Source organism: Streptomyces albicerus (assembly GCF_008905045.1).
Taxonomy (GTDB): Bacteria; Actinomycetota; Actinomycetes; order Streptomycetales; family Streptomycetaceae; genus Streptomyces; species Streptomyces albicerus.
The window spans coordinates 57,672-114,473 of record NZ_VWMY01000036.1 but is presented as its reverse complement, the minus strand read 5'-3'; the positions used below and the strand labels follow the sequence as shown (position 1 = coordinate 114,473).

The following is a 56,802-nucleotide window of genomic DNA, read 5'->3' as shown; positions in this document are numbered from 1 at the left end:
GGCGCGCAGTCCCCGGACATCGCGCAGGGTGTCGACACCGCGTACGAGAACCGTGTCGAGGGCGACGAGGACGAGCTCGACAAGCAGGGCGCGGGCGACCAGGGCCTGATGTTCGGTTACGCGACGGACGAGACGCCGGAGCTGATGCCGCTCCCGATCCACCTCGCGCACCGCCTGTCGAAGCGCCTGTCGGAGGTTCGCAAGAACGGCACGATTCCGTACCTCCGCCCGGACGGTAAGACCCAGGTCACCATCGAGTACGACGGCGACAAGGCGGTCCGTCTGGACACGGTCGTCGTCTCCTCGCAGCACGCGTCGGACATCGACCTGGACTCCCTCCTCGCCCCCGACATCCGGGAGTTCGTGGTCGAGCCCGAGCTGAAGGCGCTCCTGGACGACGGCATCAAGCTGGACACCGAGGGCTACCGCCTGCTGGTCAACCCCACCGGCCGCTTCGAGATCGGCGGCCCGATGGGCGACGCCGGACTCACCGGCCGCAAGATCATCATCGACACGTACGGCGGCATGGCCCGCCACGGTGGCGGCGCCTTCTCCGGCAAGGACCCGTCCAAGGTGGACCGCTCCGCCGCGTACGCGATGCGCTGGGTCGCGAAGAACGTCGTCGCCGCGGGCCTCGCCTCCCGCTGCGAGGTCCAGGTGGCCTACGCCATCGGCAAGGCCGAGCCCGTCGGCCTCTTCGTCGAGACCTTCGGCACCGCCAAGATCGACGCCGAGAAGATCGAGAGCGCCATCACCGAGGTCTTCGACCTCCGCCCGGCCGCGATCATCCGCGACCTCGACCTGCTCCGCCCGATCTACGCCCAGACCGCCGCGTACGGCCACTTCGGCCGCGAACTCCCCGAGTTCACGTGGGAGAAGACGGACCGCGTGGACGCGCTGCGGACGGCGGCGGGGCTGTAGTCCTTCCTGCTTCTCCGGCTTTGTGAGGCCCGGCGCCCGTGTGGGGTGCCGGGCCTCTGTTTTCGGGTCCTCAGACTTCCGACTTCGTGGACGAATGACCGGTACGGCCGTCGTGGAGCTTCGTACGGGCTTCGTACGGGCTTCGTACGGGCGGCGGTGTCAGTGCCGTCTGGTAGGAATGTTGCTGTGAGCAGCGCGAATGGGCGTGATGAGGGTGGTGCGGAAGGTGCGCCGCCTGAGCAGCTTGCGCTGATTCGGGAGAGTGTGCGGAAGAACAAGGCGCCGAAGGCGAAGCCGCGGACGTGGCGGGGGGCCGCCTTGGCGAAAGAGCTGCCTGTTGCGCGCGTGCTCGTCGACAAGGGTGTGCTGCATCTTGATCGGTACTTCGACTATGCCGTGCCCGAAGAGCTTGATGCCGATGCGCAGCCGGGGGTGCGGGTGCGGGTGCGGTTCGGGGCCGGGCGGCATCGGGTGCGTGAGGGGCGGCGTGAGGGTGGGGGGCTGATCGACGGGTTTCTTGTCGAGCGGCTTGCCGAGTCCGATTACTCGGGGCCCCTTGCCGCGCTTGCTCAAGTCGTTTCGCCCGAGCCGGTGTTGAGCGAGGAGTTGCTCGGGCTCGCGCGGGCCGTCGCCGACCGGTATGCGGGAAGTCTGGCCGACGTTCTGCAGTTGGCCGTGCCGCCGCGCAATGCCCGCGCGGAGGGTACGGCTTCGGCTGAGCCGTTGCCGGTTCCCGGTGCGCCTGAGGTCGGGTCCTGGGCTCGGTACTCACGCGGGGCCGCCTTCGTGGAGTCGCTCGCGGCGGGCGGGGCGCCTCGGGCCGTGTGGAACGCGCTGCCGGGGCCCGGCTGGGCCGAGGAGTTGGCGCGGGCCGTGGGGGCGACGCTCGCCTCGGGGCGTGGCGCGCTGGTCGTCGTGCCGGACGGGCGGGCCGTCAGCCGGGTCGATGCCGCACTGACCTCGGTGCTGGGGGAGGGGCGGCATGCCGTGCTCACCGCCGAGGTCGGGCCCGAGAAGCGGTACCGGCAGTGGCTCGCGGTACGGCGTGGGTCCGTACGGGCTGTGGTGGGGACCCGGGCCGCGATGTTCGCGCCCGTGCGGGACCTGGGGCTCGTGGCCATTTGGGACGACGGGGACGGCAGCCACAGCGAACTGCACGCGCCTCAGCCGCATGCGCGGGAAGTGCTGCTGCTACGGGCCGCCCATGACAAGTGCGCGTTCCTGCTGGGGAGTTGGAGCTGCACCGTCGAGGCCGCGCAGCTCGTGGAGAGCGGCTGGGCGGCTCCGATCGTCGCCGAGCGGGAGCAGGTACGGGCGGCGGCTCCGCTCGTCCGGACGGTGGGCGACGGGGATCTCGCGCGCGACGAGGCGGCCCGGGCCGCGCGGCTGCCCACCCTCGCCTGGCAGGTCGTACGGGAGGGGCTGCGGCAGGGGCCTGTGCTCGTGCAGGTGCCGCGGCGTGGTTACGTACCGCGGATGGCCTGTGCGCAGTGCCGGGCGCCAGCGCGGTGTCGGCATTGTGCCGGGCCGCTGGAGGGACAGGACGCCGGAGGGCTGCGGTGCGGGTGGTGCGGGCGCGACGAGGCGAGCTGGCACTGTTCGGAGTGCGGTGGGTTCCGGCTGCGGGCGCAGGTCGTCGGGGCGCGGCGGACCGCCGAGGAGCTGGGGCGCGCGTTTCCGGCCGTGCCCGTGCGGACCTCGGGGCGCGAGCAGGTGCTGGACACGGTGCCGGGGGCGCCCGCGCTCGTCGTCAGTACGCCCGGCGCGGAGCCCGTGGCCGAGGGCGGCTACGCGGCCGCGTTGCTGCTCGACGGCTGGGCGATGCTCGGGCGGCCCGATCTGCGGGCCGGTGAGGACGCGTTGCGGCGGTGGATCGGGGCGGCGGCGCTGGTGCGGGGGCAGCGGGACGGCGGGACCGTGGTGATCGTCGCCGAGCCGACGCTGCGGCCCGTGCAGGCGCTGGTGCGGTGGGACCCCGTCGGGCATGCCGTCCGTGAGCTGGCCGAGCGGGCCGAACTCGGGTTTCCGCCCGTGTCGCGGATGGCGGCCGTGTCCGGGACGGCAGAGGCGCTCGCCGGCTTCCTCGCCGCGGTCGAACTGCCGGGTGAGGCCGAGGTGTTGGGGCCCGTGCCGGTGCCTCCGGCGGATCCGGGGCGGCCTCGGCGGGCGGGGGCACCGCCGGTCGGTGAGCAGTGGGAGCGTGCGTTGATCCGGGTGCCGCCGGGGAGGGGGGCCGCGTTGGCGTCCGCGCTGAAGAGTGCGCAGGCGGCTCGGATGGCGCGTGGGGGCAGTGCGGGGAGCGGGGGGAGTGAGGCTGTGCGGATTCGGGTTGATCCGCCGGATATCGGGTGACCGGTCGGGGCGGGTGAGTGGGTGTTCTCTGACGGGGGAGGGGGCGGATGCGGGCGGTTACTTGTTTGGGCGTACGAGTCTGCCCCCGAGCCTTGTCGGGGGCAGACGGGCGGGGGCAGGCAGGTGAGTGCGTGTGTCAGCCGTTGCGCGGGCCCGGGAAGGCGCTTGGCCTGAGCTCCTCGCGGAGGGTGGAACTGCCGGCCGTCGGCTGGGTGGGCATCGGCATCGGCATCGGCGTGGAACGGGCCGCGGGGACCGTGGGGATGCCGGTGTTGACGGCGACCGCGCGGGAACCCGACGGTTCCGTGGCGCGCTCGGCCTCGGCGGCGGCCTGGGCCGCGGCTCGGCGGGCGCCGTAACGGCGGTGCACCGCCTGTTTGGTGACCCCGAGTGCCGAGCCCACCGCGTCCCACGAGAAGCCCAGTGAGCGGTCGAAGTCCACGGCGGCCGTGACCAGGGTCTCGACACTGTCCCGCAGCTCCTGGGCGAGGCGGACGGTCGGGGCGGGAGCGCGCCCGTAGACGACGAAGCCCGTGGACGGGCCGGAGCGGCGCGGGCGGTAGACGTTGCCCAGCTGGGCTGTCAGCGTGCGCAGTGCGTCCACCTGCCGGCGGACCCGCTCGATGTCCCGCACCAGCAAGTGCAGGCTGGCCCGAGCCTGGGCGTCGTGGGTTGCGTGGTCGGCCATGAACAAGCCTCTCGAACCGGCGTTGAAAAGGACCGGGCCGCGATTGCGGCCCGTTTTGGTCAACTCTTTCTTGACCAACGCGTTTCGGGGTGAGTGGTCACGCTTCAGGGGCGTGGGGGCATATGCGTACGCCCCCGGCGGTTGGGCGTGCGCTCGCCTCGGCCTTCCGCCTGGTGAGTGTTTCCCGGCCGCATTGCCAGCACCGCCCGCACCGCCCGCACTGCCCGCACCGCTCGTGCGGGCGAGTTGGCGGGTGCGGGTTCTCGTGGGGTGCGTTCTGCTTGGCCGTTGCTGCCGGCTGGTGCCTGGCCGTATGGCCTGACGGCGCATAGGGCCACCGGCGGGCGCAGGCCCCGTACGGCCTGACGGCCCATAGACTGGTGCGCTGCCCGTCATGTAATTCGCCCGAGAGGCCGACTGCCACCCATGAAGCTTGTCTTCGCAGGCACCCCCGAGGTCGCCGTTCCCGCTCTGGATGCCCTGATCGCCTCCGGGCGGCACGAGGTGGCCGCCGTTGTCACCCGGCCGGACGCTCCGGCGGGGCGGGGGCGGAGGCTCGTCGCGAGTCCCGTCGCCGAGCGGGCGGAGGAGTCCGGGATCGAGGTGCTGAAGCCGGTGAAGCCTCGGGACGAGGCGTTTCTCGCGCGGCTGAGGGAGATCGCGCCGGACTGCTGCCCCGTGGTCGCCTACGGTGCGCTGCTGCCCCGGGTCGCGCTCGACATCCCCGCCCATGGCTGGGTCAATCTGCACTTCTCGCTGCTGCCCGCCTGGCGCGGGGCGGCGCCCGTGCAGCACGCGATCATGGCGGGGGACGAGATCACCGGTGCCTCCACCTTCCTCATCGAGGAGGGGCTCGACTCCGGGCCCGTCTACGGGACCGTCACCGAGGAGGTACGGCCCACCGACACCAGCGGAGATCTGTTGACGCGGCTGGCCTTCGCGGGGGCGGGGCTGCTCGCCGCGACCATGGACGGGATCGAGGACGGCACGCTGAAGGCCGTACCGCAGTCGACGGACGGCATCACCATGGCGCCGAAGATCGCCGTCGAGGACGCTCACGTGGACTGGACCGCGCCCGCGTTGCGTGTCGACCGGGTCGTGCGGGGGTGCACGCCCGCGCCGGGTGCGTGGACCGTTTTCCGTGGGGAGCGGCTCAAGTTGATCCAGGTCGCGTCGGTTCCCGAGCGGACGGATCTTGCGCCGGGGGCGTTGGCTGTCGGCAAGAACAATGTGTATGTCGGCACTGGTTCGTATGCCGTCGAGTTGTTGTGGGTGCAGGCTCAGGGGAAGAAGCCGATGCGGGCGGCGGACTGGGCGCGAGGGGTACGGATTGCCTCCGGCGAGGTGGTGGGGGGCTGAGCGGTTTGGTTCGACGGTTGGTGCGGTGTGGGTGGGGCGTGAGTTGTGGGTTGTGACGTGCGGGTCGTGGTGGGCTGGTCGCGCAGTTCCCCGCGCCCCTAGAAGCCTGCTGTTCGCCGAGCCCCAGAGTGTGCGTGGTTCCCCGAGCCCAAAGCGCGCGCCCTTTCCCCGCACCCCAAGAAGCCTGCGTTCCCCGCGTCTCCAAGAACCCGCCTTCCCCCCCGCCCTGAAAAGGAGCGCAGTCAGCCCCGCGACGTACGCTGGACCCGTACCTCTTCCACGATGCGGAGCACCTTTTACGTGAACGAGCAGGACCGTCGGCCCCGTCAGCAGGGCAAGCCCTACCGTCGTCCCAAGAAGGATCCCGTGCGGATGCTCGCCTTCGAGGCGTTGCGGGCGGTGGACGAGAGGGATGCGTACGCGAATCTCGTGCTGCCGCCGCTGCTGCGGAAGGCGCGGGAGAAGGGCGACTTCGACGGGCGGGACGCGGCGCTGGCCACGGAGCTGGTGTACGGGACGCTGCGCCGGCAGGGGACGTACGACGCCGTCATCGCCGCATGTGTGGACCGGCCGTTGCGCGAGGTCGACCCACCCGTGCTGGACGTGCTCAGTCTCGGTGCGCATCAGCTGCTCGGGACGCGCATCCCGACGCACGCGGCCGTGTCCGCGTCCGTCGAGCTGGCGAGGGTCGTCCTCGGCGACGGGCGGGCCAAGTTCGTCAACGCCGTGCTGCGGAAGATCGCGCGGCATGATCTTGACGGGTGGCTCGAACAGGTCGCGCCGCCGTACGACGAGGATCCTGAGGACCATCTCGCCGTGGTGCACTCGCATCCGCGGTGGATCGTCTCGGCGCTGTGGGACTCGCTCGGGGGTGGGCGCGCCGGGATCGAGGACCTGCTCGAGGCCGACAACGAGCGGCCCGAGGTGACCCTCGTCGCCCGGCCCGGACGCTCCACCGCCGGCGAACTCCTCGGCGCGCTCGGCGAAGAGGCCGCGCTGCCCGGGCGCTGGTCGCCGTACGCCGTGCGGCTGTCCGAGGGCGGTGAGCCGGGTGCCATCGAGGCCGTGCGCGAAGGCCGGGCCGGCGTCCAGGACGAGGGCAGCCAGCTCGTGGCACTCGCCCTCGCCAACGCGCCCCTCGACGGACCCGACAAGGCGTGGCTCGACGGCTGCGCCGGACCCGGCGGCAAGGCGGCCATGCTCGCCGGACTCGCCGCGGAGCGCGGGGCCCTACTGCTCGCCGCCGAGAAGCAGCCGCACCGGGCCGGTCTGGTCGCGAAGGCGCTCGCAGGGAATCCGGGGCCCTACCAGGTCATCGCCGCCGACGGGACCCGGCCGCCGTGGCGTTCGGGGACCTTCGACCGGGTACTGATGGACGTGCCGTGCACGGGACTGGGTGCCCTGCGCCGCCGTCCCGAGGCCCGCTGGCGGCGCCGCCCCGACGACCTGGACGGCTTCGCGCCACTGCAGCGCGGGCTGCTGCGCACGGCGCTCGACTCGGTGCGGGTCGGCGGTGTCGTCGGGTACGCCACCTGCTCGCCGCACCTCGCTGAGACCCGCGCCGTGGTCGACGACGTGCTCAAGCACCACGACGCCGAACTCCTCGACGCCCGCCCGCACTTCCCGGGCGTACCGGCCCTGGGCGACGGCCCCGACGTACAGCTGTGGCCGCATGTCCACGGGACGGACGCGATGTATCTGGCGCTGATCCGCCGGACGGGCTGAACTCCTTCCCGGCTGCGAACCAGTCCGACACTGCGAGCTGCTCCGACGGGCCCGGCTGCGGGCGAGCCGCTCCGACGGGCCTGACTGCGGGGCTACTCCGACGGGCCGCCCGGCCTCGACGCCGGCTCCGGTTCCTCCGCCCTCGCCGTCGGCCGCGCCGCGCCCCCGTCCTCGTGGGCCAGCCGGTGCGGCCACCACACCTTCGGGCCCACGTCCAGGAACAGGGACGTCACGAGCACCGACCGCACGATGAACGTGTCGAGCAGCACGCCCAGGGCCACCGCGAAGCCGATCTCGGCGAAGGCGACCATCGGGAGGGTGCCGAGGGCGGCGAAGGTGCCGGCGAGGACCAGGCCCGCCGAGGTGATGACCGCGCCGGTCGCGGCCAGACCCGTCACCACGCCCTTGCGGGTGCCCTGGTGGCCCGCCTCCTCGCGGATGCGGGTCGTCAGGAAGATGTTGTAGTCGATGCCCAGGGCCACCAGGAAGACGAAGACGAACAGCGGGAAGTCCGTCGACTCGCCCGCGTAGTCGAAGAGATAACGGAACGCGAGCGCACTGATGCCGAGCGCGGCGGCGAAGGACAACACCACCGTGCCGATCAGCAGCAGCGGGGCGATCAGGGCGCGGAGCAGCACGCCGAGGATCAACAGCACGACGATCAGCACCAGCGGGATGATCAGGATGTTGTCGTGCGTCGTCGCCTCGTCCATGTCCAGCAGCGCCGCCGTACCGCCACCCACCTGCGCGTCCGCGTCCGGTACCGCGTGCACGGCGTCCCGTACCCGGTCCACCGTCTGTTTCGCGGCCTCGCTGTCCGCGGGGGCGGTCATGGTGGCCTCGAAGAGGACCTTGCCCTCGAACTCGGGTTTCGTGCCGGGCGGCAGGCCGAGAGAATCCGGTACGACGCCGGGGGTGGCCGCGACCGCCTGGCCGACGTCCTCGGCCTGGGCGCGGTTGCTGATGACGACGAGCGGATCGCCGCTGCCCGCGGGGAAGTACCTCGCGGACACCTCCTGACCGACGATCGAGTCGGGTTTGTCGGTGAAGGCGTCGGCGTTGCTGAGCCCCTCCGCGCGGAGCTGGATCAGGCCCAGCGAGAGCAGCGCGAGTGCCGCCGCCGTGACGCCCCAGATCATCCGCGGGCGACGGGAGATACGGCGGCCCATCCGCGCCCAGAGGCCTCGCTCGGTCGGGTCGGGGGCGCCGAAGTGCGGGATCACCGGCCAGAAGATCCAGCGGCCGAAGATCACCAGCAGGGCCGGGAAGAGGGTCATCATCGCGGCCAGGGCGACCGCGACGCCGATGGCGGCGACCGGGCCGAGGCCGCGCGTCGAGTTCATCTCGGCGGCGAGCAGCACCAGCATGCTCAGGACGACGGTCGCGCCGGACGCGAGCACCGCGGGGCCCGCCCGGTGCAGGGCCAGCGCCATCGCCTCGTGGCGGTCCTCGTGGCGGCGCAGCTCCTCCCGGTAGCGGGCGACCAGGAGCAGGGCATAGTCGGTCCCCGCGCCGAAGACGAGGACCGTCAGGATGCCCGCGCTCTGGCCGTTGACTGTCAGGCCCGCGTGTTCGGCGAGGAGATAGATCAGCGCCTGCGCGGTGAACAGCGCGGCGACCACGCCGAGCAGCGGGACCAGCAGCAGGCTCGGACTGCGGTAGGTGAGCAGCAGCATCACGATGACGACGGTCATCGCCGAGAACAGCAGGGTGGAGTCGATGCCCTCGAAGGCCTCGGAGAAGTCCGCGGACGTACCGCCCGGGCCGGTGATGTGCACCGCGAGCCCGTCGCCGCCCTCGCCGACGTCATCACGGATCGAGTCCACCGCGGGCGCGATGCGCTCCCAGCCCTTCTCGTCCATCGTGATCGGGACGAAGACCTGGGCCGCCCGAGGGTCCGCCTGCCGGTCGTAGACGGGGCCGCGGGTCTCAGCGCCGCGGATGCCGTGGTCGCTCAGTTCCTTGAGCTGCCGTACGTCCTCGGTGATCTGCGCCCGGTCCTGTGCCGTGAGGCCGCCGTCACGGGCGTACACGACGATCGCGGGGATCTGTTCCGGCCTGAAGTCCTCGGAGATCTCCAGGACTTGGGTGGACTCGGCGGAGCCGGGCAGCCAGGACGACGCGTCGTTGTCCTGGGCGTCGGTGAGCTTCTGGGCGAAGGGCGCCGTGAGGACCAGCAGCACCAGCCACAGTCCCACCACGAGCCACTTGGCCCGGCGTCCGCAGACCAAGTGTGCGACGCCTTGTTTCGGCCGGTTTCCTACGTCCGTCATGGCCACCCCCGCAGCCGTATCTGGACCCTGTGGGCGGCCAAGCATGGCATGAGCGAAGGCGACCCGTAAGGGGCGCGGGGCCGTGACGCATGCGGCTCCGCCGCGTGGGCGCGACCGGCCACGGACCACCCGCAGCCGACGTACCACCCTTCCCACCCGGGACCGACGCCCGCGTTCCCCGGAGGGCATGGCAGGCTTGGTGCATGGCCGTGCAGATCAACCCCAGCATCCTGTCCGCCGACTTCTCCCGCCTTGCCGAGGAGGCAAAGGCGGTGGAAGGGGCCGACTGGCTCCATGTCGATGTGATGGACAACCATTTTGTCCCGAACCTCACGCTCGGTGTGCCGGTCGTAGAGTCGCTGGCGCGTGCTACGGACACGCCGCTGGACTGCCATCTGATGATCGAGAACGCCGATCGATGGGCGCCCCAGTACGTAGAAGCGGGTGCCGGTTCCGTCACCTTCCATGTCGAGGCGGCCGCCGCACCCGTGCGACTCGCCCGCGAGATCCGGGCCAAGGGCGCCCGTGCCTCCATGGCGCTCAAGCCCGCGACTCCCATCGAGCCGTACGAGGATCTGCTCCCCGAACTCGACATGTTGCTGATCATGACCGTGGAGCCGGGCTTCGGAGGCCAGGCCTTCCTCGACATCATGCTCCCGAAGATTCGGCGCACCCGCGAGTTGATCAGCAAGCACGGTCTTGAGCTGTGGCTGCAGGTCGACGGCGGTGTCTCGGCCTCCACCATCGAGCGCTGCGCCGAGGCGGGCGCCGACGTCTTCGTCGCGGGTTCGGCGGTGTACGGGGCGGCCGACCCCTCGCAGGCGGTACGTGCATTGCGCACCCAGGCGGAGGAGGCGACGGCCCAGGCGGGCTGGGCGTGCAACCACTGAGCCAAGGGAACGTGAACGCCGCCCTTCAGGGCTGATCAAGTACGCCGGATCTGCAAGGATGAACGGCGAATCCAGAGTGTGAACAGCAGTGAGGAGATCGCCGTGTCGGGTATGTCGGCGGGCCGGTCAGCCATGCGGATGGGACCCGCTGAGCTGGTGCAGGCGGCGGCCATGGCCCGCCGCTTCTACCTCGAGGGCAAATCCAAGATCCAGATCGCCGAGGAGTTCGGCGTCAGCCGCTTCAAGGTGGCCCGGGTCCTGGAGACCGCTCTCGAACGGGATCTCGTGAGGATCGAGATCCGTGTCCCCGCCGAGTTGGACGCGGAGCGCTCGGACGCGCTGCGCGCCCGCTACGGCCTGCGGCATGCCGTCGTCGTCGAGTCCCCGGCCGAGGCCGAGGAGTCGCCCGACCCGGAGAACCTCGGCGAGGTGGCCGCGGACCTGCTCGGTGAACTGGTCGCCGAGGGCGATGTGCTCGGCCTCGCCTGGGGCCGCTCCACCATCCACATGGCGGCCGCCCTCGACCGGCTGCCCCCGTGCACGGTGGTGCAGCTGACGGGTGTCTACGACGCCGGGACGGCCGAGCGCGGCTCGGTAGAGGCCGTCCGCCGGGCCGCCCAGGTCTCCGGCGGCGAGGCCCACCCCATCTACGCGCCGATGCTGCTGCCGGACACGGCCACGGCGGCCGCGCTGCGCAACCAGACGGGGATCGCCCGCGCCTTCGAGTACTTCGACAAGGTCACGGTCGCCTGCGTGTCGATCGGCTCCTGGGAGGCGGGCATCTCGACGGTGCACGACATGCTCACCGAGGAGGAGCGCGCCCACTACGCGACTCTCGGTGTCGCCGCCGAGATGTCCGCGCACCTCTTCGACTCCGAGGGCCGCCGGGTCGGGCGGGACCTGGGGGAGCGGTGCATCACCGTCGAGGCCGACCGGCTGCGGCGTATCCCCGAGGTCGTCGCGATCGCCGGCGGGCAGCGCAAGGCGGCCGCCATCGACGCGGTGCTGCGCTCCGGCCTGGTCACCAGCCTGGTGACGGACACGGCGGCCGCGGACTACCTGATGACGGCGGGGCCGACGCCGCGTCCTGCCCTCAATCGGTCGGACCCCGACGGGCCGTGATCTTCTGAAGGCCTGACGGGAGGCCCGGCCGGGGGTTCGGCAACGCGCCGCCCGGGGGCGGCTGTGGCAGCATCGGCGACATGCTGCTCCGGTCCGTCCCTCGCCTGGTCGCGGGGCTGTTCGTCTGCCTCGCGGTGCTGTTGACCGGCTGCTCGTCGGCAGACACGAAGACGGACACGAGCGCGGGCACCAGGGCGGCCACGAGCGCTTCGGCTCCCGCCTGGGCCGCCGGCATGGAGACCGTCGAGGAGGCAGGGCTTCCTGCCGAGGCCCGTCGGACACTCGCCCTCATCGACCGGGGCGGCCCCTTCCCGTACGCCAAGGACGGCGCCGTGTTCGGCAACTTCGAGCGCGAGCTGCCGCGGCACGAGCGCGGCTACTACCGCGAGTACACGGTGCGGACGCCCGGCGAGCGGGACCGCGGAGCCCGGCGCATTGTCACGGGGCAGGGCGGCGAGGTCTACTACACCGATGATCATTACAAGTCGTTCAGGGCGGTGCTGAGATGACGGACGATCCGCTCGCGCCGGTGCTCGACGGCAGCGCGCCTGCCGGTGTCCTTTCCTGGCCGGCCCGGCTGCCGACGGAGCGTGCGCTCGAAGCCGCTCGTGCGGCGGGCTGGGAGACCGGCGCACTGGACCTCGCAGGTGTCTCCGACAAGGCCGGGCTCATGGCGGCGTGTGCCGACGCGCTGCGGCTGCCGGACTGGTTCGGCGCCAACTGGGACGCCCTGGCCGACTGCCTCGGCGACCTCGAGTGGTGGCCCGCCGGACGAGGCCGACTGGTGCTCGTACGGGACTGGCAGGAATACGCGGCGGCCAGTCCGGCGGACTGGCGCGTCCTCCAGGAGATCTTCGCCGACGCGGCGGCGCACTGGCGGGAGACGGACACCCCGCTGGTCGTCGTGATGGTGCTGGCCGAGTCCCGGTAGCCGGCATCCTCAGGACGGCGCCTCGGCGATCTGGGCGGCCGCGCTCCGGACGCCAGTCAGGCGTGTTCGGGTAAGCTCTCGGGGTAAGGCAGGTTCCACTGCCTGGCACCGGAGCCCCCGCACCTCGTTGGAGGAACACACGAACGCGGGGGCGTTTTGCTGTGTCCTTGTGGGAGTGACCTGCGCCGTTTCGCGTGAAAATGTGAGACTCATGCGTTTTCTTGAACCCGGTACAGGGCGTCCCGTCGAATCCGCTCCGGTGCCCTACGACCTGACGTACGACGACGTCTTCATGGTGCCGAGCCGCTCCGCGGTCGTCTCGCGGCAGGACGTCGACCTGGCTTCGCCGGACGGCAGCGGCACCACGATTCCGCTGGTGGTCGCCAATATGACGGCGATCGCGGGCCGCCGTATGGCCGAGACCGTGGCCCGCCGCGGCGGACTCGTCGTCATCCCGCAGGACATCCCGATCGAGGTCGTCACCGAGGTCGTCTCCTGGGTCAAGGGCCGTCATCTCGTCCTGGACACCCCGATCGTGCTCGCCCCGCACCAGACGGTCGCCGACGCGCTGTCCCTGCTGCCGAAGCGCGCGCACAACGCCGGAGTCGTGGTGGACGAGGCCGGCCGGCCGGTCGGTGTGGTCACCGACGCCGACCTGAGCGGGGTCGACCGGTTCACGCAGCTGTCCGAGGTCATGTCCCGGGATCTGCTGCTGCTCGACGCGGACATCGAGCCGCGCGAGGCGTTCAACAGGCTCGACCACGCCAACCGCCGCTACGCCCCCGCCGTGGACAAGGACGGCAAGCTCGCCGGCATCCTCACCCGCAAGGGCGCCCTGCGCGCCACGCTCTACACCCCGGCCACCGACGCCGACGGCAAGCTGCGCATCGCCGCCGCCGTCGGTATCAACGGCGATGTCGCGGGCAAGGCCAAGCAGCTCCTCGCCGCGGGCATCGACACGCTCGTCGTGGACACCGCGCACGGCCACCAGGAGTCGATGATCGCCGCGGTGAAGGCCGTCCGCGCGCTCGACCCGCAGGTGCCGATCGTCGCGGGCAACATCGTCGCCGCCGAGGGCGTACGCGATCTGGTCGAGGCCGGCGCCGACATCATCAAGGTGGGCGTGGGCCCCGGCGCCATGTGCACCACCCGCATGATGACCGGGGTGGGCCGCCCGCAGTTCTCGGCCGTCCTGGAATGCGCCGCCGAGGCGAAGAAGTACGGCAAGCACGTCTGGGCCGACGGCGGCGTCCGGCACCCGCGCGACGTCGCCATGGCGCTGGCCGCGGGCGCGTCGAACGTCATGGTCGGCTCCTGGTTCGCCGGTACGTACGAGTCGCCGGGCGACCTCCAGCACGACGCCAACGGGCGCCCCTACAAGGAGTCGTTCGGCATGGCGTCCGCGCGCGCGGTGCGCAACCGTACGTCGGAGGAGTCGGCGTACGACCGGGCCCGCAAGGGGCTGTTCGAGGAGGGCATCTCGACCTCCCGTATGTTCCTCGACCCGGCCCGGCCGGGTGTCGAGGACCTGATCGACTCGATCATCGCGGGTGTCCGGTCCTCCTGCACCTACGCGGGCGCGGGCTCCCTGGAGGAGTTCGCCGAGCGGGCCGTCGTCGGCATCCAGAGCGCCGCGGGCTATGCGGAGGGCCAGCCGCTGCACGCCAGCTGGAGCTGACGCAACTTCCGTCTGTACGGCCCCCGTTGTCCCGTCCGCCGGGAGAACGGGGGCCGTTTCGCATCCGGAGACCGCTTAGGGTCGGTCGGATGAGAATCGACGCCTGCCGGGCCGAGGACATCGCGGTTCTGGAGCAGTTCCTGCCCTCGCACAGCGTGGACGGGAGTCACGGGGCGCGCTTCGCGCGGCAGGAGGCGGGCGACAGCACCTATCTGATCCCCTGGTCCGACGGCCGGCCCGTCGGTCACGCCGAGGTCCGCTGGACCGGGTGCGCGGCTCCCGAGGTGCGGGCCGCGCAGCCGGGCTGTCCGGAGCTCAACGGGCTGTTCGTCTGGCCCGAGTCACTGCGTTCGCGGGGCATCGGCACGGCACTGGTCCGCGCCGCCGAGGAACTGGCGATCGCACGCGGAACCGGACTCATGGGACTCGGCGTCGGCGACGACAACCCACGGGCCGCGGCGCTCTACGCGCGGCTCGGCTACCGACCCGCCGTGACGTACGTCGACCGCTGGGCCTACCTGGACCTGGATGGCGAGCGCCAGGAGTGCGCCGACCCCTGCGTGTTCCTGGTCAAGCCCCTGCGTAGTCCTGGCCAAGAAGCTGTCGTCAGGCCCACTTGACGTCAAGGTGACTTGACGGAACGCTGGAGGCATGACGACACCGCAGAGCATCGAGCCCCAGTACACGCTGCTGACCGCCGTGGCCCGTCTCGACGAGTTGCGGGTCCGGGAGTCGCTGGCCGGGGCCGGGAGTGACGAGGAAGCCCTCGACCGGGGCGAGTTGCTCGAACTGCTCGCGCTGAGTGAGGTGGTCGCCCGCAAGGCCGCGTACGGGCGGCAGCTCAGTGTGCGGGCGGCGCGGGAGGCCGGGGCCTCCTGGTCGCAGATCGGAGCCGCCCTCGGGACGAGCAAGCAGGCCGCCTGGGAGGCTCACAACCGGTGGATCGACGAGCAGGCGGCGGCCCACGGGCAGCTTGGGCAGATGGGCTTCGACGAGGACGACGTGGCCGAGGCGCGGGCGATCGCGGGGGAGCCGGAGGGTCCTTGAACGGTCCCTCAGCGGCGGCCGTGCGGGGCCTTCGTCCGCTGCTCCCCGATGGCTTGCGCAACAGTTCCCCAGAGGCTTGCGCATCGGCTCCCCAGAGGCTCGCGCAACTGCTCCCCGGGGGCTTGCGCAATGGTCGAAAGGCCCCACGCAACGAACACGCGCCTGCCCGCGATGAACGCAACGATCTTGCGGAGACGCGCAAGGTTGCTGCATTACGGCCGGAAAGGCCGGACTCATAGAGTCATGCGCTGAACGAAGTGTGGCGGGGACCCCGTGCACGGTGGGTCCCTTCCTTCGGGCCGCTGTGGGGCCGCGCCGCTCTGACCGGCAGCGATGAAGGAGCCAAGCCGCGTGCTCGACCACGGCGCACCCCCGCAGTCCCGCAGTCACCCCAACCCTCCGCCCCCGGGCCCCGGCGCGCGTCTGATGCGCCGCAAGCCCGTGGAGAGCCTGGTCGCGGAGGGTGGCCAGGGCGAGGGCGGCACCCTGCGGCGCTCCCTCGGCCTGTGGCAGCTGACGATGATCAGCATCGGCGCCACGCTCGGCACCGGCATCTTCGTCGTCCTCGGCGAGGCCGTCCCCAAGGCCGGTCCGGCCGTCACCCTCTCCTTCGTGATCGCAGGCCTCACGGCGCTCTTCTCCGCCCTCTCCTACGCCGAGCTGGCGGGCACGATTCCGGTCTCCGGGTCCTCGTACTCGTATGCGTACGCAACCATGGGCGAGCTCGTCGCCTGGATCTGCGGCTGGTGTCTCGTCCTGGAGTACGGCGTCTCCGTCGCGGCCGTCGCCGTCGGCTGGGGCGAGTACCTGAACGAACTGCTCGACGGCACGATCGGCGTCACCATCCCGGACGCGCTCTCCGCGCCGCCCGGCGACGGGGGCGTCTTCAACCTGCCCGCGCTGATCGTCGTACTGCTCGCCATGGCGTTCCTGCTCGGCGGCGCCCGCGAGTCCGCACGTGCCAACACCGTCATGGTTGTCGTGAAGATCGCCGCGCTGCTGCTGTTCTGCGCGATCGGCGTCCAGGGCTTCCGCTCCGGCAACTACGAGAACTTCATGCCGCTCGGCATGGCGGGCGTCAGCGCCGCCGGAGCAACCCTCTTCTTCTCGTACATCGGGTTCGACGCGGCCTCCACCGCGGGCGAAGAAGCGAAGAACGCCCAGCGTGACCTGCCGCGCGCCATCATGCTCTCCCTGATCATCGTGACCGCGCTGTACGTGCTCGTCGCGGCCGTCGCCATCGGCGCGAAGCCCTGGCAGCGGTTCACCGGCTCGGAGGCCGCGCTCGCCGGGATCATGAAGGACGTCACCGGGGACGCCTTCTGGGGCACGCTGCTCGCGGCCGGTGCGGTCGTCGCCATCGCCAGTGTCGTCCTGACCGTGCTCTACGGGCAGACCCGCATCCTCTTCGCGATGTCCCGCGACGGGCTCGTGCCCAAGGCCTTCTCGCGCGTCCACGCCAAGACCGGCACGCCGCGCGTCAACACGGTCATCGTGTCCCTGTTCTGCGGTGTCCTCGCCGCCGCGATTCCGCTCGGGCAGCTCGCCGACGCGACCAGCATCGGTACGCTCTTCGCCTTCGCGCTGGTCAATGTGGCCGTCGTGGTGCTGCGGCGTACGCGGCCCGAGATGCCGCGCACGTTCCGGGTGCCGCTGTCGCCGGTGCTGCCCGCGCTGGGATTCGGCTTCTGCGTGTGGATGATGGGCAGCCTCGACACCGTGACCTGGGTCGTCTTCGGGGTCTGGATGGCCGTCGGGCTCGTGTTCTACTTCAGTTACGGCTATCGCCGCTCCCGTCTCGCCACCTCAGAAAAGTGATCCACCCGCAGTGCTGAACGATCTCGACGAACGCATCGTGCACGCCCTTGCCGAGGACGCTCGGCGCTCCTACGCCGACATCGGGCAGGAGGTCGGGCTGTCCGCGCCCGCGGTGAAGCGGCGGGTGGACCGGTTGCGGGCGACCGGGGCCATCACCGGGTTCACGGTGCGCGTGGACCCGGCGGCGCTCGGCTGGGAGACCGAGGGGTTCGTCGAGATCTACTGCCGTAGCAACACCTCGCCCGAGACCATTCAGCGTGGGCTCGAGCGGTATCAGGAGGTCGTGGCCGCGTCGACCGTCACGGGGGAGGCGGATGCGGTCGTGCAGGTCTTCGCCTCTGACATGCGGCATTTCGAGCGGGTGCTGGAGCGGATCGCGGGGGAGCCGTTCGTGGAGCGGACCAAGTCCGTGCTGGTGCTTTCGCCGTTGCTGCGGAGGTTTTCTTCGGGGTCGCCTACGTAGCGCTCCGCGGGTGGGCGGGGGTGGCTGGGGTTGGTGGGTGTGTGCGGGTTGGTGGGGGCTGGTCGCGCAGTTCCCCGCGCCCCTTCTGGGGCGCACCTGTCCGTCTGTGATGTGCCGGTCGTGGGGGTTGAGCGCGCAGTTCCCCGCGCCCCTTACGGGGCGCTGTCCGACGGCTGTCTTGCCAGGGCGTTGTTGGCTATGGAGTTGTGGACGCTGAAGCTGACGGCGTCCGGGCGGTAGCGGTCGTCGGACCACTCGACCGGGCGGCCTTCGCGGGTCGTGGTGACCCGGCGGACGCGCAGGAGGGGGCTGGTGCGGCGTACCCCCAGCAGTTCGGCGTCCTGTGCGCTCGCCGCGACCGCGTCGATCAGATGTTCGCCGTAGGCGAAGACCAGGCCCGTGTCCTCGTACAGGCGCTGGGTGACCGAGGGGCAGTCCGGCTCGATGGCCTCGACGGCGGGGGAGATCCAGTCCGCGTACACCGTCCTCTCCAGGAGCACGGGCTCGCCGTCCAGGCCGCGTACGCGCAGGACGTGCAACACCGGGGTGCCCGCGGCCAGTTGGAGACGAACGGAGTCCTCGGGTGTGGCCGGGCGGTACGCGCTCGACACCACACGTCCCGTCGCCTCGCGCCCCATCGCCCGCGCCCACTGGGCGAAGCTGCGCAGCTCCTCGAAGCTCTGGCTGCGGCGGCCGGCGAGGACCACGCGGCGCGCGCCCTGCCGGGAGCCGATGAGCCCCTCGGAGGTGAGGGCGGCGACGGCCTGGCGGACGGTACCGCGCGAGACGCCGTAACGGGCCGCGAGGTCGGTCTCGGCTGGCAGTCGACTGCCCACGGTGTACTCCTCGCGGTCGATCGCCCGCCTCAGCGCCTCGGCGATCTCCTCGTGTCGTGCCGCCATGCTCCCCCTCTGTGCGCAGGTGTGTGCCCCTTGACCAGCGTAGACGATGAGCTGCGGTGACACGTGAGCCCGGCGAGTGGCCGGAGAATCAAGGGCCATGGTTTTTCCAGAGTTTACGAACAGGACATCAACGGCGGGCCTACTGAGGCCAACTTGTTCAGACAAGTTCCGCTGACGAGTTCTCAGTCTCGTGTGACCCCTGAGCGCACCCCTGGAGAAGACCGTGACCGTGTCCCTGCCGAGAACAGCCGTCTTCGTCGGCGCCGCCGCACTCGCTCTGAGTGCCTGTGGCGCGGCCCCCGACGACGCGTCCACCACCACCGACGGCAAGAGCGCCGCCACCGCGACCTCGGCCGAGGCCTTCGGCGGCATGGACGCGCTCGTGAAGGCGGCCAAGAAGGAGGGCACGCTGCAGGCGATCGCGCTGCCCCGCGACTGGGCCAACTATGGCGCGCTGATCGACGGGTTCGAGAAGAAGTACGGCATCAAGATCGAGGTCGAGAACCCCGACGGCAGCAGCCAGGACGAGATCAACGCCGTCACCTCCCGCAAGGGCCAGGACCGCGCCCCCGACGTACTCGACCTGGGCAGTTCCTTCGCATTGAGCGCCGCCCAGCAGGGGCTGCTCGCGCCGTACAAGGTCGAGGCGTTCGCCGACATCCCCGAGGGGCAGAAGGACGCACAGGGCCGCTGGTACAACGACTACGGCGGGTACATCTCCATCGGCTGCGACGCCAAGCGCGTGAAGACCTGTCCGGCGACCTTCGCCGATCTGCTCAAGCCGCAGTACAAGGGCCAGGTCGCGCTCAACGGCAACCCCACCAAGTCCGGTTCGGCGTTCGGCGGCGTCTGGGCCGCGTCCCTCGCGAGCGGCGGCTCCTTCGACGACATCCAGCCCGGCCTCGACTTCTTCGCCAAGCTGAAGAAGAACGGCAACTACACGCCCGTCGAGTCGACTCCCGCCACGGTCGAGAAGGGCGAGACCCCGATCAGCATCGACTGGGACTACCTCAACGCCGGGTACGCCACCGAGTTCAAGTCCAAGGGGCTTGACTGGAAGGTCTCCGTCCCGTCCGACGGCAAGTTCTCCCAGTACTACTCGCAGGCCGTCAACAAGGATGCCCCGCACCCCGCGGCCGCCCGCCTGTGGCAGGAGTACCTCTACAGCGCCGAGGGCCAGAACCTCTGGCTCGAGGGGTTCGCCCGCCCGGCCCTGATGACCGCCATGGAGAAGGCCGGCACGCTCGACAAGACCGCCGCCGCCAAGCTCCCCGAGGTCTCCGGCACTCCGGAGTTCCCGACCGAGGCCCAGCAGAGCAAGGCCAAGGAAGTCCTCGGGCAGGGCTGGGGCAAGGCGGTCTCCGGGTGACCGCGACCCTCACACGCGTCGACGTGGCGCCGCCGGTCGCTTCTCCGAAGCGGCGGCGCCACGCGCCCGGCTGGCTCGCCGTCGTCCCGCTGCTCGCCTTCGTGGCGCTCGCCTTCGGGATCCCCGCCGTGGCCATGCTGAACGGCGCGTTCACCGTCAAGGATCCGGCCACCGGGGCGAGTTCGTACACCACGGCCAACCTGACGGCCTCGCTGAAGGGCGCGTACCTCACCGCCCTGCTCGGCAGCGTCAAGCTCTCCGCCGTCTCGGCGGTCGTCGCGGCCGTGCTCGGCCTCCTGCTCGCCCAGGCCGTGGTGACCTCCCGCTTCCGCGCGCTGCGCGAGGCCGTGCTCACCGCGTCCGGCGTCCTCGCCAACTTCGGCGGCGTCCCGCTGGCCTTCGCGTTCGTCGCCACCCTCGGCAACTCCGGTGTCCTGACCCGGTACCTGGGCCTGGCGGACAAGGGCTGGGACCTCTACAGCTTCTGGGGACTGGTGATCGTCTACCTGTACTTCCTGATCCCGCTGATGGTCCTCACCATCACCCCCGCCCTCGACGGCCTGCGCTCCCAGTGGCGCGAGGCCGCGCGGAACAACGGCGCCACCGCCGTCCAGTACTGGCGGCACGTCGCCCTGCCCGTCCTCGCGCCCTCGCTCCTCGGCGGGTTCGTGCTGCTCTTCGGCAGTGCCTTCGCCGCGTACGCCACCGCCGCGGCCATGGTGGGCAGTTCGGTCCCGCTGGTCACTCTGCAGATCGCCGACGCCATCTCCGGGAACGTCCTGGTCGGCCAGGGGAACGTGGCGCTCGCCCTCAGCCTCGACATGGTCCTCGTCGCGGGCCTGGTGATGGCCGTGTACCTGCCCCTGCAACGACGGAGCGCGCGATGGCTGGAAGCATGAACACCTCCGCGCCGAGCACGAACACGTCGGCTCGGGGCCTCAACAAGCCCGTACGCGTACGTCCTTGGCGCGGGGTCGTCCTCGCCGGTGCCGCGCTCTACTTCCTGGTGCCGCTGGCCGCATCCGTGATCTTCACGGTCGACGTGCCCGGAGAGGGCGTCACCTTCGACGCGTACACCCGGATCTTCGGCACCGACGGCTTCGTCTCCAGTCTGCTGCTCTCGCTGGAGCTGGCCGCCGCCACCATCGCGATCGTGCTGCTGCTGATGGTGCCCGCCATGGTCGCGCTGCGGCTCGGCGCACCGAAACTGCGGCCGGTCGTCGAGGTGGTCTGCTCGCTGCCGCTCGTCGTCCCGCCGATCGCGTTCGTCGCCGGGATCGGCACGGTCCTGAAGTGGGGGCCCGAACACCTCTCGCGCACCCCGCTGTTCCAGACGTTCACGGCGATCCAGAACCCCGACTTCCCGTTCGTGCTCGTCCTCGCGTACGTCGTGATGGCGCTGCCGTTCGTGTACCGGGCGCTGGACGCCGGACTGCGCGCGATGGACGTACGCACCCTCGTCGAGGCCGCCCGCAGCTGTGGCGCGGGCTGGCCGCAGGCGCTCGTCCAAGCCGTGCTGCCGAACCTGCGCGGGGCGCTGCTGAACGCCTCGTTCCTCACGCTGGCCCTGGTGCTCGGCGAGTTCACCGTCGCCCAGCTGCTGGGCTTCCAGCCGTTCGCCGTGTGGATCGTCAACGTCAGCGGCTCGCAGGCCCAGCTCTCCGTCGCCGTCTCCGTGCTCAGCCTGCTGGTCACCTGGGCACTCCTTCTCGCGCTCGCCGGGTTCGGCGGGCGCTCCCGTACCGCTCCCCGGGGATGAACCATGACCGCCACCACGCTCGATAAAGCCGCCGTCTCGGCCGCGACCGTCGAATTCCGGGGCCTGCGCCGGGAGTTCGGCCCGACCGTCGCTCTCGACGGACTCGACCTGACCGCACGGCCCGGCGAACTCCTCGCCCTGCTCGGCCCGTCCGGCTGCGGCAAGACCACCGCCCTGCGGATGCTGGCCGGGTTCGAGCACCCCGACTCCGGCGAGGTGCTGGTCGACGGCGAGGACGTCACGCGCGTCCCGGCCCACCGGCGCGATGCCGGCATGGTCTTCCAGTCGTACAGTCTCTTCCCGCACCTCAGCGCCCTCGACAACGTGGCCTTCGGGCTGCGGATGCGCAAGGTGCGTACGGCCGAACGGCGGGCCAGGGCCGCCGAGTTGCTCGACCTCGTCGGGCTCGGCGACAAGGGCGGCAGCTTCCCCCACCAGCTCTCCGGCGGCCAGCAGCAGCGCGTCGCGCTGGCCCGCGCACTCGCTCTGCGGCCACGCGTGCTGCTCCTCGACGAACCGCTCTCGGCGCTCGACGCCAAGGTGCGGCTCACCCTGCGCGAGGAGATCCGCCGACTCCAGCAGGAGCTCGGGATCACCACCCTGTTCGTGACGCACGATCAGGAAGAGGCGCTGTCGATGGCGGACCGGGTCGCGGTCATGCGCGCCGGACGGCTCGAACAGTGCGCGGCTCCGGCGGAGTTGTACGGGCGACCCGCCACCGCCTTCGTCGCCGAGTTCGTCGGGACGATGAGTCGTATTCCGGGGCGGGTGGCCGACGGGACCGTCGAGGTGCTCGGCCAGCGACTGCCCGTCGACGGCGACGCTCCCGGCGCGCCGGAGGTGGACGTGCTCGTACGGCCCGAGGCGGTGCGGGTGCGGGCCGACGACACGGGGGACGCCCGGGTCGTCGCCTCCGCCTTCCTCGGCGCGGCCACGCGCGTCACCGTTCGGCTCGCCCACGGCACCGAGGTGAAGGCCGACCTGCCGACCCACGAGGCCGCGGCGCTGGGCGCGGGCTCGGCCGTGACCGTCAGCCTGCCGGAGCGCCCCGTCCTGGTCGCCGAACGCGTATGAGAGAGAGTCACGTGTCCCCCCACACTCCGCAGGCCCCTCCCGAGCTTCCCCAACAGCCGCTCCAGGCCGTCCTGTTCGACATGGACGGCACCCTCGTGGACACCGAGCGACTGTGGTGGGAGGCGGTCGAGCAGGTGGCGGCGGGGCTCGGCCGTTCGCCGGCGCAGACCGATGCGGCGGACGTCCTCGGGCGCCCCGTCGAGCACACCGCCGAGGTGCTGAGCCGGGCCACGGGCGCCCCGTTCGCCGAGGTCGCGGCGGACCTGCACCGGGAGTTCGCGGTCCGGGTGCGCTCGGGGATCGTGGCCCGGCCCGGCGCACTCCGGCTCCTGGACGCGCTGGCGGCGGACGGCGTGCCCATCGCCCTGGTGACCGCGTCCTCGCGCGCCATCGCGGACCTCGTGGTCGAGACCCTGGGCGCCGGACGCTTCGCGGTCACCGTCACCGCCGACGACACCCCGCGCACGAAGCCCGCCCCCGACCCGTACCTCGCGGGCTGCCGCGCCCTCGGGGTCGAGCCCGCCGCCTGCGTGGCCGTCGAAGATACCCAGACCGGTGTCTCCTCCGCCGAAGCGGCGGGCTGCGCGGTGCTCGCCGTTCCGTCGCTGGCGCCGATCGCCGCCGCGCCCGGCCGCACGGTCCTCGACAGCCTGGAGGACGTGACCCCGGCCCGACTGCGCGAGATGATCACGCCCCGCGAACTGCGCGTGATGAGCTGGAACCTCTGGTACGGCGGCACGAAGGTCGCCCACCACCGCGAGAAGCAGCTCAAGATCATCCTGGCGGCGGGCGCAGACGTGGTCGGCCTCCAGGAGACGCACGGCACCTCCGCCCGCGAACTCGCCGACGCCCTCGGCTGGGAGTACCACCAGGCGGGGGAGAACCTCGGCGTCATCAGCCGGTATCCGATCACCGGCCGGCTGGGCGCGCCCGACCCCGGCTTCTACGGGGCGACCGGCGTGCGGATCCGGCTGGGCGGACGGCAAGAGGTCGTGCTGTGGAGCGCCCACCTCGACTACACGCCGTACGGCCCGTACGAGGCCTCCTTCGACGGGCTCGCGGCGCCCGACCTCGTGGCCCACGAGTCGGGGCGGCTCGGCCAGTTGCGGGAGATCCTGGACGCGATGGCCCCGGATCTCGCCGCCCGTGACACCACTCCGGTCCTCCTCGTCGGTGACTTCAACGCTCCCTCCCACCTGGACCGCGCCGACGCCGAGTGGCCCGTGACGAAGGCCGCCGAGGAGGCGGGCCTGCGTGACTCCTACCGCGAGGCGCACCCCGATCCGCTCGAGGAACCCGGTGTCACCTGGTCACCGGTCCACGCCGAGCACGAGGACGGCAGCGGGCGCCCGGAACCGCAGGACCGGATCGACTACGTCCTGTACGCGGGCGACGGGCTGCGCGTGCTCGACTCCCGGACCCTCGTCACCGGCAATCCCCGTTCCTGGCCCGACGTCGAGGAGAACGACTGGCCCTCGGACCATGCGGCGGTGATCACGACCTTTGCGCTCACGACTTATTCGCTGGGCCGGACGGACGGTCCCGTCTAGCATCGATGCCATGACCTGGCGACATTGATCCACCAGCCGTGCCTCCCGAGGGCCGCCTCGGGCGCCGTACATCCGGCGTCCGAATTGTCCCTGCGGTTCCTTCGGGAAGGCCTCATGACACTTTCACCTGCGCGTGTGCCCGGCAGTGGCACCGGCTCCGCTGTCCGGCGGCTGACGGCCACGTTGTACGGCTATGCGTTCCTTGACGACCTGGTGCTGCTCTACCCGGTGTACGCGCTGCTGTTCCGCGACACCGGTCTCACGGTCTGGCAGATCTCCTCGCTGTTCATCCTGTGGTCGCTGAGCGGTGTCCTGCTGGAGATTCCGTCCGGTGCCTGGGCCGACGCCGTCTCGCGGCGCGTGCTGCTGTGGCTCGGGCCGTTGCTCACCGCGGGCGGCTTCGCGCTGTGGGTGCTCACCCCGTCGTACTGGGCGTTCGCCCTCGGCTTCGTGCTCTGGGGCGCCAAGGGGGCGCTCGGCTCCGGCGCCCTTGAGGCGCTGGTGTACGAGGAACTCGACCGGCTCGGCGCGGCCGACCGGTACGCACGCGTCATGGGCCGGGCCCGCGCGGCCGGGCTGGTGGCCGTGATGGCGGCGATGGGTCTGGCCGGGCCGGTGTTCGCGTTCGGCGGCTACCCGGCCGTGGGGCTCGCCAGTGTGCTGGCCTGTCTGCTGACGGCGGTCACCGCGGCGCGGTTCCCGGAGCACCGGGCCCCGGCCTCCGCCGACGAGCCCGGCGACGGGTGGGCCCGGACGCTGCGTAACGGACTCGCCGAGGCCCGCCACGAGCCGTCCGTCCGAGGCGCCCTGCTGCTCGTCCCGGCCGTCACCGCGGTGTGGGGCGCGCTCGACGAGTACACACCGCTGCTCGTGCGTGACACCGGTGTCGCGGAAAGCGCCGTCCCGCACTGGCTGTTGCTGATCTGGGCGGGCGCGACGGTCGGCGGACTGCTGGCCGGTGCGGGACAGCGGCTGGGCACGGGCGGGTTCGCCGGGCTCCTGGCCGGCTCCGCGCTGGCCCTGGCCGCGGGAGCGTCGGCGCGGACTCCGGCCGGCATCGGACTGGTGGCCCTCGCCTTCTGCGGCTTCCAGCTGGCGAGCGTGCTGGCCGACGCCCGCCTCCAGGAACGCATCGGCGGAACGGGCCGGGCCACTCTGACCTCCGTGGCCGGAGTGGGCACCGACCTGACCACCATCGCCGTGTACGGCGCCTACGCGGCGGCCGGGACGGCGACCACGCATGGCATCGCCTTCTCCCTGTTCGCGGTGCCCTACCTCGTGACAGCGCTGGTGACGGCCGCCACGAAGGGGGCGGCTAGAACTTCGGGTTCCACGGCACGACCGTGAAGTCGCCCGTGCCCTTCTTCACCTTCTCGAAGGGCGCGGAGCCGACGCACTTGGGCAGGTCCTTCGGGCCCATGTCCTCGGACCCGGCCCAGCTGTAGCCGAGCCGGTCGGTGCGGCCGGTGTCGTGGACCGTGATGCCCACACGGTGACCCTTGACGCCATCGAGGTCCGTGGCGGTGATGACCCCGGAGACGACGGCCACCTTGCCGCCGGTGAGGAGGCAGTCGACCTTCGCCTTCGCCCAGCCGCCCTCGCCGTTCGCCCCGTAGTGGCTGAAGCGGAAGGTGCCGGTGGCCTTCAGCGGGTTGTCGTTGTCCTTCGCCGCGAGATGCGCGTCGAAGGAGAACGTGATGTCGTCCCCCGCCGACCGGTAGAGCTTCGCAGTACCGGTCAGCGCGGCGGCCTCGCGCTTCCCGGTGGCGTGTCCGTCGGCGGTTGCCGTTGTGGCGGTTGTGGCGGCGGCCCCGGCCGCGATCAGGAGCGCCGCTCCGACGGCGCCCGTACGCGTGATACGGCTCATGATCGATCCCCTCGTCACCGTGCATGCCCGGTCCGTCCGAGCCCGATCACGGTCTCGCGGACCGGCCGTGCGGCACATCGCGCCGGAGGCGGGACACCCCTCCGCCGCCCGGCGGGGGCGTACACCGATGACCTGCGACTCGAGCAGGACCCGCCCTACGTCCCAGGGCGCGCAACGAATCGCCGCCGAGGCCGTGAGCCACGCAACGATTCGTCCGCGAGCGCGCAACGGCTCCGTCTTGTCCGGGCCGAACCCCGGACCGTACCGTCTATCTGGCCCCCGAACCCCCCGTCCGTCCCGGTGAGGAACACGCATGCGCACCGCCCTGCTCCAGAGCTCCGGCCGTCCCGGCTCCGTCGTCGAGAACCTCAAGGTCCTCGACGAGGCCGCGGGCCGTGCCGCCGCCGCGGGCGCCGGGCTGCTGGTCGCCCCCGAGATGTTCCTGACGGGCTACGCGATCGGCGACGGCGTGCACCGGCTCGCCGAGCCCGCCGACGGCGACTCCGCGGACGCGGTCGCCGAGATCGCCTCCCGACACGCCGTGGCGATCGTCTACGGCTACCCGGAGCGCGTCGGCGAGAGCGTCTTCAACTCGGCCCAGCTGATCTCCTCCGACGGCACGCGCCTCGCCAACTACCGCAAGACGCACCTCTTCGGCTGCTTCGAGCAGGAGTGGTTCACCCCCGGCGACGAACCGGTTGTCCAGGCCGAGCTGGACGGCCTCCGGGTCGGCCTGATGATCTGCTACGACGTGGAGTTCCCGGAGAACGTCCGCGCGCACGCCCTCGCCGGCACCGACCTCCTCGTGGTGCCCACGGCCCAGATGCACCCGTTCCAGTTCGTCGCCGAGTGCGTCGTCCCGGTGCGCGCCTTCGAGAACCAGATGTACGTCGCGTACGTCAACCGGGTCGGTACGGAAGGGGAGTTCGAGTTCGTCGGGCTCTCCACGCTGGCCGGCCCCGACGGTGGTGCCCGGGCCCGCGCGGGCCGCGGGGAGGAGCTCGTCCTCGGTGACGTGGACCCCGCCTTCCTCGCCTCCTCGCGCGAGGAGAACCCGTATCTGAAGGACCGCCGCCCCGGCCTCTACGGATCCCTCATCTGAACCCCCAGTCCCACCAGGTCTCACCAGAGCTTTTCGTGCAAGGAGTCCGTACCCCATGACGTCCACGGTGCCCCCCGCCGTCCCGCACACCGACGCGCAGCCGCCGATCACCATGTTCGGTCCGGACTTCCCGTACGCGTACGACGACTTCCTCGCGCACCCCGCGGGCCTGGGCCGGATACCGGCGACCGAGCTCGGCACCGAGGTCGCCGTCATCGGCGGCGGGCTCTCCGGCATCGTGGCCGCGTACGAGCTGATGAAGATGGGCCTCAAGCCCGTCGTCTACGAGGCCGACCGGATCGGCGGGCGGCTGCGGACGGTGGGCTTCGACGGATGCGATCCCTCCCTCACCGCTGAGATGGGCGCGATGCGCTTCCCGCCGTCCTCCACGGCGCTCCAGCACTACATCGACCTGGTGGGGCTGCGGACCGAGCCGTTCCCCAACCCCCTGGCCGAGGCGACTCCTTCGACCGTCGTCGACCTCAAGGGCGAGTCGCACTACGCGGAGACGCTCGACGACCTGCCGCAGGTCTACCGGGACGTGGCGAAGGCCTGGAACGCCTGTCTCGAAGAGGGCGCCGACTTCTCCGACATGAACCGGGCGATGCGCGAGCGCGACGTGCCGCGCATCCGCGAGATCTGGGCGAAGCTCGTCGAGAAGCTCGACAACCAGACCTTCTACGGCTTCCTCTGCGAGTCGGAGGCCTTCAAGTCCTTCCGGCACCGCGAGATCTTCGGCCAGGTCGGCTTCGGCACGGGCGGCTGGGACACCGACTTCCCGAACTCCATCCTGGAGATCCTGCGCGTCGTCTACACCGAGGCCGACGACCACCACCGCGGCATCGTCGGCGGCAGCCAGCAGCTCCCGCTGCGCCTGTGGGAGCGCGAGCCGGAGAAGATCGTGCACTGGGCGTACGGGACCTCGCTGGCGAAGCTGCACGACGGGGCACCGAAGCCCGCCGTGACCCGCCTGCACCGCACGGCCGGCAATCGGATCACGGTCACCGACGCCTCCGGTGACATCCGTACCTACAAGGCGGCGATCTTCACCGCCCAGTCCTGGATGCTGCTCTCCAAGGTCGCCTGTGACGACGGGCTCTTCCCGATCGACCACTGGACGGCGATCGAGCGGACCCACTACATGGAGTCGAGCAAGCTCTTCGTGCCCGTCGACCGGCCCTTCTGGCTGGACAAGGACGAAGCAACCGGGCGGGACGTCATGTCGATGACGCTCACCGACCGTATGACGCGCGGCACTTACCTCCTCGACAACGGGCCGGACAGGCCGGCCGTCATCTGCCTCTCCTACACGTGGTGTGACGACAGCCTGAAGTGGCTGCCGCTGTCCGCGAACGAGCGGATGGAGGTGATGCTGAAGTCGCTCGGCGAGATCTACCCGAAGGTCGACATCAGGAAGCACATCATCGGCAACCCGGTGACCGTGTCCTGGGAGAACGAGCCCTATTTCATGGGTGCGTTCAAGGCAAACCTGCCCGGCCACTACCGCTACCAGCGGCGCCTGTTCACGCACTTCATGCAGGACCGGCTGCCCGAGGACAAGCGGGGCATCTTCCTCGCGGGCGACGACATCTCCTGGACGGCCGGCTGGGCCGAGGGCGCCGTACAGACCGCGCTCAACGCCGTGTGGGGCGTCATGCACCACTTCGGCGGCGAGACCGACCCGGCCAACCCCGGGCCCGGCGACGTCTACGACGAGATCGCGCCGGTGGAGCTGCCCGAGGACTGAGAGCCGAGGACTGAGAATCCCTGACCGGGTCGGCAGTCGCCGTCGAGAAGGTCAGATCCCGGCCGCCCGCGCCGCCGTGTACACCTCGGCGGCCACGTCCTTGAGCTCCTGGGCATCCCGCGTCGAGGCCTGGATGTCGAGGAAGAACTCGTCGAGGCCGATGTCCGTGTGGGCCTTGAGGTCCGTCACGATCTGCTCGACGTTGCCCTGGAACGGGGCGCGGTCGGCGCCGTCGTATGCCTTCGCCGTGTACTGCACGTTGTTCACCCGTACGGCCGTCTCGATCGGCCTCGTACGGCCGCGCTCGGCCGTCAGGTCCTGCACCTGCCGCCACTGCGCGGCGAGTTGCTCGGCTCCCATGGCGATCGGCATCCAGCCGTCGGCGCGGTCGACGAGCCGGGTCAGTGCCTTCTTGCTGTTGGCGGGCAGCAGGATCGGGATCGTCCGGGCGGGCTTGGGCCCGACCACGGACGACGCGATCTTGGTGAGGCGGCCGTCGTACACCACCGGGTCCGGTCCCCAAACCGCCTCGCACACGTCGAGAACCTCGTCCAGGACCTTGCCGCGCTCCTCGAACGGCGCGACGCCCGCGGCCGCGTACTCGTCCAGCGACCAGCCCGTGCCGAAGCCGGCCACCACCCGGCCGCCACTCGCCGCGTCCAGCGTCCCGAGCGTCTTGGCCAGCTGGAACGGGCCGTGCAACGGGGCGACCAGGACACCCGTGCCGAGCCGGACCCGCTCGGTGGCCGTGACCGCCAGCGTCAGTGTGACCAGGGGGTCGGGGACATTGCGGTAGTGCTCGGGCCAGGGCAGGCCCGGGACACCGTACAGCCCCTGCGTCGCGGGCTCCGGGAACAGGGCGCGCTCGTACACCCACAAGCTCTCGTAGCCGATCTGCTCGGCGGTGCGCGCCACGTCGGGTACGTCCCGCCCGATGTTGTACTGCCCCGCCTGAGGAAGACTGAGGCCCAACCTAGTGGCCATGAGTACGCTCCTTTGCGTCGGTTCGCGTCGGGCTGTTCAACAGTCAACCTAACGCGCCCGTACCCCGATTCGACGCTGCACGAGCCCGTGTGGCCGGATCAATCCGGCAGCGGAGTGAGCAGCATCCGGCCCGCGAGGCCGACCGCCGCATCCAGGCGGCGGACGAACTCGTCGGCGAGGTCGGGCAGTGCGCGCAGGGCCCAGAGCGCGCGGGCCGCCGACCATGCTCCGTCCCGGGCCCGCTCCAGGCTCCACGCGCCGAGCAGATGGGTCAGCGGGTCGGCGATCTGGAGGAGGTCGGGGCCCGGCATCAGGTCTTCGCGGATGCGCTCCTCCAGCGTGAGGAGGACCTCGCCCACGCGGTCGAACTCGTCCTCCAGTTCGGCCGGTTCGCAGTCGAGCGTACGACAGGCGTCCACCACCGCGAGCGCCAAGTCGTGCCCGATGTGCGCATTGATGCCCGCGAGCGCGAACTGCAGCGGGCGTACGCCGGGATGACGCCGGAACTGGAACAGCGGTCGCCAGCAGGCGGGCGGACGCCGGTCGGCCGCGACCGCCTCGACGGCCGCCAGGTAACGCTCCGCGAACCGCTCGTCCAGGGTGATCGCGGCAGGTGCGTCGGAGAAGTGCCCCGCGTCCAGGCGCCGGTCGACCTCCTCGGTGACGGCTAGGTAGACACGGTTGAAGACCGCGACGCCGTCCCGCTCGGGCCAGGCCGCATCGAGCGCGCGCATCCGGCGCACCACCGTGTCGACCGCGTGCACGGGAAGCGTGTTTTCCACAAAGCGTTCCAACCGCACCATGGGGGCAGGGTCCCAGGCCTAGGCTGTTCGAAGGGCCGCCGGGCCGAGCGCTTCCCCAGAACGGGGGAACACGTGGGACCCGGAGGAGGGGGGAGCACCACGTGTCAGGCCAACGTGCCCAGCGCCTGGCTGCCCGGAGGGCCGAGCGCAGGCGCGCCTCCCGGCGTGGCGCCATGGTGGCGGTGGCGTCCGCCGTCGTCGTGGTCGGCACCGTGACGGGCATGATGTCCGCGCTCGACGACGGGCGCGGCACCGACGAGGCGCGCCCCGACGTGACCAGTTCACCGTTCCTTGAGCCGCTGCCCGCCGTGCCCACCCCTTCGCCCTCGAAGACGTCCGCCTCGCCGTCGCCGTCGCCCTCCCCGTCCAAGGCCAAACCGAGTCCCAAGCCCTCGAAGAGCGAGACCACGACGAAGCCGAAGACCCAGCCCGCGTCCGTACAGCTGTACCGCCACCCCGAGTCCAACGTTCTCGAGTGGGTCCGTGCCAACCGCGACGACCCGCGCCGCCCGCTCATCGAGTCCCGGATAGCGGACCGTCCGGCCGCGGTGTGGTTCGCGGACTACACCCCGTCGAACATCACCTCCCGCGTCAGGGCGATCACTTCGGCCGGCTCGGCGAACGGCAGGGTCCCGATCGTCGTGCCGTACGCGATATCGAACCGGGACTGCGGCGGCCCCTCGCAGGGCGGTGCGCCGGACCTCGGCGCGTACGACGGGTGGATCGACAAGTTCGCGGCCGGCCTCGGCTCCGGCGAGGTCATCGTGGTCCTGGAGCCCGACGCGATCGCCCAGTCCGACTGCCTCTCCGAGGGCGACCGGGGCGCCCGCTTCGCCTCGCTGGCCCGCGCGGGCCGCGTCCTCAAGGCGGCGAACCCGAAGGCGCGGGTCTACTTCGACGCGGGCCACTCCGACTGGAACACCCCGGAGAAACAGGCCGGGCTGCTGCGCCAGGCCGGTGCCGCGTCCGCCGCCTCCTCGGACGGCGTCTTCAGCAACGTCTCGAACTTCAACCGGACGGGCGACGAGATCACCTACGTCCGCCGGACCCTCGATGCCCTCGGCGGCCCCGCGAGTCTGGGCGCCGTGATCGACACCAGCCGGAACGGCAACGGCGCCCCGCCCGACGGCGAGTGGTGCGACCCCGCGGGCCGGAAGCTCGGGCAGGCGCCGACGCTGACCACCGGAGAGGCGCGGATCGACGCCTACCTCTGGGTGAAGCTGCCCGGCGAGTCCGACGGCTGCAAGGCCGCTCCGGGGACGTTCACGCCCGACTACGCCTACGACTTGGCACGCTGACCGGCCGCGGCCGCGGCTGCGGATGTGGCTCGGGTTTCGGCCGCGGCTTCGGCTGCGGAGCCGTACGAGGAAGCGCCCTCGTCGAGCGGCGGTTCCTGGGGCCGTTCGAGCAGAGGCTCCCAGGGCGGAGCCGCTGGAGCGGGCGGTTCAGGGCCTGGGATCCGGGACCGTCGCGTCCGGGGCGCTGACCTTTCCGCCGCTCTGGCGGCCGCTGGCCCGCAGCACGCCCGCGAACGCGGTGAGGCCGAAGGCCAGCACCGTCACCAGGACGAAGGACGTCACCAGGCTCGTCGCGTCCGCCACCGTGCCGATCAGGGACGGTGCGATGAGGCCGGAGGTGTACGTGATGGTGGCGACGCCCGCGATGGCCTGCGAGGGGTTGGGTCCGCTGCGACCGGCCGCCGCGAAGCAGAGGGGGACGACGACGGCTATGCCCAGGCCCAGCAGCGCGAAGCCCGTCATCGCCACCGCCGCGTTTCCCGACACCACGACGAGCAGTCCGCCCAGGGTCGCGAAGAGCCCGCCGACGCGCACGGTGCGGACCGGGCCGAAGCGGTCCACCACCGCGTCGCCCGCGATCCGGGCGATCGCCATGGTGAGCGTGAAGCCCGTCGTGGACGCGGCCGCGACCCCGGCGGAACTGTCGAGAACGTCGCGCAGATAGACCGCCGACCAGTCCAGGCTCGCCCCCTCCGCGAATACGGCGCAGAAGCCGATCGCGCCGATGAGCAGCGCCGATCTGGGCGGCAGCGCGAAACGCGGAGGCGGCTCGTCGTCCTCGGTGGGACGCAGATCCAGTACGCCCTGACAGGCGGCCACACCGATCAGCGTGAGCGCCACGGCCGCGAGCGCGTGGTGCAGACGGGCGTCCGAGCCCAGATGGGCGGCGAGCGTGCCCGCCGCCGAGCCGATCAGGGCGCCCGCGCTCCACATACCGTGCAGCCCGGACATGATCGACTTGTCCATCCGGTTCTCGACCTCGACGCCCAGCGCGTTCATCGCCACGTCGGACATGCCCGCCGTCGCGCCGTAGACGAAGAGGGCCACGCACAGGGTGAGCAGGTTCGGCGCGAGAGCGGGGAGGACGAGGGCGAGCGTCCACAGCGAGAGCAGGCCGCGCAGGGCCGCGCGGGCGCCGAAGCGGTGGCTGACACTGCCCGCGAGCGGCATCGCCAGAGAGGCGCCGATCGCCGGGAACGCGAGCGCCAGGCCGAGCTGACCCGCGCTCACCGACGCGTGGTCCTGGATCCACGGGACACGGGTCGCGAACGAACCGGTCACGGCGCCGTGCACGGCGAAGACCGTCGCCACGGCGTACCGGGCGCGCTTCAGCTCACGCTTGTCGTAGACCACTGCGCTCATACTGCCCGGCCCCTCCCCGTGCCTCTACCGTCCTGCCGCCGTAAACTATCAGGAAGCCTGCCTGATAGATAGGCGTTTATCGGGCCCCGCCGCCATGGCGCCCCTGATCTGGAAGGATCCCGGCATGCCCGCATCACCGAGCACCGCCCGGGCCATCAACGACCGGCTCGCCCTGCGACTGCTGCAGCAGCAAGGTCCTCTGACGGCAGGGCAGTTGAAGCAGCTCACCGGCCTGTCCCGGCCCTCGGTCGCCGACCTCGTGGAACGCCTCACCGAGGCCGGGCTGATAGGCGTGGTGGGCGAGTCCGGAGAGCAGCGGCGCGGCCCGAACGCCCGTGTGTACGGGATCGTCGCCGATCGGGCGCATCTGGCCGCGCTGGACGTCCGTACCGAGGGTGTGGCCGTCGTCGTGTCCGACCTGCTGGGTTCGGTGCTGGCCGAGGCGTCGGTGCCGATCGGGGACGAGACGGACACCGGGCCGGCCGTGGAGCAGGCGGTCGCGCTGGTCGAACGTACGGCCAAGGAGGCGGGCGCAGAGCGGCTGCACACCATCGGCATCGGGGCTCCGGGCCTGATCGACCCGGCCACCGGCGAACTCCGCAACTCCTCCGGCCTGCCGGAATGGCACCGCCGCCTCGCCGCCGCCCTTCAGGAGCGGCTGCCGGCGCGTGTCCTCGTCGAGAACGAGACCAACCTCGCGGCGCTGGCCGAGCAGCGTGACGGCGCGGCCCGCGACCGCGACACGTTCGTGCTGATGTGGTTCGGTCACGGCATCGGCGCCGCCGTGGTCCTCGACGGTGTGCTGCGCCGGGGCGCCTCCGGCGGCACGGGCGAGATCGGTTTCCTGCCGGTGCCGGGCACGGACGGCCTGCCGTCCGCGACGGGCTGCGACGGCGGTTTCCACTCCCTCGCGGGCGCCGCCGCGATCACCGAACTGGCAGCACGGCACGGGGTCGTGGCGCCCGCCGAACCCCATGAACCGCATGCGGCGGCGCTGGTCCGGGAGGCGGTGGCACGGCTCGCGGTCGACGCCGGGGAGCCCTTGGCCTCCGGCTTCCTCGACGCGCTCGCCGATCGCGTCGCCATCGGTGCCGCGTCCGTGATCGCCGTCCTGGACCCGGGATGCGTGGTTCTCGCCGGCGAGATCGGCCGGGCGGGCGGCGAGGCGCTGGCCGCCAGGGTGCGGGAGCGGCTCGGCCGGATGTCGCCGCTGCCCGTCGAGGTGCGGGCCGGCGCCCTGGGCGGCGGCGCCGTGCTCCGCGGGGCGCTGCTGATGGCGCGGGACGGGGCTCAGGACGAGCTGTTCGCGCCCCCGGCCCGATGAGACGGCCGGTTCGACCGGAGGTTTCGACCGGAAGTGAAGACCCGGCGGCGGGGCAAGGGCCTCCGTCACCGCCGCCGGGTCGCTCTTGGGGCGGGCCGGTGAACGCGGACCCCGCAGAGGAGTCGGTGAACGCAGACCCTAAAGAGGACTAGACCACAGCGTCAATAGGTATGGACCAATAGTGAGGTTCCATAGTAAGGCGCTGTGCCCGCGCGGAAGTTGGTCCGACACGAGTGTCCCGTGAAGTCCATCCGCACACCTTGTGAGCCACCCCACAGCATTCGCCCGCATGGGCGTCGATCAGGCGTGGCACACTGAGTCTGTACCAGAAGCAGCGCACTCCGGGGTCGGTGAAAGTCCGAACCGGCGGTTACAGTCCGCGACCCGGTCGCTTCCAGCGGCCGGTTGACCAGGTGAAATTCCTGGACCGACGGTTAAAGTCCGGATGGGAGGCAGTGCGCGGCGGGCGGGCATTCGTGCGCGTCGCCGTCTGTTTCGACGTGTCCCACGGGACAGGTCTCACACGGCGTCGCCCCCGGTGTTCCGACCCGTTCATATCTGTCGTCATCGACAGGCCCCGGAGTCCGTGCCCGAAGAGGGAGGACCCGGGAAGTGTTCACCGGAATCGTCGAAGAGCTGGGCGAAATCACCGCCGTCGAGAACCTCGGCGACGCCTCACGTTTCCGGCTTCGTGGGCCCGTGGTCACCGAAGGCGCACGCCACGGAGACTCCATCGCCGTCAACGGCGTCTGTCTGACGGTCGTCGACCACGAAGGCGACGAGTTCACCGCCGACGTGATGGCGGAGACCCTGAACCGCTCCAGCCTCGGCGTCCTCGCCGTCGGCTCCCGCGTCAACCTCGAACGCCCCATGGCCGTCGGCGAGCGCCTCGGCGGGCACATCGTGCAGGGCCACGTGGACGGCACGGGCGAGGTCATCGAGCGCAAGCCGTCCGAGAACTGGGAGATCGTGAAGATCTCGCTCCCCGCGGACCTCGCGCGCTATGTCGTCGAAAAGGGCTCCATCACCGTCGACGGCATCAGCCTGACCGTCGTCGAGGCGGGCCCCGACTACTTCACCGTCAGCCTCATCCCGACGACCCTCGACCTGACCACGCTCGGCCTCAAGCAGCCCGGCGACCCGGTCAACCTCGAGGTCGACGTGATCGCCAAGTATGTCGAGCGGCTGCTCGGCACCCAGGGGGCGGCGCGGTGAACTGGCTCAACTCCGAGGCGTTCGTCCTCTTCGGCCAGCACATCATCTGGTCGGACATGGTCGGCAACATCTTCGGACTGGCCGCTCTCGCCCTCGGCTGGCGGCGCTCCATATGGACCTGGCCCGTGCAGTTCCTCTCCGGCCTCATCCTCTTCGCCGCCTTCTTCGGCCACCTGACCGGCAGCGCCGGCAAGCAGGTCGTCGTGATCGTCGTCGCGTCGTACGGCTGGTGGCAGTGGAACCGCGGCAGGAACCAGTCCAAGGACGGCCAGATCACCCCACGCTTCGCCACCTGGCGCGAGCGCGCGGCGATGGTCGGCGCCGCCGCCGTCGGCACGATCGCGGTGGCCCTGCTCTTCAAGGCGTACCCGACCCTGTCATGGGACCCCTGGCCGGATGCCTACATCTTCGTCGGCACCATCGTCGCCATGTACGCCCAGGCACACGGCATGGTCGAGTTCTGGTTCGCCTGGCTGCTGGTCGACCTGGTGGGCGTGCCGCTCAACTTCGCCAACGGCTTCGCCTTCTCCGGCTTCGTCTACATCATCTACGGCGCGCTCGTCCTGTGGGGCATGCGCGACTGGTGGCTGCGCTCCCGCAAGGCCGGGCAGCCCGTCCTGGAAGGAGCGCCGGCATGACCACAGCGCCGGTTTGGTACAGCACGGGGCACGATCAAGACGCTTCGGACTTCGCCCTCGACCCGGTCGAGCAGGCCATCGCGGACATCGCCGCGGGCCGCCCGGTCGTGGTCGTCGACGACGAGGACCGCGAGAACGAGGGCGATCTCGTCATCGCCGCCGAGAAGGCGACCCCGGAGGTCGTCGCCTTCATGATGAGCGAGTGCCGCGGCCTGATCTGCGCGCCCATGGAGGGCGACGAGCTCGACCGCCTCCAGCTCCCGCAGATGGTCGAGAACAACACCGAGTCGATGCGCACGGCCTTCACGGTCTCCGTCGACGCGGGCCCCGCGTACGGCGTGACCACCGGCATCTCCGCCGCCGACCGCGCCACCACGCTCCAACTCCTCGCCGGGGGAGAGGCCGAGGCCACCGACTTCGTGCGCCCCGGCCACATCTTCCCGCTGCGCGCCAAGCCCGGCGGCGTCCTGGTCCGCAACGGCCACACCGAGGCCGCCGTCGACCTCGCCCGGCTCGCGGGCCTGCGCCCGGCCGGAGCCATCGTCGAGATCGCGGGGGAGGACGGGCGGATGCTCCGGCTCCCCGAGCTGATCCCGTTCGCCCGCAAGCACGGCCTGACGATCATCTCCATCGAGGACCTGATCGCCTACCGCCGCACCGCCGAGCCCACGGTCCGCCGCGAGGCCGAGACCCATCTGCCCACCGCCTTCGGCGAGTTCACGGCGTTCGGCTACCGCTCCACCGTCGACGGCGTCGAACACGTCGCCCTGGCCCACGGCGAGATCGGCGACGGCGAGGACGTTCTCGTGCGCATCCACTCCGAATGCCTCACCGGCGACGTCTTCCACTCCCTGCGCTGCGACTGCGGTCCCCAGCTCGAGGCCTCCCTGCAGCGCATCCAGGCCGAGGGCCGCGGCATCGTCGTCTACCTGCGCGGCCACGAGGGACGCGGCATCGGGCTCCTGTCCAAACTGCGCGCGTACGAACTCCAGGAGCGCGGCCGCGACACCCTCGACGCCAACCTCGAGCTGGGGCTGCCCGCCGACGCCCGCGACTACGCGGCCGGCGCGCAGATCCTGGAGGACCTCGGCGTCGGCAGCGTGCGGCTGATGACCAACAACCCCGACAAGACCGACGCGCTCGTCCGCCACGGCCTCAAGGTCACCGACCGCGAGCCGATGCCCGTACAGGCGGGCGAGCACAACCTCCGGTACCTGCGCACCAAGCGGGACCGGATGGGGCACGACCTGCCCTGGCTGGACACGACCACCGTGTCCGCCTGCGGCAACCAGTAACGGAAAGCACGAGGAGACACGTGAGCGGCAAGGGTGCACCCGAACTGTCCGTACGCAACTGCAGCGACCTGAGGGTCGCCGTCATCGCGGCACAGTGGCACGAGAAGGTGATGGACGGACTCGTCGACGGCGCGCTGCGCGCCCTGCACGAGCTGGGAATCGACGAGCCGACCCTCCTTCGGGTCCCCGGCAGCTTCGAGCTGCCCGTCGTCGCGAAGGTCCTCGCGGGCCGCGGCTACGACGCGATCGTCGCGCTCGGCGTCGTCATCCGCGGCGGCACCCCACACTTCGAATACGTGTGCCAGGGCGTCACCCAGGGCCTCACTCAGGTCTCGATCGACACCGGCGTCCCCGTCGGCTTCGGCGTGCTGACCTGCGACACCGAGGAACAGGCCCTGGACCGTGCGGGCATCGAGGGCTCGAACGAGGACAAGGGACACGAGGCGGTGACGGCGGCCGTGGCGACCGCGGCCACCCTCCGCTCAGTATCTGAACCGTGGCGTCAGGCGGGCTGACACAACGCGTAAAGTGGGCGCCACCATGTCCAAGAAGACGTTCGAGGAGCTCTTCACCGAGCTCCAGCAGAAGGCCGCCAACGGCGACCCCACCACTTCCCGCACCGCAGAGCTGGTCGGCAAGGGGGTCCATGCCATCGGCAAGAAGGTCGTCGAAGAGGCCGCCGAGGTCTGGATGGCCGCCGAGTACGAGGGCAAGGAAGCGGCCGCCGAGGAGATCTCGCAGCTGCTGTACCACGTCCAGGTGATGATGGTCGCCCGCGGCATCTCCCTGGACGACGTGTACGCCCACCTCTGAGCACCAGCAACCCGCACCCGTAAGCACGAACGAAGGAAGCCGACCTCATGCTGCGCATCGCCGTCCCCAACAAGGGTTCCCTGTCAGGCCCTGCGGCGGAGATGCTGCATGAGGCCGGCTACCAGCAGCGCCGGGAGTCCAAGGAGCTCAGGATCGTCGACCCGGAGAACGAGGTCGAGTTCTTCTACCTCCGCCCCCGCGACATCGCGATCTACGTCTCCTCCGGCAAGCTCGACATCGGCATCACCGGCCGCGACCTGCTCATCGACTCGGGCGCCAACGCGGAGGAGATCCTCCCGCTCGGCTTCGCCCGCTCCACCTTCCGCTTCGCGACCAAGCCCGGCACGGCCAAGGCCGTCGAGGACCTGGTCGGCATGACCGTCGCCACCTCGTACGAGGGCATCGTCGACAAGCACCTCGCCGACCAGGGCGTCGACGCGTCCGTCGTCCACCTTGACGGCGCCGTCGAGACGGCCATCGAACTCGGCGTCGCCGAGGTCATCGCGGACGTCGTCGAGACCGGCACCTCGCTGCGCAACGCGGGGCTCGAGGTCTTCGGCGACCCGATCATGAAGTCCGAGGCCGTCGTCATCCGCCGCACCGGCGCGGACGCCGAGGAACCCAAGGTCCAGCAGTTCCTGCGCCGCCTCCAGGGCGTCCTCGTCGCGCGGACGTACGTGATGATGGACTACGACTGCCGCGTCGAGCAGCTGGAGAAGGCCGTCGCCCTCACGCCGGGCCTGGAGTCGCCGACCGTCTCGCCGCTGCACAACGAGGGCTGGGTCGCCGTGCGCGCCATGGTCCCGGCCAAGGAGGCCCAGCGGATCATGGACGACCTGTACGACCTGGGCGCGCGGGCCATCCTGACCACGGCCATCCACGCCTGCCGCCTCTGAGGACCGCTCGCCATGTCCGATGCACCAGAGCTGCCCGCCCTGCCCGTCACTTTCCGGCCGGGCCGTACCCGTGCCGTCCTGCTGACCGCCGGTGTCACGATCTTCGTGGTGATCACGACGGTCGCGATGCTGCTCGAAACACTCAGCCCGGCGGAGCGCCTCAGTTTCGTCTTCACCGGGGCGCTGCTGACTGGGGTGCTCGTGCTGCTCTCGCGGCCGAAAGTCGTCGCCGACGAATCCGGCGTCACGGTCGTGAACATCGCCGGTCGGCGGAAGCTCGCCTGGGAGGAGATCCTGCAGGTCAACCTGCGCCCGGGCGACCCGTGGGTGTTCCTCAACCTCAGCGACGGCACCAGCCTGCCCGCGCTCGGCATCCAGCCGGGCATCGCCAAGCAGCGCGCGATCAGCGACGCCCGTACGCTGCGCGCACTCGCCGAAGCCCGCTCCATCCGGGAGCCCGGCGGGCGGCACGACGAACATCACGGCTGACTCTGGGCGGCTACCCTGCCGTACGGGCCCATGTCTTGATTAATCTGTTGGCGGAGGCGTTTTCGTTGCGCCTCCGCCGCTGACTCTCCACCCGGAATTCAGTGGCCCCTGCTATTCGAGGAGTGACTCCCTCCAGCGATGGACGGATCGTCCTGTAGTACCTGCGCCGCCCCCTCCCGACATATCGAGGCGGCGGCATGACCATCCCCCTGCTGCTCCTCGGGGCGGCGTTCTTGTTGATTCTCGCCAACGGCTTCTTCGTGGCGGCCGAGTTCGGCCTCGTCACGGTGGAGCGCCCCGACGCCGAGAAGGCCGCCGCCGAGGGCGACCGACGAGCCCGTACGGTCGTCAACTCGCTCAAGGAGCTGTCCTTCCAGCTCTCCGGCACCCAGCTCGGCATCACCATCACCTCGCTCGTCGTCGGCATGCTCGCCGAACCGGCGCTCGCCGAGCTGCTGGGCGGCCCCTTCACCGCGGTCGGTATCCCCGAAGGCGCCGTCCCCGGTGTCGCCGTGGTCGTCGGCATGCTGCTGGCCTCGGCCGTGCAGATGGTGATCGGCGAACTCGTGCCCAAGAACTGGGCGGTGTCCAGGCCCATGCAGGTCGCGCGGTTCGTCGCGGGCCCGCAGCACGCCTTCTCGACTCTCTTCCGGCCGGTGATCGCCGGTCTGAACGCGGTCGCCAACCGGCTCGTCCGCACTCTCGGCGTCGAGCCCACCGCGGAACTGGCCTCCGCCCGCACCCCCGGCGAACTCGTTTCCCTCGCCCGGCACTCGGCCCAGGCCGGCGCCCTGGAGCAGGACACCGCCGACCTGTTCGTCCGTACGCTCTCGCTGGCCGACCTCACCGCACAGCACGTCATGACCCCGCGCGTGAAGGTCAGCGCCCTCCAGTCCTCCGCGACCGCCGAGGACGTCGTCAACCTCACCCGTGCCACCGGCCTCTCCCGCTTCCCCGTCTACCGGGAGCGGATCGACGAGATCGTCGGCATGGTCCACCTCAAGGACGCCCTCGCGGTGCCCTCGCACGACCGGCTGCGCACCCCCGTCACCAGGATCGCCCAGGCCCCGCTGCTCGTCCCGGAGACGCTGCCCGTGCAGCCCCTCCTGGAGCGGCTGCGCAACGAACAGCCCATCGCCGTCGTCGTCGACGAGTACGGCGGCACGGCCGGTGTCGTCACCCTGGAGGACATCGTCGAGGAACTCGTCGGCGAGGTCCGCGACGAGCACGACGGCCACGACGTGCCCGAACTCGCCGCCGCCCCGCCCGAGGACGGCCGGCCCGCCTGGGACGCCGACGGCAGCTGCCGCGTCGACATCCTGCAGCGCATAGGCCTGGAGGTCCCCGAGGGTCCGTACGAGACGGTCGCGGGCCTCGTCGCCGATCTGCTCGGCCGTATCCCCGCCGCCGGTGACAGGGCCGAGCTCCCGGGCTGGCGGCTGTCGGTGCGCCAGGTCGGGCACTACCGGGCCGAGCGGGTCCGTCTCGTCAGGACCGCCGACGCCGCAGCCGCGGTGGAGGCCGTCCGATGAGCGTGCTCCAACTTCTCTTCGCGGCCCTGCTCGTGCTCGCCAACGGATTCTTCGTCGGCGCCGAGTTCGCGCTGGTCTCCGTACGCCGCAGCCAGATCGAACCGCTCGGCACGACACGGGCCCGGCAGGTCATGTACGGCCTGGAGAACCTGCCGCAGATGATGGCCGCCGCGCAGTTCGGCATCACCGTCTGCTCACTGACGCTCGGCGCGGTCGCCGAGCCCACCGTGGCGCATCTCCTGGAGCCGGTCTTCCACGCCGTGCACCTTCCCGAGGGCGTGATTCACCCGCTCGGGTACGTCATAGCGCTCGCCGCGGTCGTCTTCCTCCACCTCGTCGTCGGAGAGATGCTGCCGAAGAACCTGGCGATGGCGGCCCCTGAGAAGACCGCGCTGTGGCTCAGCCCCGGCCTGGTCGCCTTCGCCCGGCTGTGCAAGCCGGTCACCGTGGGCCTCGGTGCCTGCGCCCGCGTCATCCTGAGGCTCTTCCGTGTCGAGCCCAAGGACGAGGTCGAGGCCGTCTTCACCAGCGAGCAGCTCAACCGGCTCGTCGAGGACGCCGGCCAGGCGGGCTTCCTCGACCCCGAGGAGCAGGAGCGCCTGGAAGACGCCCTGGAGCTGGGCTCCCGCCCGGTCACGGACGTGCTCCTGGACCGGGAGTCCCTGGTGACCGTCGGCCCCTCGGTCACTCCGGGCCAGGTCGTCGCACTCACTGCCCGCACCGGGTACTCGCGCTTCCCGGTGGCCGCCGAGAACGGCGCCTTCATGGGCTATCTGCACGTGAAGGACGTACTCGACCTGGAGGAGTCCGAGCGGGCCGTGCCGCAGCAGGTCTGGCGCCCCATGACGACCCTGAGGTCCGAACTCCCGCTGGACGACGCCCTGACCGTGATGCGCCGTGCCGCGACACACCTCGCGCAGGTGGCCGACGCGTCGGGGAAGGTGCTCGGGCTCGTCGCCATGGAGGACGTGCTGGAGCTGCTGGTCGGCGAGGTACGCGATCCGGCGCACCGGGAGGCTTCGACGGTGCGGGTCAGCGAGCCGCGCAAGGAGTCGCCGGATCCGGCCCTGGGCCCGGAGGCGACGGAACAGGCACTGGCGAGCTGATGCAGAAGCCCCGCGCCCCTTCTTTTGGGGGGCGCGGGGCTGTGACATTTGCGGCTCCGCCGCGGGGCGCGACAAGCCACGACGAACCCGCACCCGCGAGACGTCAACAAGGGACCGAGCTCGTGGGCGCAGCTCACAACCCCGAAGGATCCTGCGGCCCCCGCCCCGACAAAACCTCTCCATACGCCTGCATAAGATCCGGCAGCCGCAGTGTGGAAAGGTCATCCCGGCTCAGCGCACCCGCATAGCCCGACAGCCGCAGATCGCGATAGGCGCAGCTCTTCTCGTACAGCGTGCGCAAAAACCGGCCGTTGCCGAGCTCATCGATCCAGCCCTGGTCGACAACGTGCCCGCTGATGGACCGCAGCTCGTCGAGGGCCTCCTCGTCCCACACGTCACCGTTCTCCGCGGCCAGCACCTCGCCGATCGAGGTGAGTTCGAGGGGACGGTACGAGGGGAAGTCGACGCGGGTGGTGAAGCGGGACGACAGGCCGGGGTTGGCGGCGAGGAGACGGTCCATGCCCTCCGGGTAGCCCGCGAGGATCACCACCAGATGGTCGCGGTTGTCCTCGGCGCGCTTGAGCAGGACCTGCAGCGCCTCGTCGCCGTAGGCGTCGCCCTTTCCGTAACCGGAGTTGGAGAGCGAGTACGCCTCGTCGACGAAGAGGACGCCGCCGATCGCGGAGTCGATCAGTTCGTTGGCCTTCACTGCGGTCTGACCGAGGTATTCACCCACCAGGTCGGCACGTTGCGCCTCGACGAGATGGTCGCCGCCGAGCAGGCCGAGCGCGTAGAAGACCCGGCCCAGGATGCGGGCCACGGTGGTCTTGCCGGTGCCGGAGGGGCCGGAGAACACGAAGTGCCGCTTCGGCGGCTGGACCGGGAGGCCCTGCCCGGCGCGCAGCCGTGCCATGTTCAACTGCGCGGACAGCGCCTTCACCTGGCGCTTCACCGGCTCCAGACCGACCATGCGCTCCAGCTCGGCGAGCGCCTCCTCCAACAGGGCGGGGTCGGTGGGCCCGGTCGGCAGATGCGGCGGCCGCACCGGCACGATGGCCTTCTCCCGGACCCGGTCGCTCTCGGACGGCAGCGCGCCCGGCGGCGGCAGCTCGGGCTCCGACAGCTTGAGGTCACGGCCCTCTCCGCCGAACAGCGGATCGACGCCGTCCGGGCCGTCCAGCATGTCCTGCCCGACACCGGTGAGCGTGATCGCCGCGAGGTCGGCCGTGTCGTCGTACCCGTCGCCCTCGGCGATCGCGGCGAGCCGTGCCGAGGTGTCCATGAACGCCGGGTCGACCCGGTGCACCGCCCGGTACAGGGGGAGCGCCGCCGCGGAGCGGCCCGTGCCCTCGTGCGCCCGCGCCAGCCAGTACCGCAGCTCCTTGCGCTGCGGCTGCTCGCTGCGGCAGCGCATCAGCGCGGACGACAGAAGCGGCTCGGCCTGCCCGTACATCTCCAGCCGTACCCGCGCCATGCCGCCGAACAGGCCGGCCTCGATGCCCAGCATCGGATCGTCGATCAGCGGATCCGTGTGCCGGACCAGCTGCTCCCAGTCCTTGACGAGATAGGCGCGGCAGGCGTGCAGGAACCGCACCTGTGGATCGGTGTCCACGGGCGGCAGGCTCGCGAGCGCCCGGTCCAGCTCCGGGACATGGCGTCCGTCGAGCCAGTGCGAGGCGTGCGCGAGCAGCAGATCACGCGGCGACTCCAGGACCGGCTGCACCCACCAGCCCAGCCAGTACCAGGAGTTGAGCGTGCGCCGGTGGCGGGCGCGCTGTTCCCCGAAGCGTTCCCGGTGCCGGAACATCCGCAGCAGCGCGGTCGTCGTGTCGATGCGCAGCGCGTGCAGCCCGAGCCAGCCGTCGGCCATCCCCGGGTCCATCCGGACCGCGGCGCGGAACTCCTCCTCCGCCTGCGGATAGGCCCCCATCGTGTAGGCGTCCACACCTCGCAGCCAGGCGAGGTCGGCCGGGGCCTCGGGGCCCTGCGTGCCGAAGTCCATCACGTCCCCCACAAACCGTGCCCCCGTTGATCGCCGGGCGGGCCGGTGCCCGTCGGCAGTCTTCGTCGAACCGCTGTGCCGCGGACGGGAGTTGCGTTCGGTGCGGAGAGCAGCCGTCCGAAGGTCGCACCGAGAGGCATCGTACCTGCGGGGGAGCACCGGGCCGAAGGGTGCCGCACGACGGGTTCTTCGAGGTGGGAGCAGATGGGGTGCACCGCGCATGGTGACCGAGGGTGAGCGAATCACGCCTCGGAGCGTCCGGAAAATGGTTGAGGGCAGAACGAAGCCCCCGATCACGGGGGAACAACCGGGGGCTTCGCGTCTGCAGGGCGGCCTCGAAAGGCCGCACATTGAGAACGTAAGTCCTGTACGGCCCCCCGGTCAAGCCGAGTTGGAGCACTCGGGGAACTTCCCCGACAGGGGTCTTCACAAGTTCAGCACACAGGCGCTGGACCGTCACGGTCCGTGACGGTGAGTTCCGTTGCTGAGGTCTCAGCAGGTCCCGGCAGTACCTCATATCCCTCTGAAAACTGCCGTACCAGAAGATCGGCGAACGGCTTTGAGGGGTCCTCGGCGAAGTGCCGGCGTTCAGCGTGGACCCACCCTTCCCAGAACTCGCTCTGGGCCGAACCGTCCCGCTGCCGCCCGCGCGCCCACGCGTCCTCGTGCGCCAGCTCCATCCACAGCAGCCGCGCCAGATGCGGCCGCAGTGCGCGGCGTCCCGCGCCGACCCCTTCGAGGACGATCGCGGGCGTGGGCGGCAGGGCGCGGGCCGGCCCGAAGTCGCGTGCGTGCCAGTCGTACGGCCGGTAGTGCGCGCTCTCGCCGCGGCTCAGCGGCTCGACGACCTCCTGGAGCAGTCGCCCGGTCCACGCGAAGAGCTCCTCGTGGGTGGCGATGTCGTCCAGGTGCAGTACGGGGGCGCCGCCCAGCGCCTCGGCCAGCCGCGCCGCGAAGGTGGTCTTCCCGGAGCCCGCGTGCCCGTCGACGCCGACGAGCCGGACCGGTCCGCAGGAGGGCGGCAGTCGGTGCAGCTGGGAGGCGAGGGCGTGGAGGTGAATGGGGGATCCCTGGGTGCGGTGCGGCGCGTACGTATTCCGGAGGAACACTCTACCGATTTCCATATCGGGCGGATGGTGCCTAAAGCGGGTGAATGGATGGAAGGTGCCGCGGCCGTGAGGGGCGGCCGGGGCGCATCCGCGTCGAAGCCCTTGGGCCGCCCGTCGCTCCAGAGGTCCTGACCAATATTGGTCGGCGCCGCGACGCGCGAAGTGCTGGCAGAAGCCGTGATCGGGAACCATAGTTGGCGCACACGCGCATCGGACCAGCCCGTTCCGGACACCTGGGGGTCACCCACCCATGACCAGATCTGAACAGCCGTCCCGCAGAAGCCTCCTGGCCGCGGCGGTGACCGCGGCCGCGGCGGGCGCCGTGAGTCCGGCGGCCGCCGCCGACTCGTCGGCCCGCCCCCTGAACGCCCGGACCGCCGCCCCGTCGAAAGCTCCCTCCGGCCTCGTGGACAACCGTGCCTGGCTCTCGTACACCGACTGGTGCGGCGGCACCGCGGAAGGCACCCGGGCCGTGCCGGGTGCGCGCCCGGGCCTGGTGATCGCGACCCCCGAGGGGCGTACCGACTACCGGGACCCGCACACCGGCACGACCGCAACCTGGGAGTACGCGCGCTGGACCTCGCCCGTGCACCGCCTCGCCGTCCCGTCGGCCGAGGTCATCGCCTCCTGGAACGCGCGGACCCCGGCGGGCACCTGGCTCCAGGTCGAGCTGACGGGCACGTACTCCGACGGCACGGACACGCCCTGGTACGTGATGGGCCGCTGGGCAGCCGGCGATCAGGACATCCGGCGGACCTCGGTGGACGACCAGAGCGACGGCAGGAGCAGCATCTGGACGGACACTTTCTCCATCGACGACGCCGCCTCGGGCCTGCGCCTGGTGTCGTACCGGCTGCGGCTGACCCTGTACCGCAGGCCCGGCACCAAGAGCACGCCGACCGTGTGGCGGCTCGGCGCGATGGGCTCCGACATCCCGGACCGCTTCACCGTCCCGGCCTCGACGCCCGGTCTCGCGCGGGAGCTGACGGTGCCGCGCTACTCGCAGGAGATCCACGTCGGCCAGTACCCCGAGTACGACAACGGCGGCGAGGCCTGGTGCAGCCCCACCTCCTCCCAGATGATCATCGAGTACTGGGGGCGGAAGCCCACGGCCGAGGCTCTGGCGTGGGTCAACCCGGCGTACGCGGATCCGCAGGTGTGCCATGCCGCCCGGTTCACCTACGACTACCAGTACGCCGGCTGCGGCAACTGGCCCTTCAACGCCGCGTACGCCGCGACGTACAAGGACCTCCAGGGCGTGGTCACGCGGCTCGGTTCGCTCACCGACCTGGAGACGCTGATCGCCGCCGGCATCCCGGCCATAACGTCCCAGTCGTTCCTCAAGACCGAGCTGACGGGCGCGGGGTACGGCACCGCGGGGCATCTGATGACGGTCATCGGCTTCACCGCCGCCGGCGACGTGATCGCCAATGACCCGGCCTCGCCCGACAACAACGCGGTACGGCGCGTCTACCAGCGGCGCGAGTGGGAGAACATCTGGCTCCGTACCAAGAGGTACAACGCCTCCGGGAAGGTCGTCTCCGGCACCGGCGGGGTCTGCTACCTCTACTTCCCGGCCCATCCCACAGCCGACCAGCGGAAGGCGCTGGCAGAGGTGGGCATTCGCTGAGCACGGCTGCTGTGGCGTGTGCCACAGCAGCCCTCTGCGCGTGACCAAGCTCTCTCCCGCAAAAGCCCGATCCGGTGGCAAGGTGGACAGCTCGACGGGGGGATTCCACCGCAGGACGAACGTGAGCGAGCTGCCATGACCACGACCTCAGCCACCGCCGGACGCGTCCGGGCCCGCACGGGCGGCCCCAAGGACGACGGGCCGAAGATCCTCGAACACGTCGTGGGCTGGACGTTCGTGGTCGTGCTCGCGATGTTCGTGACGCAGCTCGGCCTGGTCTGACGCTGGTCGTCGAAGAGAGTCGAACAGGCTGGTCGCGCGGCTCTGCCATACTGCGGATGTCCCGCCCGCAGTTGGAGACCAGGTCCGGAATTGAGTAACAGCCACCAGCGCGGTGTCGACCGCCCCGGGGCGCGCGGTACCGACCGTTCCTTAGCGCGCCGTGCCGAACTCATCGCCATCGGGCGGAAGTTATTCGCCGACACGTCGTACGACGCCCTGTCGATGGACGACATCGCGAAGCAGGCGCATGTCGCCAAGGGATTGATCTACTACTACTTCAAGTCCAAGCGCGGCTACTACCTGGCGATCGTCCAGGACTCGGTGGCCGATCTGATCTCCCGGGCGGCCGGCGGTCTCGAACTGCCCCCCGAGGAGCGGGTGCACCGCACCATCGACGGCTATCTGTGCTACGCCGAGCACAACCAGGCCGCGTACCGCACGATCATCAGCGGCGGCGTCGGCTTCGACGCCGAGGTGCACGCCATCCGGGAGAGCGTGCGGGAGGCCATCATCGAGACCATCGCCGAAGGGGCGTACGGGCGACGGAAGATCGCCCCGCTGCCCCGGACGGCGCTGCTCGGCTGGCTGTGCAGCGTCGAGGGGGCCACGCTCGACTGGATCGACCACTACGGCCTCCCGCGCGACCTCATGCGCGAGCTGCTGGTGAAGATGCTCGGCGGCACGATGCGCGCCATCGAGGAGCTTGACGCCTCCTACCCGGCTCCACGGGCCGCCCGCCGGGACGCATGAGCGAGGGACGGGAGTCCGCGCCGACCGACCCCCGCCCCAAGTGCCCTACGAGGCAAGCTAGTTGATCGCCTTGATCAGCTCACCGTTGGACGTGTCACCGCTCAGCTCCCAGAAGAACGTGCCGCCCAGGCCCTGCGCGTTCTTGTAGCTCATCTTCCCGGCGATGGTCGACGGGGTGTCGTAACTCCACCAGTTGTTCCCGCACTTGCCGTACGCCGTGCCGCCGACCGTGCCGGTCGCCGGACACTTCGTCTTGAGCACCTTGTAGTCGTCGATGCCCTGCTCGTACGTGCCCGCCGCAGGACCGGTGGCCGTGCCGCCGGGCGCCGCCTGGGTGACACCGGTCCAGCCGCGCCCGTAGAAGCCGATACCGAGCAGCAGCTTCGAGGCCGGGATGCCCATGCCCTTGAGCTTGGCGATCGTCGCGGAGGAGTGGAAACCCGCCTTCGGAATCCCGGTGTAGGAGTTCAGCGGCGAGTGCGGAGCCGTGGGACCGGTCGCGTCCCAGGCGCCGAAGAAGTCGTACGTCATCGGGTTGTACCAGTTGACGTACTGGGCGGCCCCCGCGTAGTCCGCCGCGTCGAGCTTGCCGCCCGCGGAGGCGTCGGCCGGGATCGCCGAGGTGACCAGCGCGGAGCCGCCGAACTTCGCGCGCACCGCCGACATCAGGTTCTTGTACGCCGCCCTCCCGCTGGTGTCACAGGTGGCGCCGCACGCGTTCGGGTACTCCCAGTCGATGTCGATCCCGTCGAAGACGTCCGCCCACTTCGAGTTCTCCACCAGGTCGTAGCAGGACTGGGCGAAGGCCGCCGGGTTCCTGGCGGCCTCGGTGAAGCCCGCCGACCAGGTCCAACCGCCGAAGGACCAGAGGATCTTGAGGTTCGGGTGGAGCTTCTTGAGCTCGCGCAGCTGGTTGAAGTTACCGCGCAGCGGCTGGTCCCAGGTGTCGGCGACCCCGTCCACCGACTCGGCCGCGGTGTGCGTCCGCTCGGTCGCCGCGTAGGCGTCGCCCATCGCGCACTTGCCGCCGGTGACGTTGCCGAAGGCGTAGTTGATGTGCGTCAGTTTCGCCGCCGAACCGGACGTCTGGATGTTCTTGACCAGGTACTTGCGGTCGTACGTGCCCCATTCGGTGAAGTAGCCGACGACCTTGGAGCCGGCCGCCTTGGGGGTGGCGGCCGGTTCGGCCCTGTCGGCCGCGCCGGCGGAGCCCGCGCCGGCGAGCAGGCCCGCACCGAGAACGGCACAGCACGCGGCGGAGAGGAGCATCCGGATGGGGGTGCGAGGGCGGTGCGGTCTGAGCATCGTGTCTCCTCGTGGGGGAGGGGAGCGTGGGGGAAGTGGTGCCTGGACCTGCCGGCGCCGTTTGGCATGAACGCGTTGAGGCGCTGAGCGCACAGTAGGAGGACTAGACCAGTGCGTCAATGGTTCGGACCAATTTCGACGCACCTCGGATGTGTCGTAATAAACGGTCGTTAACTGGTGACGGACTGCCTCCGATCGGGCATACTCACAGCGCCACAGCCGCTGGTCAGCCCGTTCCGAAACCCGGAAGGGCAGCATCGGTCGGGGCCCGGAAAGACCCGGCGGAGCCACCTCACCCCGGTGTGACCGTCGTAGTGCCCGACAGGGAGGAGAGTGTCGCCATGCCCGACCGCGCCACGCAGCCGGTGGATCGTCAGCTGCCCACGGACGAGGCCCGGGATCTGATCTCGCTCGTCCGCGACATCGCGCAGCGCGAGATCGCCCCGAAGGCGGCCGAGGAGGAGGACGCCGGGCACTTCCCGCGCGAGGTCTTCACGCTGCTCTCGGAATCGGGGCTGCTCGGCCTTCCGTACGACTCCGAGTACGGCGGCGGAGACCAGCCGTACGAGGTCTACCTCCAGGTCCTCGAAGAGCTGGCCGCGGCCCGCCTCACCGTCGGCCTCGGCGTCAGCGTGCACTCGCTCGCCTGTCACGCCCTCGCGAACTACGGAACCAAGGAACAGCAGGTCGAGCACCTGCCGGACATGCTCGGCGGCGGCCTCCTGGGCGCCTACTGTCTCTCCGAACCGTCGTCCGGTTCCGATGCCGCGTCGCTGCGCACGAAGGCCGTGCGGGACGATGACGACTGGGTGATCACCGGCACCAAGGCCTGGATCACGCACGGCGGAGTGGCCGACTTCTACACCGTGCTCGCGCGCACCGGCGGCGAGGGGGCGCGGGGCATCACGGCGTTCCTGGTGCCCGGCGACGCCGAGGGACTGAGCGCGGCGGCGCCCGAGAAGAAGATGGGCATGAAGGGCTCGCCCACCGCCCAGGTCCACTTCGACGGGGTGCGGATCTCCGACGACCGGCGCATCGGCGATGAGGGCCAGGGCTTCGCGATCGCCCTGTCCGCGCTCGACTCCGGGCGGCTCGGCATCGCGGCCTGCGCGACCGGCGTGGCCCAGGCGGCTCTCGACGAGGCGGTCTCGTACGCCACAGGGCGCGAGCAGTTCGGCCGGCGGATCGCCGACTTCCAGGGTCTGCGCTTCATGCTCGCGGACATGGCGACCCAGATCGAGGCGGGCCGGGCGCTCTACCTCGCCGCGGCCCGGCTGCGTGACGCGGGACGGCCGTTCGCCAAGCAGGCAGCCATGGCGAAGCTGCACTGCACCGACACCGCGATGAAGGTCACCACGGACGCCGTCCAGGTGCTCGGCGGGTACGGCTACACCGCGGACTTCGCCGTCGAGCGGTTCATGCGCGAGGCCAAGGTGCTGCAGATCGTCGAGGGCACCAATCAGATCCAGCGGATGGTCATCGCCCGTCACCTCGCGGGTCCCGAGTCGCGCTGAGCTGCCCGTACCCGTAGATGGCCGAGGGTGCCGTGAGCCGGGCCCACTCCGGGTCGTGTCGGCCCGGCAGGGCCCGGCCGCGGTCGGCCCAGGTGCGGATCAGAGCGCGGTAGATGGGGGGATCCAGAGGCTGTTGGGGTCCATGAAACCCCGGCGTCGGCTGTGCCCTCTGCGTCGTTTGAGTCGCTTGAGTCGCCTGCGCCCGCTGTGTCACTTGCGTCCTCTGTGCCTCCTGTGGCCCCTGCGAAACCGATTCTGCGGGCGCGGGAAGGAGGATCCGGCGGCGACGGCTTGTCTCTGCATACGTGGAGGTCATACCGGGGCCAACGGGTCCACTGGCGGACAGGTCACCGGCTCGCGCATTCGCCCGTCAGTTCGCGACGGGCCCGTACGAGGGGCATCCCCGGCCCGAGGGCTGTCCGGCGGTTCGCGCCGGACAACCCCTGGCCCCGGCAGGTCTTCTGACGTACCGTCAACTCCGCCGCCGGGGGCCGCACCCCTCCGGGTGACGTCACCTGCCGCGCGCACCGGGAGGCAGCAGATGCCCGACGACCGCCCCGTAGCACTCGACGAGTACCCCGTGCACCAGGTCCCCCTCTCGATGAAGCATGTGGCGACAGGGGACCGGAACGCCTACGACCGGTGCATCTTCCATGTCTTCGACCACCAGGGCCGGGCGCTGCTCATCCTGGGACTCGGGGTGTACCCGAACGTCGGGGTGATCGACGCGTACGCCACCCTCCGTCTCGGCGACACCCTGCACGCCGTACGGGCCTCCGACGCGCTGGACGACGACACCCGGATGAAGATGGCCGTCGGCCCCCTCCGGATTCTCGTCGAGCGACCGCTGAAGGACTTCGTCCTGAGCTGTGCGGCCGACCCCGACGACCCGGACGGACTGTCGTACGAGATCAACTGGTCGGCGGACTTTCCCGCGTTGTGGGAGCCGCATCACCTCCAACGCCGGGGCGCCCGCCTCACGTTGGAGGGCCGGCGCTTCGTCCAGGCGGGCCGCTGCGACGGCTGGATCCGGGTCGCGGGGGAGGAGATACGGCTGTCCGCCGACGGCTGGACCGGCACCCGCGACCGCAGCTGGGGCACGCGCCCCCTACCCGGCGAGGAGGGCGGCCGCCTCGCCGAGGAGCACCGGACCGAGGGCTTCCACTGGCTCTGGTGCCCCGTCCGCTTCGAGGACCGCTTCCTGATGGTCATCACCCAGGAGGACGCCGACGGCTACCGGACCCTCAACGACGCGACGCTCGTACGCGACGGAGAGCGCGACCGCCAACTCGGCTGGCCCCAGGCCGAGATCACGTACCGGAGCGGCACCCGCCACCCGGAACGCGCGGTCGTCCACCTCGGCGACTTCCTCAAACCGTCGGAACTCGGCGTCGAGATCCTCGCCTCCTCCCCGCTCGCCGTCGGTGCCGGATACCCGCCCGCCGACGACTGGCAGCACGGCACCTGGCGAGGACGCGGCTGGACCGACCGCCGTACGTACGACCTGTCCGACCCGGCCGCTCACCCGCTCGCCGCGTACGGAGTGACCGACCACGCGGCCCGCTTCACGCTCGACGGACAGACCGGGCACGGGATCTTCGAGCACGGCTCGTTCGGGCGGCACGACCCGAGCGGGTTCACCGGCTTCGACTCGGTCGCGCCTTGAGGGAGTTCGGAGAGAGGGAGAGGGAGGGAGTGGGGTTATGGCTACAGCACCCCGTCCGCGTACGACCACACGTGATCCGGAGGAACTCGCGCAGCGGCTGACCGCCTGGCTCGGCGTGCGACTGCCCGGCGCCAAGGCGGTCGACGTCCGCGTCCCCGAGTCCAACGGACTGTCCAGCGAGACCCTGCTCTTCGACATCGAGAACCCCGAACCCCCGGTCCGCGCCTGCGCGTTGAGACTCGCGGCGGACCCGGCGGCGTACACCGTCTTCCCGGTCTACGACCTGCCGCGCCAGTACCGCACCATGCGGCTGGTGGCGGACCGCGCCGACCTTCCGATGCCGCGTGTGCTGTGGCTGGAGGAGGATCCGGGGCCGCTCGGGGCGCCCTTCTTCGTCATGGAGCGCGTCGAGGGGCGCGTACCGCCGGACGTCATGCCCTACACGTACGAGGGGAACTGGCTGCACGCGGCGAGCGACGCCGAGCGTGAGCGGCTGGAGGCCGCCTCGGTCGCACTCCTCGCCCGGCTGCACGACCAAGTCCCGGTGCGCGAGGCTGATTTCCTCGCGGCACCGGGCGACGGCAGCGCGCTGCGGCGTCATGTCGCCGCCCAACGCGCCTACTACGAATGGGTGATTGACGGACTGTCACGCTCACCCCTCATCGAAGACGCCTTCGACCGGCTCGACGCGCTCTGGCCGCACGACGAGGGCGAGACGGTCCTCAACTGGGGTGACGCGCGCATCGGGAACGTCATCTACGACGGCTTCGAACCCGCCGCCGTCCTCGACTGGGAGATGGCGGCCCTGGCCCCGCGCGAGGTCGACCTCGGCTGGATGATCTACCTGCACCGCTTCTTCCAGGACCTCACCATGAGCTTCGGACAGCCCGGACTGCCCGACTTCCTGCGCCGCGACCGGGTGGAGCGGCGCTACGCCCAACTCACCGGCCACACACCGCGGGACATGGACTTCCACACCCTGTACGCGGCACTGCGGCACGCCGTCGTCATGCTGCGTGTCGCCTACCGCCAAGTGCACTTCGGCGAGGCCGCCGTCCCGGCGGATCCGGACACACTGATCCTGCACCACGACAGCCTGCGAGCCATGGTGCAGGGCAGTTACTGGGACTGAAGACCGCTTCTCGGGCGGGAACCGGCCGGCTTGGTGCTCAGGCGGCCTGGCGGCGCATCACCGGCACCTGCATGGGGCGCGAGCCGGGGCCACCCACGTGCGAGAACGGCTGGGTGCGCCAGTCGAGTCCCTGAGGGAGCGTCAACAGCAGGGCGGTGTCCTGCTCCTGGGCCTCCATCGACTCGTCGGCGGGCCGGGCGTCGGCCGCCGTGCGGCCCGTACCGGCGCAGACCGTGAGCCCGAACGGGTTCCACGGCGTCGCGCACAGCGCGTGCTCCGGCAGGACCTCCTCGTCCGCAAGGAGCGCGATGGGCTGCGCGCAGTCCGGGCAGACCACCCGGTACATCTCGAAGGTGTCGTACGCGTCGAGCTCCTCGCCGTCAACGGCGTCCGGTTCGACGCCCTCCGGCTCGGGCTCGACGACGGGCTGCTGCCGCTTGGGCGCGGTGCGACCAGGGCGCTTCAGACTCTGCATGGGCTACTCCCCCTCGGGTGGGCCGACAAGGCACTGCGACCTCGACCACAGCAAGCACTTCCCGCCCCGTCTCTGCGGTAATCACGAGAACATCACGGAACCGATCGCCGCCATGTGGCGTTCGTCACATGCCGCCCGCAGGTGCCCGACGCGGCGGTTTTGTCCCCCACGTGGCACACCGGCTTCTCCGGGCCACATCACAAACCGGGTATGACCTGCGCCGCAGAGTACCCGAGGAGATCAAGGGCACTGTAGGTTCTCCGCCATGGAGGAGCTGGACCGCCACATCGTGCAGCTGCTCGTCGAAGACGGGCGGATGAGCTACACCGACCTGGGCAAGGCTACGGGCCTGTCCACGTCGGCCGTGCACCAGCGGGTGCGCCGGCTGGAACAGCGCGGCGTCATCCGCGGCTATGCCGCGGTCGTCGACCCGGAGGCCGTCGGGCTGCCGCTGACAGCCTTCATCTCGGTGAAACCGTTCGACCCCAGCGCCCCGGACGACATCGCCGAGCGCCTGGCCGACGTCCAGGAGATCGAGGCCTGCCACAGCGTCGCCGGCGACGAGAACTACATCCTCAAGGTCCGCGTCTCGACCCCGCACGAGCTGGAGGAGCTCCTCACGCACCTGCGCACGCTGGCGGGCGTATCGACGCGTACGACGGTGGTTCTCTCCACGCCGTACGAGGCCCGGCCGCCGAAGATCTGAGCCCAGCCGCCGAGGATCTGAGGCCGGCCGCCGAGGATCTGAGCCCGGCCGCCGAGGATCTGAGGCCGGACCCTTCTGCGGCTGTGCCGCGCATTACCGCCCCGCGCACGGGGCGGGCGCGCCGAGGGGCGAGACTGTTCCCCATGAGTGAGAGCACCGCCACCTCCCGGACCGTGTTGCTGCGCGGCGGGGAAGTCCACAGCCCCGCCGATCCGTTCGCCACCGCGATGGTGGTGGAACGCGGGCAGGTCGCCTGGGTCGGTTCCGAGGGCGCGGCCGACGCGTTCGCGGACGGCGTCGACGAGGTGGTGGACCTCGAAGGAGCGCTCGTCACCCCTGCCTTCACCGACGCGCACGTGCACTCCACGGCCACCGGATTCGCCCTCACCGGTCTCGACCTGTCCGACGCCCGCACCCTCGACGAGGCGCTGACTCTCGTACGGGACTTCGCGGCCGGCCGCCCCTCCGACCGGGTGCTCCTCGGCCATGGCTGGGACGCCTCCCGCTGGCCCGAGCAGCGGCCGCCGAGGCGGGACGAGCTCGATGAGGTCACCGGCGGACGCCCCCTCTACCTCAGCCGGATCGACGTCCACTCGGCCGTCGTCACCACGGCCCTGCTGGACATGGCGCCGGGCGTGCGCGAGGCGGCCGGCTTCCAGGACCGCGCTCCGCTCACCCGCGACGCCCATCACGCCGTACGCGCCGCCGCGTTCGCGGCCGTGACCCCGGAGCAGCGCACGGAGGCCCAGCGAGCCGCCCTGCGGCACGCGGCCTCGCTCGGCATCGGCTCCGTCCACGAGTGCGCGGGCCCGGACATCTCCTCAGAGGACGACTTCACCGGGCTGCTGAGGCTCGCCGCCGAGGAGGCCGGGCCCAGAGTCCTCGGCTACTGGGCCGAGCAGGATGTCGAGAAGGCCCGCGCCCTGGGGGCGATCGGAGCCGCGGGCGACCTCTTCGTGGACGGCGCCCTCGGCTCGCACACGGCCTGCCTGCACCACCCGTACGCCGACGCCGACCACAGCGGCACCGCCTACCTGGACTCCGCCGCCGTCGCCGCCCATGTGGTGGCCTGTACCGAGGCGGGCCTCCAGGCGGGCTTCCACGCCATCGGGGACGCCGCCGTGACCTCCGTGGTCGACGGAGTGCGCGTCGCGGCGGAGAAGGTCGGCCTGGCCCGTGTACGCGCCGCCCGGCACCGCGTCGAGCACGCCGAGATGCTCACCCCCGAGACGATCGCCGGCTTCGCCGAACTCGGTCTCACCGCCTCCGTCCAGCCCGCCTTCGACGCGCTGTGGGGCGGCGAGGACGGCATGTACGTCCAGCGTCTGGGCGCCGAGCGGGCTCGTACGCTCAACCCCTTCGCCGGCCTGCTGCGCGCCGGCGTGCCGCTCGCCTTCGGCTCCGACAGCCCCGTCACTCCGCTCGATCCGTGGGGCACCGTCCGTGCCGCGGCCTTCCACCGCACTCCCGAGCACCGGGTGTCCGTGCGCGCCGCGTTCACGGCGCACACGCGGGGCGGCTGGCGTGCGGTCGGGCGGGACGACGCGGGGGTCCTGGTACCGGGAGCGCCCGCGGACTACGCGCTGTGGCGCACCGACGAACTCGTCGTGCAGGCCCCGGACGACCGGGTCGCCCGCTGGTCGACCGACCCCCGCTCCGGCACCCCCGGACTGCCCGACCTGACGCCCGGTGCGCACCTCCCGGTCTGCCTGCGAACCGTGGTGGGCGGCCGGACCGTATTCGTACGGCCGGACGAGTGATGTCCCGGGGTGGCGCGATACGGATCATCGTCCGTCGCCCTGTCGTGCGACCTGGGCATCCTCCGCACTGACCAGGCGT

51 protein-coding genes and 1 riboswitch (1 of these 52 cut by a window edge) are annotated in these 56,802 nt (G+C 71.1%); of the genes, 40 read left to right on the top strand and 11 right to left on the bottom strand.

Going from position 1 to position 56,802, the window contains the following annotated elements; genetic code table 11:
* On the top strand, nt 1-921 hold the 3' portion of the coding sequence (gene metK / locus GAS53_RS30910) for a methionine adenosyltransferase (RefSeq protein WP_151481029.1). The gene continues 288 nt to the left of window position 1, outside the view; the window shows 921 of its 1,209 coding nt (coding positions 289-1,209); its start codon lies beyond the left edge, outside the window; it ends in the stop codon at nt 919-921.
* Between the two features lie 186 nt (nt 922-1,107).
* Nucleotides 1,108-3,273 carry a primosomal protein N' gene (locus GAS53_RS30905; protein ID WP_151481028.1) on the top strand — a complete coding sequence of 722 codons (2,166 nt, stop codon included), beginning with the start codon at nt 1,108-1,110 and terminating at the stop codon, nt 3,271-3,273.
* 136 nt (nt 3,274-3,409) lie between these two features.
* Here the strand turns inward: GAS53_RS30905 and GAS53_RS30900 are convergent, their stop codons facing one another.
* Nucleotides 3,410-3,961 (bottom strand): hypothetical protein, encoded by a 552-nt coding sequence (locus tag GAS53_RS30900; RefSeq protein WP_151481027.1) that lies wholly within the window; start codon nt 3,959-3,961, stop codon nt 3,410-3,412.
* 426 nt (nt 3,962-4,387) lie between these two features.
* On the opposite strand from GAS53_RS30900, the gene fmt reads away from it, so the two are divergent.
* Together fmt and GAS53_RS30890 are read left to right on the top strand one after the other, a co-directional pair.
* The gene (gene fmt, locus GAS53_RS30895; protein ID WP_151481026.1) at nt 4,388-5,320 is read left to right on the top strand and encodes a methionyl-tRNA formyltransferase; all 933 of its coding nucleotides are present in this window, start codon (nt 4,388-4,390) and stop codon (nt 5,318-5,320) included.
* A 300-nt stretch (nt 5,321-5,620) separates the two neighbouring features.
* Nucleotides 5,621-7,045 carry an RsmB/NOP family class I SAM-dependent RNA methyltransferase gene (locus GAS53_RS30890; protein WP_151481044.1) on the top strand — a complete coding sequence of 475 codons (1,425 nt, stop codon included), beginning with the start codon at nt 5,621-5,623 and terminating at the stop codon, nt 7,043-7,045.
* Nucleotides 7,046-7,137: 92 nt separating this feature from the next.
* Here GAS53_RS30890 and GAS53_RS30885 read toward each other — a convergent pair whose 3' ends face one another.
* Nucleotides 7,138-9,318, bottom strand: coding sequence for an MMPL family transporter (locus GAS53_RS30885; protein WP_151481025.1), 2,181 nt, complete (start codon nt 9,316-9,318; stop codon nt 7,138-7,140).
* Nucleotides 9,319-9,521: 203 nt separating this feature from the next.
* Here GAS53_RS30885 and rpe point away from each other — a divergent pair, with 203 nt between their 5' ends.
* The 9 genes from rpe (at nt 9,522) to GAS53_RS30840 (ending at nt 17,267) form a co-directional block, all read left to right on the top strand.
* Nucleotides 9,522-10,208, top strand: a complete 687-nt coding sequence (gene rpe / locus GAS53_RS30880) for a ribulose-phosphate 3-epimerase (RefSeq protein WP_151481024.1) — start codon at nt 9,522-9,524, stop codon at nt 10,206-10,208.
* 78 nt (nt 10,209-10,286) lie between these two features.
* Nucleotides 10,287-11,330 (top strand): sugar-binding transcriptional regulator, encoded by a 1,044-nt coding sequence (locus GAS53_RS30875; protein ID WP_151481023.1) that lies wholly within the window; start codon nt 10,287-10,289, stop codon nt 11,328-11,330.
* 80 nt (nt 11,331-11,410) lie between these two features.
* Nucleotides 11,411-11,839, top strand: a complete 429-nt coding sequence (locus tag GAS53_RS30870; protein WP_151481022.1) for a ribonuclease domain-containing protein — start codon at nt 11,411-11,413, stop codon at nt 11,837-11,839.
* Entirely contained in the window at nt 11,836-12,261 is a 426-nt protein-coding gene (locus tag GAS53_RS30865; RefSeq protein WP_151481021.1) for a barstar family protein, read from the top strand. The genes GAS53_RS30870 and GAS53_RS30865 overlap by 4 nt, the downstream gene beginning before the upstream one ends.
* 211 nt (nt 12,262-12,472) lie before the next feature.
* A complete protein-coding gene (locus GAS53_RS30860; protein ID WP_151481020.1) occupies nt 12,473-13,939 on the top strand; it encodes a GuaB1 family IMP dehydrogenase-related protein in 1,467 nt (488 codons plus the stop codon).
* An 89-nt stretch (nt 13,940-14,028) separates the two neighbouring features.
* A complete protein-coding gene (locus GAS53_RS30855; protein WP_151481019.1) occupies nt 14,029-14,559 on the top strand; it encodes a GNAT family N-acetyltransferase in 531 nt (176 codons plus the stop codon).
* 31 nt (nt 14,560-14,590) lie between these two features.
* Nucleotides 14,591-14,986 carry a hypothetical protein gene (locus tag GAS53_RS30850; protein WP_151481018.1) on the top strand — a complete coding sequence of 132 codons (396 nt, stop codon included), beginning with the start codon at nt 14,591-14,593 and terminating at the stop codon, nt 14,984-14,986.
* A 351-nt stretch (nt 14,987-15,337) separates the two neighbouring features.
* On the top strand, nt 15,338-16,804 hold the full coding sequence (locus tag GAS53_RS30845) for an amino acid permease (protein ID WP_151481017.1): 1,467 nt from the start codon (nt 15,338-15,340) through the stop codon (nt 16,802-16,804).
* Between the two features lie 10 nt (nt 16,805-16,814).
* On the top strand, nt 16,815-17,267 hold the full coding sequence (locus tag GAS53_RS30840) for an Lrp/AsnC family transcriptional regulator (protein WP_151481016.1): 453 nt from the start codon (nt 16,815-16,817) through the stop codon (nt 17,265-17,267).
* Between the two features lie 152 nt (nt 17,268-17,419).
* Here the strand turns inward: GAS53_RS30840 and GAS53_RS30835 are convergent, their stop codons facing one another.
* Nucleotides 17,420-18,169 (bottom strand): GntR family transcriptional regulator, encoded by a 750-nt coding sequence (locus tag GAS53_RS30835; protein ID WP_151481015.1) that lies wholly within the window; start codon nt 18,167-18,169, stop codon nt 17,420-17,422.
* A 223-nt stretch (nt 18,170-18,392) separates the two neighbouring features.
* Here GAS53_RS30835 and GAS53_RS30830 point away from each other — a divergent pair, with 223 nt between their 5' ends.
* From GAS53_RS30830 to GAS53_RS30805, 6 genes are all read left to right on the top strand, one after another.
* Nucleotides 18,393-19,538 (top strand): ABC transporter substrate-binding protein, encoded by a 1,146-nt coding sequence (locus GAS53_RS30830; protein ID WP_151481014.1) that lies wholly within the window; start codon nt 18,393-18,395, stop codon nt 19,536-19,538.
* Nucleotides 19,535-20,437, top strand: a complete 903-nt coding sequence (locus GAS53_RS30825) for an ABC transporter permease (protein ID WP_151481013.1) — start codon at nt 19,535-19,537, stop codon at nt 20,435-20,437. The genes GAS53_RS30830 and GAS53_RS30825 overlap by 4 nt, the downstream gene beginning before the upstream one ends.
* A complete protein-coding gene (locus GAS53_RS30820; RefSeq protein ID WP_225859185.1) occupies nt 20,434-21,297 on the top strand; it encodes an ABC transporter permease in 864 nt (287 codons plus the stop codon). The genes GAS53_RS30825 and GAS53_RS30820 overlap by 4 nt, the downstream gene beginning before the upstream one ends.
* A 3-nt stretch (nt 21,298-21,300) precedes the next feature.
* Complete coding sequence (locus GAS53_RS30815; RefSeq protein WP_151481012.1) at nt 21,301-22,371, top strand: ABC transporter ATP-binding protein; 1,071 nt, start codon at nt 21,301-21,303, stop codon at nt 22,369-22,371.
* Nucleotides 22,372-22,382: 11 nt separating this feature from the next.
* On the top strand, nt 22,383-23,921 hold the full coding sequence (locus tag GAS53_RS30810) for an HAD-IA family hydrolase (protein ID WP_225859184.1): 1,539 nt from the start codon (nt 22,383-22,385) through the stop codon (nt 23,919-23,921).
* A 114-nt stretch (nt 23,922-24,035) separates the two neighbouring features.
* The gene (locus GAS53_RS30805; RefSeq protein ID WP_151481010.1) at nt 24,036-25,268 is read left to right on the top strand and encodes an MFS transporter; all 1,233 of its coding nucleotides are present in this window, start codon (nt 24,036-24,038) and stop codon (nt 25,266-25,268) included.
* Here the strand turns inward: GAS53_RS30805 and GAS53_RS30800 are convergent.
* Nucleotides 25,237-25,788: a hypothetical protein gene (locus tag GAS53_RS30800; RefSeq protein ID WP_151481009.1), complete on the bottom strand. Its 552-nt coding sequence runs from the start codon at nt 25,786-25,788 to the stop codon at nt 25,237-25,239. The genes GAS53_RS30805 and GAS53_RS30800 overlap by 32 nt on opposite strands.
* A gap of 313 nt (nt 25,789-26,101) precedes the next feature.
* Here GAS53_RS30800 and GAS53_RS30795 point away from each other — a divergent pair, with 313 nt between their 5' ends.
* Nucleotides 26,102-26,890: a carbon-nitrogen hydrolase family protein gene (locus GAS53_RS30795; RefSeq protein ID WP_151481008.1), complete on the top strand. Its 789-nt coding sequence runs from the start codon at nt 26,102-26,104 to the stop codon at nt 26,888-26,890.
* Nucleotides 26,891-26,945: 55 nt separating this feature from the next.
* Nucleotides 26,946-28,637, top strand: coding sequence for a flavin monoamine oxidase family protein (locus GAS53_RS30790; protein WP_151481007.1), 1,692 nt, complete (start codon nt 26,946-26,948; stop codon nt 28,635-28,637).
* 51 nt (nt 28,638-28,688) lie between these two features.
* On the opposite strand, the gene GAS53_RS30785 is transcribed toward GAS53_RS30790, so the two are convergent.
* Together GAS53_RS30785 and GAS53_RS30780 are read right to left on the bottom strand one after the other, a co-directional pair.
* Complete coding sequence (locus GAS53_RS30785; protein ID WP_151481006.1) at nt 28,689-29,621, bottom strand: LLM class F420-dependent oxidoreductase; 933 nt, start codon at nt 29,619-29,621, stop codon at nt 28,689-28,691.
* Nucleotides 29,622-29,719: 98 nt separating this feature from the next.
* Entirely contained in the window at nt 29,720-30,424 is a 705-nt protein-coding gene (locus GAS53_RS30780) for a DUF5995 family protein (RefSeq protein WP_151481005.1), read from the bottom strand.
* Nucleotides 30,425-30,597: 173 nt separating this feature from the next.
* Between GAS53_RS30780 and GAS53_RS30775 the strand changes: the two genes are divergently transcribed.
* The gene (locus GAS53_RS30775) at nt 30,598-31,722 is read left to right on the top strand and encodes a glycoside hydrolase family 6 protein (RefSeq protein WP_151481042.1); all 1,125 of its coding nucleotides are present in this window, start codon (nt 30,598-30,600) and stop codon (nt 31,720-31,722) included.
* 147 nt (nt 31,723-31,869) lie between these two features.
* On the opposite strand, the gene GAS53_RS30770 is transcribed toward GAS53_RS30775, so the two are convergent.
* Complete coding sequence (locus GAS53_RS30770) at nt 31,870-33,084, bottom strand: MFS transporter (protein ID WP_151481004.1); 1,215 nt, start codon at nt 33,082-33,084, stop codon at nt 31,870-31,872.
* Between the two features lie 124 nt (nt 33,085-33,208).
* On the opposite strand from GAS53_RS30770, the gene GAS53_RS30765 reads away from it, so the two are divergent.
* The 10 genes from GAS53_RS30765 to GAS53_RS30720 all read left to right on the top strand — a co-directional run bounded on the left by GAS53_RS30765 (nt 33,209) and on the right by GAS53_RS30720 (nt 42,392).
* Complete coding sequence (locus GAS53_RS30765) at nt 33,209-34,408, top strand: ROK family transcriptional regulator (protein WP_151481003.1); 1,200 nt, start codon at nt 33,209-33,211, stop codon at nt 34,406-34,408.
* 332 nt (nt 34,409-34,740) lie between these two features.
* Nucleotides 34,741-34,871, top strand: a riboswitch (FMN riboswitch).
* A gap of 149 nt (nt 34,872-35,020) precedes the next feature.
* Nucleotides 35,021-35,623: a riboflavin synthase gene (locus GAS53_RS30760; RefSeq protein WP_151481002.1), complete on the top strand. Its 603-nt coding sequence runs from the start codon at nt 35,021-35,023 to the stop codon at nt 35,621-35,623.
* Entirely contained in the window at nt 35,620-36,261 is a 642-nt protein-coding gene (locus GAS53_RS30755; RefSeq protein WP_151481001.1) for a nicotinamide mononucleotide transporter family protein, read from the top strand. The genes GAS53_RS30760 and GAS53_RS30755 overlap by 4 nt, the downstream gene beginning before the upstream one ends.
* Nucleotides 36,258-37,556, top strand: coding sequence for a bifunctional 3,4-dihydroxy-2-butanone-4-phosphate synthase/GTP cyclohydrolase II (locus tag GAS53_RS30750; RefSeq protein ID WP_151481000.1), 1,299 nt, complete (start codon nt 36,258-36,260; stop codon nt 37,554-37,556). The genes GAS53_RS30755 and GAS53_RS30750 overlap by 4 nt, the downstream gene beginning before the upstream one ends.
* A 20-nt stretch (nt 37,557-37,576) precedes the next feature.
* Nucleotides 37,577-38,071 carry a 6,7-dimethyl-8-ribityllumazine synthase gene (gene ribH / locus GAS53_RS30745; RefSeq protein ID WP_151480999.1) on the top strand — a complete coding sequence of 165 codons (495 nt, stop codon included), beginning with the start codon at nt 37,577-37,579 and terminating at the stop codon, nt 38,069-38,071.
* Nucleotides 38,072-38,096: 25 nt separating this feature from the next.
* The gene (locus GAS53_RS30740) at nt 38,097-38,369 is read left to right on the top strand and encodes a phosphoribosyl-ATP diphosphatase (protein ID WP_151480998.1); all 273 of its coding nucleotides are present in this window, start codon (nt 38,097-38,099) and stop codon (nt 38,367-38,369) included.
* Nucleotides 38,370-38,416: 47 nt separating this feature from the next.
* Entirely contained in the window at nt 38,417-39,265 is an 849-nt protein-coding gene (hisG, locus tag GAS53_RS30735) for an ATP phosphoribosyltransferase (protein WP_151480997.1), read from the top strand.
* 12 nt (nt 39,266-39,277) lie between these two features.
* Entirely contained in the window at nt 39,278-39,754 is a 477-nt protein-coding gene (locus tag GAS53_RS30730; RefSeq protein WP_151480996.1) for a PH domain-containing protein, read from the top strand.
* Between the two features lie 197 nt (nt 39,755-39,951).
* A complete protein-coding gene (locus GAS53_RS30725; RefSeq protein ID WP_151480995.1) occupies nt 39,952-41,286 on the top strand; it encodes a hemolysin family protein in 1,335 nt (444 codons plus the stop codon).
* A complete protein-coding gene (locus tag GAS53_RS30720; RefSeq protein ID WP_151480994.1) occupies nt 41,283-42,392 on the top strand; it encodes a hemolysin family protein in 1,110 nt (369 codons plus the stop codon). Before GAS53_RS30725 ends, GAS53_RS30720 begins: the two co-directional genes overlap by 4 nt.
* A 133-nt stretch (nt 42,393-42,525) precedes the next feature.
* On the opposite strand, the gene GAS53_RS30715 is transcribed toward GAS53_RS30720, so the two are convergent.
* Both GAS53_RS30715 and GAS53_RS30710 read right to left on the bottom strand, forming a co-directional pair.
* Entirely contained in the window at nt 42,526-44,394 is a 1,869-nt protein-coding gene (locus GAS53_RS30715; RefSeq protein WP_151480993.1) for an AAA family ATPase, read from the bottom strand.
* Between the two features lie 434 nt (nt 44,395-44,828).
* The gene (locus tag GAS53_RS30710; RefSeq protein ID WP_404829309.1) at nt 44,829-45,503 is read right to left on the bottom strand and encodes a uridine kinase family protein; all 675 of its coding nucleotides are present in this window, start codon (nt 45,501-45,503) and stop codon (nt 44,829-44,831) included.
* Between the two features lie 250 nt (nt 45,504-45,753).
* Between GAS53_RS30710 and GAS53_RS30705 the strand changes: the two genes are divergently transcribed.
* From GAS53_RS30705 to GAS53_RS30695, 3 genes are all read left to right on the top strand, one after another.
* On the top strand, nt 45,754-47,133 hold the full coding sequence (locus GAS53_RS30705) for a peptidase C39 family protein (protein WP_151480992.1): 1,380 nt from the start codon (nt 45,754-45,756) through the stop codon (nt 47,131-47,133).
* Between the two features lie 135 nt (nt 47,134-47,268).
* Nucleotides 47,269-47,415: an SCO1431 family membrane protein gene (locus tag GAS53_RS30700; RefSeq protein WP_151480991.1), complete on the top strand. Its 147-nt coding sequence runs from the start codon at nt 47,269-47,271 to the stop codon at nt 47,413-47,415.
* A 90-nt stretch (nt 47,416-47,505) separates the two neighbouring features.
* A complete protein-coding gene (locus GAS53_RS30695) occupies nt 47,506-48,165 on the top strand; it encodes a TetR/AcrR family transcriptional regulator (protein WP_151480990.1) in 660 nt (219 codons plus the stop codon).
* Between the two features lie 57 nt (nt 48,166-48,222).
* Here the strand turns inward: GAS53_RS30695 and GAS53_RS30690 are convergent, their stop codons facing one another.
* Nucleotides 48,223-49,470, bottom strand: a complete 1,248-nt coding sequence (locus GAS53_RS30690) for a glycoside hydrolase family 18 protein (protein ID WP_151480989.1) — start codon at nt 49,468-49,470, stop codon at nt 48,223-48,225.
* 341 nt (nt 49,471-49,811) lie between these two features.
* Between GAS53_RS30690 and GAS53_RS30685 the strand changes: the two genes are divergently transcribed.
* The 3 genes from GAS53_RS30685 (at nt 49,812) to GAS53_RS30670 (ending at nt 53,782) form a co-directional block, all read left to right on the top strand.
* Nucleotides 49,812-50,984: an acyl-CoA dehydrogenase family protein gene (locus GAS53_RS30685; protein WP_151480988.1), complete on the top strand. Its 1,173-nt coding sequence runs from the start codon at nt 49,812-49,814 to the stop codon at nt 50,982-50,984.
* Between the two features lie 541 nt (nt 50,985-51,525).
* On the top strand, nt 51,526-52,650 hold the full coding sequence (locus GAS53_RS30675) for a hypothetical protein (RefSeq protein ID WP_151480986.1): 1,125 nt from the start codon (nt 51,526-51,528) through the stop codon (nt 52,648-52,650).
* Between the two features lie 37 nt (nt 52,651-52,687).
* A complete protein-coding gene (locus GAS53_RS30670; RefSeq protein ID WP_151480985.1) occupies nt 52,688-53,782 on the top strand; it encodes a phosphotransferase family protein in 1,095 nt (364 codons plus the stop codon).
* Nucleotides 53,783-53,819: 37 nt separating this feature from the next.
* On the opposite strand, the gene GAS53_RS30665 is transcribed toward GAS53_RS30670, so the two are convergent.
* Nucleotides 53,820-54,257 carry a hypothetical protein gene (locus GAS53_RS30665; protein ID WP_151480984.1) on the bottom strand — a complete coding sequence of 146 codons (438 nt, stop codon included), beginning with the start codon at nt 54,255-54,257 and terminating at the stop codon, nt 53,820-53,822.
* A 265-nt stretch (nt 54,258-54,522) separates the two neighbouring features.
* Between GAS53_RS30665 and GAS53_RS30660 the strand changes: the two genes are divergently transcribed.
* Complete coding sequence (locus tag GAS53_RS30660) at nt 54,523-54,963, top strand: Lrp/AsnC family transcriptional regulator (protein WP_151480983.1); 441 nt, start codon at nt 54,523-54,525, stop codon at nt 54,961-54,963.
* Between the two features lie 143 nt (nt 54,964-55,106).
* On the top strand, nt 55,107-56,723 hold the full coding sequence (locus GAS53_RS30655) for an amidohydrolase (RefSeq protein WP_151480982.1): 1,617 nt from the start codon (nt 55,107-55,109) through the stop codon (nt 56,721-56,723).
* Nucleotides 56,724-56,802 lie beyond the last annotated feature (79 nt).

Bases quoted from the DNA above. Each gene is read 5' to 3' on its own strand.
- GAS53_RS30675 (WP_151480986.1), top strand. From the start codon at position 51,526: ATGCCCGACGACCGCCCCGTAGCACTCGACGAGTACCCCGTGCACCAG.
- GAS53_RS30750 (WP_151481000.1), top strand. From the start codon at position 36,258: ATGACCACAGCGCCGGTTTGGTACAGCACGGGGCACGATCAAGACGCT.
- GAS53_RS30885 (WP_151481025.1), bottom strand. From the start codon at position 9,318: ATGACGGACGTAGGAAACCGGCCGAAACAAGGCGTCGCACACTTGGTC.
- GAS53_RS30855 (WP_151481019.1), top strand. From the start codon at position 14,029: ATGAGAATCGACGCCTGCCGGGCCGAGGACATCGCGGTTCTGGAGCAG.
- GAS53_RS30860 (WP_151481020.1), top strand. From the start codon at position 12,473: ATGCGTTTTCTTGAACCCGGTACAGGGCGTCCCGTCGAATCCGCTCCG.
- GAS53_RS30665 (WP_151480984.1), bottom strand. From the start codon at position 54,257: ATGCAGAGTCTGAAGCGCCCTGGTCGCACCGCGCCCAAGCGGCAGCAG.
- GAS53_RS30670 (WP_151480985.1), top strand. From the start codon at position 52,688: ATGGCTACAGCACCCCGTCCGCGTACGACCACACGTGATCCGGAGGAA.
- GAS53_RS30835 (WP_151481015.1), bottom strand. From the start codon at position 18,169: ATGGCGGCACGACACGAGGAGATCGCCGAGGCGCTGAGGCGGGCGATC.
- GAS53_RS30805 (WP_151481010.1), top strand. From the start codon at position 24,036: ATGACACTTTCACCTGCGCGTGTGCCCGGCAGTGGCACCGGCTCCGCT.
- GAS53_RS30775 (WP_151481042.1), top strand. From the start codon at position 30,598: ATGGTGGCGGTGGCGTCCGCCGTCGTCGTGGTCGGCACCGTGACGGGC.
- GAS53_RS30730 (WP_151480996.1), top strand. From the start codon at position 39,278: ATGTCCGATGCACCAGAGCTGCCCGCCCTGCCCGTCACTTTCCGGCCG.
- GAS53_RS30800 (WP_151481009.1), bottom strand. From the start codon at position 25,788: ATGAGCCGTATCACGCGTACGGGCGCCGTCGGAGCGGCGCTCCTGATC.
- GAS53_RS30740 (WP_151480998.1), top strand. From the start codon at position 38,097: ATGTCCAAGAAGACGTTCGAGGAGCTCTTCACCGAGCTCCAGCAGAAG.
- GAS53_RS30700 (WP_151480991.1), top strand. From the start codon at position 47,269: ATGACCACGACCTCAGCCACCGCCGGACGCGTCCGGGCCCGCACGGGC.
- GAS53_RS30780 (WP_151481005.1), bottom strand. From the start codon at position 30,424: ATGGTGCGGTTGGAACGCTTTGTGGAAAACACGCTTCCCGTGCACGCG.
- GAS53_RS30725 (WP_151480995.1), top strand. From the start codon at position 39,952: ATGACCATCCCCCTGCTGCTCCTCGGGGCGGCGTTCTTGTTGATTCTC.
- GAS53_RS30900 (WP_151481027.1), bottom strand. From the start codon at position 3,961: ATGGCCGACCACGCAACCCACGACGCCCAGGCTCGGGCCAGCCTGCAC.
- GAS53_RS30815 (WP_151481012.1), top strand. From the start codon at position 21,301: ATGACCGCCACCACGCTCGATAAAGCCGCCGTCTCGGCCGCGACCGTC.
- GAS53_RS30865 (WP_151481021.1), top strand. From the start codon at position 11,836: ATGACGGACGATCCGCTCGCGCCGGTGCTCGACGGCAGCGCGCCTGCC.
- GAS53_RS30660 (WP_151480983.1), top strand. From the start codon at position 54,523: ATGGAGGAGCTGGACCGCCACATCGTGCAGCTGCTCGTCGAAGACGGG.
- GAS53_RS30715 (WP_151480993.1), bottom strand. From the start codon at position 44,394: ATGGACTTCGGCACGCAGGGCCCCGAGGCCCCGGCCGACCTCGCCTGG.
- GAS53_RS30765 (WP_151481003.1), top strand. From the start codon at position 33,209: ATGCCCGCATCACCGAGCACCGCCCGGGCCATCAACGACCGGCTCGCC.
- GAS53_RS30770 (WP_151481004.1), bottom strand. From the start codon at position 33,084: ATGAGCGCAGTGGTCTACGACAAGCGTGAGCTGAAGCGCGCCCGGTAC.
- GAS53_RS30795 (WP_151481008.1), top strand. From the start codon at position 26,102: ATGCGCACCGCCCTGCTCCAGAGCTCCGGCCGTCCCGGCTCCGTCGTC.
- GAS53_RS30820 (WP_225859185.1), top strand. From the start codon at position 20,434: ATGAACACCTCCGCGCCGAGCACGAACACGTCGGCTCGGGGCCTCAAC.
- GAS53_RS30850 (WP_151481018.1), top strand. From the start codon at position 14,591: ATGACGACACCGCAGAGCATCGAGCCCCAGTACACGCTGCTGACCGCC.
- rpe (WP_151481024.1), top strand. From the start codon at position 9,522: ATGGCCGTGCAGATCAACCCCAGCATCCTGTCCGCCGACTTCTCCCGC.
- GAS53_RS30870 (WP_151481022.1), top strand. From the start codon at position 11,411: ATGCTGCTCCGGTCCGTCCCTCGCCTGGTCGCGGGGCTGTTCGTCTGC.
- hisG (WP_151480997.1), top strand. From the start codon at position 38,417: ATGCTGCGCATCGCCGTCCCCAACAAGGGTTCCCTGTCAGGCCCTGCG.
- GAS53_RS30785 (WP_151481006.1), bottom strand. From the start codon at position 29,621: ATGGCCACTAGGTTGGGCCTCAGTCTTCCTCAGGCGGGGCAGTACAAC.
- GAS53_RS30720 (WP_151480994.1), top strand. From the start codon at position 41,283: ATGAGCGTGCTCCAACTTCTCTTCGCGGCCCTGCTCGTGCTCGCCAAC.
- fmt (WP_151481026.1), top strand. From the start codon at position 4,388: ATGAAGCTTGTCTTCGCAGGCACCCCCGAGGTCGCCGTTCCCGCTCTG.
- GAS53_RS30790 (WP_151481007.1), top strand. From the start codon at position 26,946: ATGACGTCCACGGTGCCCCCCGCCGTCCCGCACACCGACGCGCAGCCG.
- GAS53_RS30655 (WP_151480982.1), top strand. From the start codon at position 55,107: ATGAGTGAGAGCACCGCCACCTCCCGGACCGTGTTGCTGCGCGGCGGG.
- GAS53_RS30705 (WP_151480992.1), top strand. From the start codon at position 45,754: ATGACCAGATCTGAACAGCCGTCCCGCAGAAGCCTCCTGGCCGCGGCG.
- GAS53_RS30690 (WP_151480989.1), bottom strand. From the start codon at position 49,470: ATGCTCAGACCGCACCGCCCTCGCACCCCCATCCGGATGCTCCTCTCC.
- GAS53_RS30685 (WP_151480988.1), top strand. From the start codon at position 49,812: ATGCCCGACCGCGCCACGCAGCCGGTGGATCGTCAGCTGCCCACGGAC.